General features: G+C 39.5%; 49 protein-coding genes (1 of these 49 running past the window's edge). 27 read left to right on the top strand and 22 right to left on the bottom strand.

Annotated elements, in window-relative coordinates; all coding sequences use genetic code 11:
* A protein-coding gene (hmgA, locus tag JIG37_RS16325; RefSeq protein WP_194441112.1) for a homogentisate 1,2-dioxygenase crosses the window boundary here: on the bottom strand, positions 1-64 show its start. Its footprint begins 1241 nt before the window's first position; only the first 64 of its 1305 coding nucleotides appear in the window; the start codon lies at positions 62-64; its stop codon lies off the left edge, out of view.
* A gap of 103 nt (positions 65-167) precedes the next feature.
* On the opposite strand from hmgA, the gene JIG37_RS16320 reads away from it, so the two are divergent.
* The 5 genes from JIG37_RS16320 (at position 168) to JIG37_RS16300 (ending at position 5092) form a co-directional block, all read left to right on the top strand.
* On the top strand, positions 168-623 hold the full coding sequence (locus JIG37_RS16320; RefSeq protein ID WP_194441113.1) for a MarR family winged helix-turn-helix transcriptional regulator: 456 nt from the start codon (positions 168-170) through the stop codon (positions 621-623).
* Between the two features lie 95 nt (positions 624-718).
* Positions 719-1531, top strand: coding sequence for a hypothetical protein (locus JIG37_RS16315; protein WP_054552191.1), 813 nt, complete (start codon positions 719-721; stop codon positions 1529-1531).
* Complete coding sequence (locus JIG37_RS16310; RefSeq protein WP_138617304.1) at positions 1531-2571, top strand: extracellular solute-binding protein; 1041 nt, start codon at positions 1531-1533, stop codon at positions 2569-2571. The genes JIG37_RS16315 and JIG37_RS16310 overlap by 1 nt, the downstream gene beginning before the upstream one ends.
* Entirely contained in the window at positions 2571-4070 is a 1500-nt protein-coding gene (locus tag JIG37_RS16305; RefSeq protein ID WP_054552193.1) for an iron ABC transporter permease, read from the top strand. Before JIG37_RS16310 ends, JIG37_RS16305 begins: the two co-directional genes overlap by 1 nt.
* 11 nt (positions 4071-4081) lie before the next feature.
* A complete protein-coding gene (locus JIG37_RS16300) occupies positions 4082-5092 on the top strand; it encodes an ABC transporter ATP-binding protein (protein WP_194441116.1) in 1011 nt (336 codons plus the stop codon).
* 505 nt (positions 5093-5597) lie between these two features.
* Here JIG37_RS16300 and JIG37_RS16295 read toward each other — a convergent pair.
* Both JIG37_RS16295 and JIG37_RS16290 read right to left on the bottom strand, forming a co-directional pair.
* The gene (locus JIG37_RS16295) at positions 5598-8759 is read right to left on the bottom strand and encodes a TonB-dependent receptor (RefSeq protein ID WP_199529836.1); all 3162 of its coding nucleotides are present in this window, start codon (positions 8757-8759) and stop codon (positions 5598-5600) included.
* A gap of 34 nt (positions 8760-8793) precedes the next feature.
* Positions 8794-9657, bottom strand: a complete 864-nt coding sequence (locus JIG37_RS16290) for a S1/P1 nuclease (protein ID WP_194441397.1) — start codon at positions 9655-9657, stop codon at positions 8794-8796.
* 218 nt (positions 9658-9875) lie between these two features.
* Between JIG37_RS16290 and JIG37_RS16285 the strand changes: the two genes are divergently transcribed.
* Positions 9876-10778: a hypothetical protein gene (locus JIG37_RS16285; RefSeq protein ID WP_054552196.1), complete on the top strand. Its 903-nt coding sequence runs from the start codon at positions 9876-9878 to the stop codon at positions 10776-10778.
* A complete protein-coding gene (locus JIG37_RS16280; protein WP_199529835.1) occupies positions 10765-11712 on the top strand; it encodes a hypothetical protein in 948 nt (315 codons plus the stop codon). The genes JIG37_RS16285 and JIG37_RS16280 overlap by 14 nt, the downstream gene beginning before the upstream one ends.
* Before the next feature lie 69 nt (positions 11713-11781).
* Here the strand turns inward: JIG37_RS16280 and ushA are convergent, their stop codons facing one another.
* A complete protein-coding gene (gene ushA / locus JIG37_RS16275; protein WP_199529834.1) occupies positions 11782-13395 on the bottom strand; it encodes a bifunctional UDP-sugar hydrolase/5'-nucleotidase UshA in 1614 nt (537 codons plus the stop codon).
* 75 nt (positions 13396-13470) lie between these two features.
* Positions 13471-13668 (bottom strand): hypothetical protein, encoded by a 198-nt coding sequence (locus JIG37_RS16270; protein WP_054552199.1) that lies wholly within the window; start codon positions 13666-13668, stop codon positions 13471-13473.
* A gap of 247 nt (positions 13669-13915) precedes the next feature.
* On the opposite strand from JIG37_RS16270, the gene JIG37_RS16265 reads away from it, so the two are divergent.
* Positions 13916-14653, top strand: coding sequence for a peptidylprolyl isomerase (locus JIG37_RS16265; RefSeq protein WP_138599800.1), 738 nt, complete (start codon positions 13916-13918; stop codon positions 14651-14653).
* A 61-nt stretch (positions 14654-14714) separates the two neighbouring features.
* Here JIG37_RS16265 and JIG37_RS16260 read toward each other — a convergent pair whose 3' ends face one another.
* On the bottom strand, positions 14715-15128 hold the full coding sequence (locus JIG37_RS16260) for an MAPEG family protein (protein WP_054552201.1): 414 nt from the start codon (positions 15126-15128) through the stop codon (positions 14715-14717).
* Positions 15129-15294: 166 nt separating this feature from the next.
* Here JIG37_RS16260 and JIG37_RS16255 point away from each other — a divergent pair, with 166 nt between their 5' ends.
* Positions 15295-18180 (top strand): insulinase family protein, encoded by a 2886-nt coding sequence (locus JIG37_RS16255; RefSeq protein WP_199529833.1) that lies wholly within the window; start codon positions 15295-15297, stop codon positions 18178-18180.
* Positions 18181-18229: 49 nt separating this feature from the next.
* On the opposite strand, the gene JIG37_RS16250 is transcribed toward JIG37_RS16255, so the two are convergent.
* Entirely contained in the window at positions 18230-19612 is a 1383-nt protein-coding gene (locus JIG37_RS16250; protein ID WP_199529832.1) for a Na+/H+ antiporter NhaC family protein, read from the bottom strand.
* Positions 19613-19896: 284 nt separating this feature from the next.
* Here JIG37_RS16250 and JIG37_RS16245 point away from each other — a divergent pair, with 284 nt between their 5' ends.
* Complete coding sequence (locus JIG37_RS16245; RefSeq protein WP_138599796.1) at positions 19897-20301, top strand: NUDIX domain-containing protein; 405 nt, start codon at positions 19897-19899, stop codon at positions 20299-20301.
* A 3-nt stretch (positions 20302-20304) separates the two neighbouring features.
* Entirely contained in the window at positions 20305-20796 is a 492-nt protein-coding gene (locus JIG37_RS16240; RefSeq protein ID WP_199529831.1) for a GNAT family N-acetyltransferase, read from the top strand.
* On the opposite strand, the gene JIG37_RS16235 is transcribed toward JIG37_RS16240, so the two are convergent.
* Genes JIG37_RS16235 through JIG37_RS16225 form a run of 3 tightly spaced genes read right to left on the bottom strand, consistent with a single transcriptional unit; the run spans position 20779 to position 24280 of the window.
* Positions 20779-21390 carry a PqiC family protein gene (locus tag JIG37_RS16235; RefSeq protein ID WP_138599794.1) on the bottom strand — a complete coding sequence of 204 codons (612 nt, stop codon included), beginning with the start codon at positions 21388-21390 and terminating at the stop codon, positions 20779-20781. The two genes, JIG37_RS16240 and JIG37_RS16235, sit on opposite strands and share 18 nt — an antisense overlap.
* Entirely contained in the window at positions 21390-23045 is a 1656-nt protein-coding gene (gene pqiB, locus JIG37_RS16230; RefSeq protein WP_054552207.1) for an intermembrane transport protein PqiB, read from the bottom strand. Before pqiB ends, JIG37_RS16235 begins: the two co-directional genes overlap by 1 nt.
* The gene (locus JIG37_RS16225; protein ID WP_199529830.1) at positions 23042-24280 is read right to left on the bottom strand and encodes a PqiA/YebS family transporter subunit; all 1239 of its coding nucleotides are present in this window, start codon (positions 24278-24280) and stop codon (positions 23042-23044) included. The genes pqiB and JIG37_RS16225 overlap by 4 nt, the downstream gene beginning before the upstream one ends.
* A gap of 140 nt (positions 24281-24420) precedes the next feature.
* On the opposite strand from JIG37_RS16225, the gene JIG37_RS16220 reads away from it, so the two are divergent.
* Positions 24421-25197, top strand: a complete 777-nt coding sequence (locus tag JIG37_RS16220; RefSeq protein ID WP_235373655.1) for a transporter substrate-binding domain-containing protein — start codon at positions 24421-24423, stop codon at positions 25195-25197.
* On the opposite strand, the gene JIG37_RS16215 is transcribed toward JIG37_RS16220, so the two are convergent.
* Positions 25186-25986: a thioesterase family protein gene (locus JIG37_RS16215; RefSeq protein WP_199529829.1), complete on the bottom strand. Its 801-nt coding sequence runs from the start codon at positions 25984-25986 to the stop codon at positions 25186-25188. The genes JIG37_RS16220 and JIG37_RS16215 overlap by 12 nt on opposite strands.
* Before the next feature lie 239 nt (positions 25987-26225).
* On the opposite strand from JIG37_RS16215, the gene dnaK reads away from it, so the two are divergent.
* Both dnaK and dnaJ read left to right on the top strand, forming a co-directional pair.
* Positions 26226-28148: a molecular chaperone DnaK gene (gene dnaK / locus JIG37_RS16210; RefSeq protein ID WP_138599790.1), complete on the top strand. Its 1923-nt coding sequence runs from the start codon at positions 26226-26228 to the stop codon at positions 28146-28148.
* A 183-nt stretch (positions 28149-28331) separates the two neighbouring features.
* Positions 28332-29471: a molecular chaperone DnaJ gene (gene dnaJ, locus JIG37_RS16205; protein WP_138599789.1), complete on the top strand. Its 1140-nt coding sequence runs from the start codon at positions 28332-28334 to the stop codon at positions 29469-29471.
* A 62-nt stretch (positions 29472-29533) separates the two neighbouring features.
* Here dnaJ and JIG37_RS16200 read toward each other — a convergent pair whose 3' ends face one another.
* Entirely contained in the window at positions 29534-30664 is a 1131-nt protein-coding gene (locus tag JIG37_RS16200; protein ID WP_199529828.1) for an HlyD family secretion protein, read from the bottom strand.
* Between the two features lie 3 nt (positions 30665-30667).
* A complete protein-coding gene (locus JIG37_RS16195; protein ID WP_199529827.1) occupies positions 30668-31012 on the bottom strand; it encodes a DUF3302 domain-containing protein in 345 nt (114 codons plus the stop codon).
* Between the two features lie 457 nt (positions 31013-31469).
* Here JIG37_RS16195 and ybaK point away from each other — a divergent pair, with 457 nt between their 5' ends.
* From ybaK to JIG37_RS16180, 3 genes are all read left to right on the top strand, one after another.
* Positions 31470-31931: a Cys-tRNA(Pro) deacylase gene (gene ybaK, locus JIG37_RS16190; protein WP_054552215.1), complete on the top strand. Its 462-nt coding sequence runs from the start codon at positions 31470-31472 to the stop codon at positions 31929-31931.
* A gap of 118 nt (positions 31932-32049) precedes the next feature.
* Positions 32050-32532 carry a DUF3015 domain-containing protein gene (locus JIG37_RS16185; RefSeq protein WP_054552216.1) on the top strand — a complete coding sequence of 161 codons (483 nt, stop codon included), beginning with the start codon at positions 32050-32052 and terminating at the stop codon, positions 32530-32532.
* A 45-nt stretch (positions 32533-32577) separates the two neighbouring features.
* Complete coding sequence (locus JIG37_RS16180; protein ID WP_199529826.1) at positions 32578-34398, top strand: DUF4105 domain-containing protein; 1821 nt, start codon at positions 32578-32580, stop codon at positions 34396-34398.
* Here JIG37_RS16180 and JIG37_RS16175 read toward each other — a convergent pair.
* From JIG37_RS16175 to JIG37_RS16165, 3 genes are all read right to left on the bottom strand, one after another.
* Positions 34395-35651, bottom strand: a complete 1257-nt coding sequence (locus tag JIG37_RS16175; protein ID WP_199529825.1) for a Y-family DNA polymerase — start codon at positions 35649-35651, stop codon at positions 34395-34397. The genes JIG37_RS16180 and JIG37_RS16175 overlap by 4 nt on opposite strands.
* The gene (gene umuD, locus JIG37_RS16170; protein ID WP_199529824.1) at positions 35639-36052 is read right to left on the bottom strand and encodes a translesion error-prone DNA polymerase V autoproteolytic subunit; all 414 of its coding nucleotides are present in this window, start codon (positions 36050-36052) and stop codon (positions 35639-35641) included. The genes JIG37_RS16175 and umuD overlap by 13 nt, the downstream gene beginning before the upstream one ends.
* A gap of 63 nt (positions 36053-36115) precedes the next feature.
* Positions 36116-36550 (bottom strand): MarR family transcriptional regulator, encoded by a 435-nt coding sequence (locus JIG37_RS16165; RefSeq protein WP_199529823.1) that lies wholly within the window; start codon positions 36548-36550, stop codon positions 36116-36118.
* Positions 36551-36661: 111 nt separating this feature from the next.
* On the opposite strand from JIG37_RS16165, the gene JIG37_RS16160 reads away from it, so the two are divergent.
* From JIG37_RS16160 to JIG37_RS16140, 5 genes are all read left to right on the top strand, one after another.
* Positions 36662-37435, top strand: coding sequence for a siderophore-interacting protein (locus JIG37_RS16160; protein WP_199529822.1), 774 nt, complete (start codon positions 36662-36664; stop codon positions 37433-37435).
* Positions 37436-37502: 67 nt separating this feature from the next.
* Entirely contained in the window at positions 37503-38498 is a 996-nt protein-coding gene (locus tag JIG37_RS16155) for an LLM class flavin-dependent oxidoreductase (protein ID WP_138599782.1), read from the top strand.
* 174 nt (positions 38499-38672) lie between these two features.
* Positions 38673-39629, top strand: coding sequence for a patatin family protein (locus JIG37_RS16150; protein ID WP_063530327.1), 957 nt, complete (start codon positions 38673-38675; stop codon positions 39627-39629).
* Between the two features lie 119 nt (positions 39630-39748).
* A complete protein-coding gene (locus JIG37_RS16145; protein ID WP_199529821.1) occupies positions 39749-41158 on the top strand; it encodes an alanine/glycine:cation symporter family protein in 1410 nt (469 codons plus the stop codon).
* Between the two features lie 27 nt (positions 41159-41185).
* A complete protein-coding gene (locus JIG37_RS16140; protein ID WP_138599780.1) occupies positions 41186-42235 on the top strand; it encodes a patatin-like phospholipase family protein in 1050 nt (349 codons plus the stop codon).
* Positions 42236-42252: 17 nt separating this feature from the next.
* Here the strand turns inward: JIG37_RS16140 and JIG37_RS22935 are convergent, their stop codons facing one another.
* From JIG37_RS22935 to JIG37_RS16125, 3 genes are all read right to left on the bottom strand, one after another.
* Positions 42253-43812, bottom strand: coding sequence for a PAS domain-containing methyl-accepting chemotaxis protein (locus JIG37_RS22935; protein WP_138599779.1), 1560 nt, complete (start codon positions 43810-43812; stop codon positions 42253-42255).
* 225 nt (positions 43813-44037) lie between these two features.
* Entirely contained in the window at positions 44038-44346 is a 309-nt protein-coding gene (locus JIG37_RS22930; RefSeq protein WP_054552227.1) for an excalibur calcium-binding domain-containing protein, read from the bottom strand.
* A 617-nt stretch (positions 44347-44963) separates the two neighbouring features.
* Positions 44964-45527: a YSC84-related protein gene (locus JIG37_RS16125; protein ID WP_054553327.1), complete on the bottom strand. Its 564-nt coding sequence runs from the start codon at positions 45525-45527 to the stop codon at positions 44964-44966.
* Positions 45528-45661: 134 nt separating this feature from the next.
* On the opposite strand from JIG37_RS16125, the gene JIG37_RS16120 reads away from it, so the two are divergent.
* Positions 45662-46873 (top strand): tyrosine-type recombinase/integrase, encoded by a 1212-nt coding sequence (locus JIG37_RS16120; protein WP_194441132.1) that lies wholly within the window; start codon positions 45662-45664, stop codon positions 46871-46873.
* Complete coding sequence (locus JIG37_RS16115) at positions 46873-48060, top strand: cation:proton antiporter (protein ID WP_199529820.1); 1188 nt, start codon at positions 46873-46875, stop codon at positions 48058-48060. The genes JIG37_RS16120 and JIG37_RS16115 overlap by 1 nt, the downstream gene beginning before the upstream one ends.
* A 36-nt stretch (positions 48061-48096) precedes the next feature.
* Here the strand turns inward: JIG37_RS16115 and JIG37_RS16110 are convergent, their stop codons facing one another.
* Entirely contained in the window at positions 48097-51141 is a 3045-nt protein-coding gene (locus JIG37_RS16110; RefSeq protein WP_199529819.1) for an FAD-binding and (Fe-S)-binding domain-containing protein, read from the bottom strand.
* A gap of 147 nt (positions 51142-51288) precedes the next feature.
* On the opposite strand from JIG37_RS16110, the gene JIG37_RS16105 reads away from it, so the two are divergent.
* Positions 51289-51498 carry a PGPGW domain-containing protein gene (locus tag JIG37_RS16105; protein ID WP_054553331.1) on the top strand — a complete coding sequence of 70 codons (210 nt, stop codon included), beginning with the start codon at positions 51289-51291 and terminating at the stop codon, positions 51496-51498.
* An 80-nt stretch (positions 51499-51578) separates the two neighbouring features.
* Here the strand turns inward: JIG37_RS16105 and ppsA are convergent, their stop codons facing one another.
* Entirely contained in the window at positions 51579-53954 is a 2376-nt protein-coding gene (ppsA, locus tag JIG37_RS16100) for a phosphoenolpyruvate synthase (protein ID WP_199529818.1), read from the bottom strand.
* Positions 53955-54106: 152 nt separating this feature from the next.
* Between ppsA and JIG37_RS16095 the strand changes: the two genes are divergently transcribed.
* Positions 54107-54916, top strand: a complete 810-nt coding sequence (locus JIG37_RS16095) for a pyruvate, water dikinase regulatory protein (RefSeq protein WP_054553333.1) — start codon at positions 54107-54109, stop codon at positions 54914-54916.
* A gap of 63 nt (positions 54917-54979) precedes the next feature.
* Here JIG37_RS16095 and JIG37_RS16090 read toward each other — a convergent pair whose 3' ends face one another.
* Positions 54980-56329: a 3-deoxy-7-phosphoheptulonate synthase class II gene (locus tag JIG37_RS16090; RefSeq protein WP_199529817.1), complete on the bottom strand. Its 1350-nt coding sequence runs from the start codon at positions 56327-56329 to the stop codon at positions 54980-54982.
* 434 nt (positions 56330-56763) lie between these two features.
* On the opposite strand from JIG37_RS16090, the gene JIG37_RS16085 reads away from it, so the two are divergent.
* Positions 56764-57639 (top strand): DNA replication terminus site-binding protein, encoded by an 876-nt coding sequence (locus JIG37_RS16085; protein ID WP_054553335.1) that lies wholly within the window; start codon positions 56764-56766, stop codon positions 57637-57639.
* Positions 57640-57671 lie beyond the last annotated feature (32 nt).

Here is a 57671-nt window from a genome sequence, read left to right as displayed (position 1 = left end):
CGGGTAATGCTTCGGTTTCGAATTCATTACCAAAGCCTGTCATATATTGTAATTCGTTATTCATCACTAGACTCCTGAAAGGTTTTAGGTAAGATACTCTCATGCGAGACTAAATTCAAACTACACTGAATTTACTTGTGTAAATATTCTTTGACAGTAGTGCAGCCATGACGACAGATAATCAAACAACGCTCGATTTACAACAGTTCTTACCTTATTCACTAACTAATATTGCAATGCAAATGAGTGAGCAGTTTAGTGAGCTATATCAACAGCAGTTCGATTTAACCGTGCCACAATGGCGTATAGTTGCGAATTTGGCCCAATATGGCGAGCGCACTGCTAAAGAATTATGTGATATGGCACGAATGGATAAATCAACGGTGTCTCGAGCAGTAAAGTCGCTATTGACCAGAAACCTTATAATAGCCAAAGAAAACCCTAAGGATAAACGCGCAAGTTTGTTATCGCTTTCCGTTGAGGGGAACCGTCTGCATGAACAAATTGTGCCATTAGCAAATGAGTGGCAAGCAGGTTTAGTGAGTGACTTAGATAGCCAAGAACTTAAACAATTTATAAGCACTCTTAGTAAGCTTTCCAATCACTTAAATAAAAATGTTTAAATCTGTAATCAAGGCTTTATAGCAATTGATTTAGACAATCGATACATATATGATAATGGCTATCATTTACAATTAGAAACTTGGATGTCCCCCCTATGAAATTAGCGTTAAACACCGTTAAAACACTAGGTCTTAGCCTAGTATTAGCATCTACTTTTATTGCCCAACCTGTATTGGCAAATGGCCCAATTGGTGAGCACGTTAATCATCTAAAAGAAAATTTAAAAGATTACTCAGAAGACGTTGAGTGGATGGTCGGTAAAGTTGACACCATGGTTACCGATTATGAAACAAAAGGCGCAAAAGCAGTTAAAAGCGATGATTTAATTGAATACTGGGAATCAGTAAAGTTTCACAGTGCGATTGAAACGAATTATGTGCCGGTTTATGCATCAATCTGGCAAGGCATTTATGGTATCAAAATGGCTATTGATGACAAAAAACCAGCAAGCGAAGTACGTAAGCACCAAAAGGCCTTAAATGCTGCCTTGTGGCAGGGTCTTGGAGCTGTTAAACTTGCTGCTGACTTCCAGCAAAAAGGCTTATTAAAAGCTGTAAAAGCAACTGCTTCTGAAACAATGACGCAAAGCGCTACTATCGATGAGATCAAACATAAATTAGACCGTGTTGTTGCAAAATACGCAGAACGTTTAAGCGATGAAGCAACGCAAATTGTACACGATACTTACCTTCACTTATTTGAAGGTGTTGAAGGTACACTTATCGAAAAAGATGCGAAGTTAGTAGAAGTACTCGAAAAAGATTTTAACGTAACCCTGCCTAAAGCTATTTCTGATAAAGGGTCTGTTGACCAAGTCCGTGCAGTGGTTGTTGATATGCAAGAAAAACTAGATCGCGCTAAGGTGTTACTAGAAGAAGCCGAAAAAGCACGTAAGGATGTATTTTAGTGAAGCGTAGGACCTTTATTCAAGGCCTGGCTGCGTTTGGGGTAGTAGGCGCAATGCCGCTACCTCTTTCTCGTGCCTTTGCAGCCTCTGCTGCAAGCCCAATTTCAGTGAAAGACTTACCAGCCCTAGAGGGTGACCTAACTTTATATTTAGGCCGTGGTGAAGGTGGTTTGTACGAAAACGTACTGCAATCAATCCAAAAGAAAAACCCAAAACTTAATTTATCTATTCGCCGTGGCCCAACTGCTGCACTTGCCAACATGATAGTGGCAGAAGCGAAAGCGGGTGTTAAACGTGCTGATCTATTTTGGGCGGTTGACTCTGGTGCGATTGGCTTAGTCACAGATGCAGGTTTAGCTAAACCGCTACCATCTGACTTAGAGGCGCAGTTACAACCGCAGTTTCGTTATCCGGGCTGGGCACCTGTGACAGGTCGTATTCGTACATTGCCTTATAACACTAAGCGCCTAAGTAAAGATCAGATCCCAGATAGCATAATGGCCATTGCTGATAGCGATTTATCTATTGGTTGGGCACCGGCTTATGCTTCTTTCCAATCATTTGTCACGGCAATGCGTATTCTTGAAGGTGAAGATAAAACCGCTAAATGGCTTAAGAAAGTTCAAAAACGTTCGAAAACCTATGCAGGCGAGCTTGGCGTAGTGATGGCTGTTGAGCGTGGTGAAGTGGATATTGGTTTTGCAAACCATTATTACACGTTACGTCTTAAGTCAGGTAAACCTGATGCTAATCTTGATCTAGCATTTACCAATCAAGATGCCGGTTGTTTAGTTAATGCATCAGGTGTGTTATCACTGACAGACAACCCAAATGCAATGAACTTTATGCGCTACTTACTAAGTTCTGAAGTACAAAGTTACTTAGCACGTGAAGCGTACGAAATTCCATTGATCCAGGGCATCGAACAGCCTGCTGGGTTACCAGCATTAACGGATGTGTCACCGCCGAAAATCGATTTAACTCAATTGGCAGATTTAAGGCCAACACTCGACCTTATGCGCAGTAGTGGTATTTTATAATGCGCATACCTGCTTCTTATCCCATGGCGCTGCTTGCAGCGCTTTTGGCGTTAGTGCCAGTTTATATTCTGATCACCTTAGCCAGTGATGCGACGGCTGTTTTTGATAGTCACAATTTAAAAATTCTAGGTAACACCTTATCACTTATGGTGTTAACTGTTTTAGGCTCTATTTTAATTGGCGTGCCTCTGGCGTTTATCAGTGCCTATGTTCAACTTCCTTTTAAAAAGCTTTGGCTTGTTTTGTTTGCAGCGCCACTTGCTATTCCAAGTTATATTGGCGCGTTTACTTTATATGCAGCATTTGGCCCCGGTGGTGAGATAAATCAGCTGCTAGGCTTTGAAACCCCGCCTATGTATGGCTTAACGGGTGCTGCCATTGTAATGACGCTATACACATTTCCGTTTGTGATGCTAACTACGCGTTCGTCTTTACTTAGTCTCGATGCCAGCATGGTAAACGCGGCTCGCACTTTAGGCATGTCGATGCCGATGAGTGTGTTTAAAGTCATATTACCGCGCGTAATAAACGGTATAGCGGCGGGCTCATTACTTGTTGCACTTTATACCCTATCAGATTTTGGTACACCGGCGATGATGCGCCTAGATACCTTTACTCGGGTAATTTATGTTGAATATAACGCCTTTGGCTTAAGTCGTGCAGCGATGTTGTCGCTTCAATTAATGGTAATAGTAGGCTTTTTACTGTTCATCGAATCACAAATTAAAACAGCTTCAGAGCGCCACGGTAGACCGCTAATGTTATTTCCATCAAACGGGCAAAAGTTAGCCATGCTGGTGACTTTTCTACCTGTTTTATTATTGGCTATTTGTTTGCCGTTAGCCATTTTTACCCTTTGGCTTGCCCGTGATGGTGTTGCTGATTTTGATTTCAGCATTGCGTGGAACTCAGCTTATGCATCTGGCATTGCGGCTATTGTCGCTGTTGTGGTTGCTGTGCCTGTAGCGCATGCTGCCTTAAGCGGTAAAGTAGGGCGCATTATGGAACGGGTTACTTATTTCGGATTTGGTATTCCAGGTATCGTAATGGGTACTGCACTTGTTTATGGTGGCCTGCAATTACCGCTTTTATACCAAACTCTGGCATTATTAGTGATTGCCTATGTGCTGCGCTTTTTACCGTTGGCAGTTGGCTCTGTGCGAACCAGCACAGAACACTTAGATTCGAGTTTAATTAAATCAGCTCGCGTATTAGGCGCAAGCCCTCGTGAAGCATTTATGCGTATTACCTTGCCTTTAACACTACGCGGTATCATTGCTGGTGCAGCCTTGGTATTTTTAGAATCAATGCGAGAGCTTGAAGCAACATTGTTACTCGGCCCAACAGGATTTGAAACCCTATCAACCTATTTGTGGCGAGTTTATGAAGCCGGTTATTTCGGTCGCGCTGCCATTCCTGGGCTCTTGTTAGTAGTGATATCAGCATGTGGCTTAGCTATAATGCTCTCAGGTGAAAAGCGCAGTCAATTAGAACATTAAGGATCAGTTTAATGCTATCAGTTAGTAAGCTGTCTATCGATTATGGTAGCAATCGTGTGGTAAGTGAACTTAACTTATCACTTGGGGAAAGTGAGATCCTCATGCTAGTTGGTCCAACTGGCTGTGGTAAAAGTACAATTTTACAAGCGTTAGCAGGGCTTATTCCTATCAGCGAAGGCGAAATTAACTTAGGCTCATGGCGGGCAACACCCAAATTAAAAGTGCCACCAGAAAAGCGTAAAGTAGGGATGGTATTTCAAGACTTTGCGTTATTCCCGCATTTAACAGTACAGCAAAATATTTGCTTTAGATTAACCGATACTTCAAAAGCAGATCACTGGATTAAGTTACTGGGTCTTGAAGCTTTTCGTGATAAAAAGCCCGCTACTTTATCGGGTGGTCAAAAGCAGCGTGTAGCACTTGCCCGTACATTGGCTCACGAACCTGACTTTGTATTGCTTGACGAACCGTTATCAAACCTTGATGCAGCTTTAAAAGATACCCTTCGTTGGGATATTCGTAATGCATTAAAAGATGCGGGTGTACCTGCAATTTGGGTAACCCATGACCAAGAAGAAGCCTTATCTGTCGGTGACCGAGTTGGTGTACTTAAAGAAGGGATTATTCAGCAAATCGATACCCCTGAACGCTGCTTTAGCTTACCAAGCAATCGCTTTGTTGCACGTTTCTTAGGTGAAGCAAGTTTCATTGCCGGTAACTGTGAAGGTGATATTGCCACCACTGATTTAGGTAATGCCCCAGCTATTAAGGTTGATCATGAAACCGCGAAGGTTGATGTATTACTTCGCCCTGATGATATTCACCTTATTCAAAATGCAGCTACTAGCAACGGTAAAGTGACATGGGTACGTTACGAAGGTGGTAGCCGTTTATGCGCTGTTAAACTGGCATGTGATACTGTGGTGACAAGCCGTGTTAGCCATGAAGTGATGGTACGCCCAGGTGATGAAGTACATGTTTCTATTAATACAACACATCCACTTGCGGTTTACGCAGCTTAAATAGACATAACTGTGCAGGTCTCATTGGCCTGCATTTACATATCAGTGTAGGTCGGGCTTTAGCCCGTCATCATTCGGTGTTTAAACATTTGTCGCTATAAATGACGACCTACATAACAATCTTAGATCGAGTTAAACATCAGCCCTCAGACGCGATGTAAAATCTGCTTCATATAAATGCATTAATTTGTTACTTCAAGCTTTAATCTTGGTACTGGCTTATTTTCCTCTCGTATCTCGTATCTCATTTCTACAACCATTCCCGGCTAAAGCCAGTCCTACGAAAAGATTTATCAGGTGTTAGGTTCTAGGTTTTATGTAGAAGGGCGCGATGTAAAATCGCTGCTACCTAGCAACTCGCTAACTTTACTCTTGGAGCTTTACGCTTGCTAACTTTCCCCTAGTAGCTTTACTCTCGTAACTAGCAACTCCCTAACTTTCTCCAAAACGTAAAAAGCCCGCCAGTAGGGGCGGGCTTTTGCTTCATAACAAGTTTAACTCGTTATTAGAATGTGTAACGTACACCTACACGCATTTCCCAAACTGATGCACCGCTTTGAGTTGCAGTTTTACCATTGTTAGGGCTGAAGTCAGAGTATACGTAACGACCTTGGTCATCGATTGATGTTTTGATCATACGGTTACCAACGAAGTTACCTTTCTTAAGTACGCCCCAGTCATCGTTTAACATGTTAGTTAAGTTATCGATAACGAAGAATACTTCACCTTTGTGACCAGGCATGAAACCAGGTAACTCTTGAGTCATCTTGAAGTTAACTTTAGTGAACCAATCAGCATTTTGGCTGTTACGGCTAACGATTTCACCGCGTTCAAGGCCTTGAGCTGAAATCCACTGGTTAAACTCAGTTACTTCTTCAGGTGTCATGTCGTAAACAACGTTAGGGTCATTTACTTCAGGGATATACATTAGCTGACGGCTGCGGTTAGAGTTGCTATCACCCCAAACACCGTCACTACCGTTATATGTATAGCTGTAAGGTAGACCTTTGAACGTTTCGCTGAATAAGTTGAAACGTGTGCTGTAGCCATCAAACAACTCAGTTGTATAACCTAATGTCATTGTGAAGCGATGAGGGATCTCGTAATCAGATGTGTGTGCACCTGGGTTAGTCGGATCGTATGTCGCCATGTTACCGTAGTTTGAACTCGCTACAGAGCTAGTCATTGGGTTTACATCTGTTGAGTCAGTGTAAGCATAAGCAAGTTGTACGCTAATACCGTTATCAAAACGCTTACTCATTGCAGCAGAAATGATGTGAGACTCACCGCTATCACCACTTACGTTAGTCAGCAGTAAGTCACCGCTACGACCTTCGATAGACTCAAGAATTGGACGACCGTCAAATGTAGTTCTGCCTGAATCTTGTAATGCGATGTCTTGTAAAATTGCAGCATCTTTACGCTTAGTGAATAAGTAATCTAGAGAGAAAACGTATTCATCTTCAGTTGTGTATGTTGCACCTACTGAGTATTTCCACTCTGATGGCATTTCAAAGTCTGGGTCAACAGCATTTACTGATGAGTCACCTGCACCTATTTCAGTGTTAGCAACTTTATCATATAAATCTTGAGGTACTTCGTAACCTGGAGTACCACCATTAACATTTGGAGTGTCAAATAGGTTTAGGCGTGCTTGTCTTTGTTCTTCATCTAGATAATAAACACCGTCTACATCTTTAATACCGGTACTAATATTAGTGATACCGTCGTTTGAGTACGAGTTAGATAACCAAACGTTCGGGTTACCACCAGAGAATAGGCCTACACCTGCACGTACTTCTAACGAGTCTGTTGCATACCATTCAAAGCCTACACGTGGTTGAATTAAATCGATGCCATCAAATGTTGCTTGGTTGCTGAAACCGTAGCGGTTTGTAAAGTTCTCGTTGTAGTTAGGCGCGTCATCACTTGTGTATTTATCATAGCGAAGACCAAATGTTAACGTCGCATCTAAATCTGTGAAGCTATACTCATCTTGTACATAGAAAGTATGCTGAGCATAAGAGAAGCTTGCAGCTGCATCGGTCGGGTTGTTTGTACCCGCAGCATTGTTGTAGTACAAGCCATCAGCAATTCCATCTTCAAAATCATCTACAGAGTTAAAACGCCACTCACCTTGCGTATGCTGTACGAATTGGTTAAATACGTCTAGCTTTTCGTACTCATAGCCACCGGTAATCGTGTGTTGATCAAGGTAGTAAGTACCTGCAAGTTTTACAGTCGTTGTCTCATAGTCTAGGTCATTTGATTGACGTGAGTCATCTGGACCAATGTAGATAGTACCACCGTCAGCGGTATCAATTTGCATTTCACCAAAGCTGCTTGCAGCATCTAAAGATTGTACCGTTGCATCTAGCTCTGACTTACCAATACGAACTTCAGTTGAGAAGTTGTCTGACCAATCTGAGTATAGTGAACCGATGATTGATGTAAACTCAGCACCTTGCTTGAAGAAGTGATTATCTAAAGCTACTGTATCGCTGTATGCATCTGATTGAGATAGCGTGAAAGCATCATTGTAGTTATAGATTAAGTTTGCACGATGGTCATCGTTGATGTTCCAGTCTAACTTAATTAAGATTTTTTCATCTTCTACTGGAGCACTAGATGGCATGCCACCTGCGTCATAACCGTATACGTCTTGTGCGATTTGCTGTACACGAGCAACGTCTGCAGCTGAAACACTACCTGTGTTTAAACCGCCATACTCGTATTGTTTAACGCCTTCAACTTTTTCGTATGAGGTGAATAAGAAAAGGTTATCTTTGATTAGTGGTAAACCAACGTTGAAGCCGTAACGTTTTTCAGTGTAATCACCGTTGTCGTAGTCTTCACCTTCGATTTTATCGCCTTTCATTGAATCATTTGTGTAATCGAAGAAAACACCACCGTGTACTTCGTTACCACCAGATTTAGTAACTGCGTTGATGTTACATGATGTGAAACCGCCATATTGAACATCAAATGGTGCTAGCTCAACTGCAACTTGCTCGATTGAATCGAAAGAGAAAGGAGCACCGATAGTTGGGTAACCATTTGAGCTTAAACCGAAGTTATCGTTCATACGAACGCCGTCAAGCGTTAAGCTGTTAAAACGTGGGTTACCACCACCACAGTTGATTGAACCGCGGCTATCATCGATAGTTACACGTGGGTCGATACGGATGATATCTTTTAAATCACGGTTGATAGCTGGTTGGTTTTCTAAATCTTCAAGAGTGAACGTTGCAGCAGGACCTGTACCACCAGACATACGGCTGATAGGGCGACCAGTAACTACGATTTGTTCTACATCAGATTGTCTCTCTAACGTAACATTAACTGGGTAGTCAGCACCCACTTGTAGGTTAATGTTGTTGAATGTTTGATCTGCGAATACGTCAGAATCTACAACAACGCGGTAAGGACCACCTACACGTAGGCCTTTTGCTGTGAAGTAACCCGCATCGTTCGTTTCAGTTTCTTTAGTTGAACCTGAAGGTAAGTGAACGATAGTGATCTTAGTGCCAGCAGCAGGGTTGCCGCTAGGACCTTTGATTTGACCCTTGATAGCAGATGTTGTTTCATTTGCTAACGCTGCACCACTCACACCAACACATGCTGCAATAGCAAGTGATAGAGCTGTTTTGCGGAGTTGGATTTTCATTATGTTATTTCCCGTGTTAGAGGTTATGTTTCATTTATAGTTTGCTGTCAGTTGGCATCTTAAGTGCCTTTACTAACGGTTTTGCTGATTTATCAAATAACGTATTTAATAAACCAGCCAATCTTATACCGCCTTGTTGTAGGCGAGTTTTAACAATTGGTAAGTTTTTGTAGATATAACTATAACTTACGTTTGTTTCATTTTCGTTATACAGTGAATTTGCAATATTATTTGATTCGATTAACCAATCGCTAGGTGAACTGGCAAGATAGTCCGTGATTAACGCTTGATTTGTTGTATTTATAAATTGCGCAAACTCAGTATAGGACAAATTTTCATTTTCAATGAGTTTTGTGTCCCATAGGCTATGTAAATTGGTATCTTGACCGAAGAATGTGACAGAAATATTGTTGCCACCACGATCTTCACCGCGTCCGGCATGAAAAGGTTGGTGGCTGTCACCAACTAGATGAACTAAAAAACGCAGTGCGAACTGTTTTTCAGCTAGTGAGGCTTTCTGGTTTTGTAAAACTGAGATTGAGTATTCCATGCCTTCAAGGATATCTGACACGGTTTCTTTATTATGATGGGCATCTGAATCGTAATGGGGTTTAGCATCGCCTTCTTTAAAGTTAATGTAATGCCAGCGCGAAGATTTCTTTTGCCAGAAATTTTCTGGAGCAGAACGCATTTCATCAGCCCACGTTGCAACTTGTGCTAGTGAGTCACCATCGAGTAGAGGAACTAATGCTAGTTTAGTGGTGTCTGTAATATGCTTAGATGCAATTTCACCAACAATACGATGACCATTTTGACCCCATGCATTTGCAGGGGTGCTTAACACTGCTGAAATAACTGGTGTTGATAACAGCAACATTTTTATTGTTTTTTGTAACATTGACTCAGTGTCCAAAATGAATGTGCAATGAAGCACGATTTCTTGTGGCATATTTTCCTGAATTTAAAATCAAATAGAAAGGACTCAATAAGATTCATAATTTCTTGTTCATATATGTTATTTATCAATGGTTTAAATTATTCAAGTAAAATTACTTGTTGTAATAAGTAAGAATAATTGTTCAAATAGAGACAACGGAGCGTTGTTGGCTATTAAAATTGAATTTAAGAACAATACTAATAAAAAAATCGTCGATTGTTACATTTTTGTTTCTATCAGTTATTTTGTTTTTTTATATCGGAATTTTGCAGGGTAAACCGGCTGTTTCTGATATCGATGCATTTATTGAAACGTCTTTTCAATGTGATACCAAATCAGAGGTTAACCTTAACGAGTTAGTGGTGTATTCATCGGGCAAAGTGTTGGCTGAGGATGTTGCTAAAACCTTATGCAATGATGACATCATAAGTAAACAATATGGCAAGGTAACCTCTTATTGGGGTTATAAAACCTCAGACACGATTGAGTTTTTAGGCAAAGGGATTGCTGATTTAATCCTTGCTAAAGAAAATTTAATTAACGCTTTTATGGCGGAGTCAACTTACAACTACCAAGCTGTTGTTGGATTTCCTGATTACACTGCCTATTTAATTTCGAGTAAAGAAAAACCTAGAATTGATAAGAGCTACTTTTTAGATAAACGCATTGGTTTACTTGATTACCCAACCAGTCGCTCAGGACATATTTTACCAAAGCAGCTATTTAAAAAATTAGATATCAACCTAGAAAACCTAGATATAACTTACGCTAGTTCCCATACTGAGTTAAGAGAGCTGCTTGCCAGCGGAAAGGTTGATTTAATTTCTTCTTATTGGCAAGACAGTGACCAGCAACGTTTTTCTAAAAATTATATTACGCCTATACGCGACAATATAAGTGGCAGTCGTTGGTATTTAAAAATGCAGGACGAGAACACCGACCTTTTATGTGCAGTTCAAGCGCAGTTAACCCTATTGGCACACAATCAAAATTCTCATTACTTTAATCATGTTGAGTCTTTTTGGGAATGTGACTCGACTCAGCAAACAATGAAAGTAGGGGATAGCAATGCTGCCAATTAGAATTAAGCTTGTTTATGGCGCAATATTTTTAAGCTGCTGCTTGGTATTATTTGCTACCTTCATTATTGCAAAAGCTTATAAGACAACAACTAATGATGCACTGACTTTAGCAAAAGTTGAAAACCGTATTGCTCTTGATTTAAACCATTTAAATTTACCAGATGGTTTTTTGAAGCACTCCGGTAGTAGAGACATGGTACTCAATTATATCACACGTCTTAATGCTCAGTTAGCAGACTCAGGCGTGATGGTTTACTCTATTGAAGGTATTTCGGAATATCCTGCTCGTGCTGATTTAATTACTAAGCAATTACATGCACCTCAAAAATCATTAACGGTTAGCTTTGTTATCGCATCTTCTTTATTAGATAAAAACGATATAGCTGTGTTCATTCTGGTCTGCTTATTTGCATCTACATTTACCTACTTATTATTTATCAGTGAACGAACCAAGATTCAAATAGCTAAAAACGAACCTGAAGTTGCAGTTCAGATAGAAGAGAAACCTAAATTGATAGTCGATCTTCAAAATAAAACCTTGGCTGCTAGTTGCGATGTTGATAAAACAGTGGCCCTTGCGAATAAACCATTGTGTTTTTATCTTGCTTTAGTTGAGTTTTGTATTGAACAACCAGACGTAGTGCTTAATCAAAATAAAGATGTACCAGAAGAATTACTGACTTTAGCGAACAAGTATTTTTACCGGTTAGTTGAGCTTGGTCACACAATACGTAAACGACCAAACTTTACTAATAGCTTAGAAAAAACTTTAAGCGAAATTCGGGCAGCCCTTGATGAAGTTTGGCAAGACCAGCTTGAGATAAAAGAAACCTATTATCCGCCTAAAGCCCATGGTGAAGGTTCACGCTCTCGATTACATCATTACGGATTGAAGTCGATTGAGAGCACCGATATTGAAGTCATAGGCAAATAATCTAGTTTTAAAGTAAAAAGGGAAGTCACTGACTTCCCTTTATCTATTTAGATATTGATGATTAGGTATCTAAAACTGCTTAGGAGTGTAATCAGCCGCTTTAACAGGGCTATTTTGCTCAAAGAAACGTTTTAATGCCTGTGCATCGGTATCATCTGTACTTACAAAGCCTTTTTTATTGGTAAGCGTAGGGTAGCCATCACCACCAGAGGCGTTGTAGCTATTAATACTCATTCGATATGTTTTAGTCATATCAAGTGGTTTACCAGCAATTTTAACATCAGATAAAGTGTCGTTATCGCGTTTGAAGCTTAGCTTATAGTATTGTAAGTAGGCACCTGAATCAGGTGGGAAAGAAGTAACAACCTGCAAGTAGTCATATAGCTCTTGGCCTGTCATATCAATATAGGTGATACGGTTTTTAAAAGGATGAACTTTTAAAATATCTTTATAACTGACATCGCCAGCTTGAATGCTATCACGAATACCGCCACCGCTTATTAAACCAAAATCAGCACCCACTGACTGCATTTGTGCAGCAATAATAACGCGTGCTAAGTTTACTTGCTCATAGCGTACTTTATTGCGGTCACCTTCAAGTTTTGCATCCACGTTACCTATTTTACCAGCAATTTGTGCTGCACCTTTTTTCTGATAAACCGCGAGCATGTCTTGTAAGTTTTTGTTTGGCTCGATGTACTCAGCCGCTAGCTGTTTATTGCCATTTTCATCATCGATATAAAGGTTTACCGGAATAAGTGAGTAATTAAGCAGAGTTAATTCATCGTTTTCTAACTTGAATTCAGCTTTTCCCACATATTTACCCCACTCATGGGCTTGCATGATCCAAGTACCGTTTTGTTGATCAGGCTTACACGCTTTACCTGGCATAAAGCTTTCGTCAGCAACATTGGCTTCTTTCATACACACCGGCTCTTGTGAATGACCGCCGACAATAATATCTAGCATTCCTTTTGGTAAGTTACGCGCCATAGTCACATCACCGGGTGCATTAATACCAAAGTTAGCATCAACATAGTGACCCATGTGCGTTACAGCAATAGTGATATCAGGCTTGTACTGCTTTTCAATTTTTGGGGCTAATTTTGCAGTCACTTCTGTAGGGTCTTTAAATTCTAGGCCACCGATATACTGCGGGTTACCTATTTTTGCTGTATCTGTTGTGGTTAAACCAATGACAGCAATTTTGAGTCCGTTTTTTTCAAAGATTTTGTATGCTTGATAACGAGTTTCACCGGTCGTTTTATCTATAATATTGGCTGATAAAAAAGGGAAGTTAGACCATTTTTGCTGTTTATCGAGTACAGCCAGCGGGTTATCAAACTCATGGTTACCAATTGCCATGGCATCGTAACCAATTACAGACATACCTTTAAAATCCGGTTCTGCGTGTTGTAGATCTGATTCAGGAATACCTGTATTGATATCGCCACCAGACAGCAGTAAAACTGCATGTCCTTGTGCTTTAGCATCGGCTCTTAATTGATCAATTAAAGTCTTGCGAGCAGCCATACCATATTCACCATGTTCGTTATTCCAAAAACGACCGTGATTATCATTAGTATGGAGCAGAGTGAAATATTGGGCTGAATCTGTATTGTTAGAAGAGGAGCTACACGCGGTTAGGGTAACCAGTAGCGATGTTAGTAAAAAAAAACGCATAATTGTTTGCCTGAATAGAGCAGTAGGTTAATTATGCGCTTAGTTTAAACGACTTAAGTTTAAATTAAATGTCTTTTATAAACTTTTGTCGCTATTTTCTGTATTTAGTTGTCCTGTTGCGGCAAGTTGTCTTCGTTGTAGTTCTTGTTCTGCATAATGAGACTTAAGATGATTATTGCCGACCATCCAATTTAAAAAACTAGCGGGTAACTTACTATAAGGCTCACCTTGGTGTAGGCCAAAATCGCATATTGCGTTCTCTTCATTCGCCATGGTTCATTCCTGTGTGTTCATTGTTGTCGTGCAGATACTAACAAACTGAGCCTATTTGATAAGACGATTTTGATTTAATCTTTAAACTTTTTATAACCATAATGAATACACAGTGTAAATTAATGTAACTGAGATGTAATTGATTTGACGCGTTTTGTGTAACTGTTTTGTTTGCTATTTAAGCACCTGCCTATTTTGTTTAAGCTTCTTGCAGTTTTATAATAAAAATTATCAGGAAAGATAAACAATGAAAAAACATCTACTTGCAACAGCTTTATTGGCTAGCAGTTTTACAGCGAATGCAACTATTGTCGAAATGCAAACGGACCTGGGCAGCATTACGATTCATCTTTATGATCAACAGACACCTGTTACAGTTGAGAACTTTTTAAATTATGTTGCAGATGGTAGCTACGATGGCACCGTTATCCATCGTTCTGTTGATAACTTTATTTTACAAGGTGGGGGTTTTAAATTTGGTACTGACTTTGATGCGATAGACACCGCAGACGCTATTACTAATGAACCAGAGTTGTCTAATGTGAAAGGTACCATTGCAATGGCTAAGCTTGGTGGCAATGCTAACAGTGCAACCAGTCAGTGGTTTTTTAATTTAAAAGATAACAGCGCAAATCTTGACTTACAAAATGGTGGCTTTACCGTTTTTGGCGAGGTAACTGTCCAGAGTATGGCTGTGATAGAGCAAATCACAGAATTAGTACATTGTGGAGAGATCCCAGTAGTAAACTTAAATGAAGAGCAGTGCCCAGATACAACATCAGGTTTTAGTGGTGAAAACTTATTTTACATTAACAGTGTAACTGTGATTGACGATGACCCTAATTCATCTGCTTCTTTATCACCAAAAGAAAACACGCTGATTGATGAAGATGACGCTTCAGACAACGGCGGTAGTAGTTCAGGTGGTAGTCTTGCATGGATGCTATCTTTATTAGCCCTAGCAGGCTTTGCTCGTCGTAAATAATTCCAACCAACAAAGTTAATAAGGCGCTAAAAAGCGCCTTATTTCTTTGTATTGATGATTATTAAAAGATTCTAACTAAAATCAGCACCCACATTATTAGCATTATAAAGCTACTGACAACGAAACTATAATAGCGCGCCTTCAAGGTGTTTGAAGTTAAGTGTATTACGCTATGAATAATTCTTAATGCAACATAAACCCAAGCAAGGGCAACAAAAACAGTACCTACAGCATTGACTTGCAGAGCTGTTAAACAGGCAATAAAAAACAGCACAGGCATTTCGAATTGATTGATAAAGTTACGATCTGCTACGCGAACATTATCCCCAGCCTTTTCAAGTTCCATTGTTAAGAAGTCTTTCATCTCAATGGTTTTTTGTTTTGCCGCACGAAAGCGGCGTTTACCCATAATGTACATCACAATGAATGTCAGAAAGACTTGAGTGAACATTGCTACAATTAGCCACTTTTCCATAGCTCATCCTTTGTTATAGATATTGCTATTAATTTTAACCGTAAGTACTGCATTTTCACAATGTGTTACAAAGTTTTGCTGTAACTTAACTGAAAAGCATTGAATTGCGGCGCTCGAAAACACATGATAAATAAAAATTTATTCAATTCCTAATGGATACAAAATAATGAAAAAAATAATGGGACTCAGTGCAATCGCTTTTGCAGTGTTAGCAGGTTGCTCTTCTACTTCTACCACAACGCCTCCTGCTGCTAATACTAACCTTATTCCAGACTCGTTAGTTATCAGCCCAAACGACACCCGTGAGTACAAAACATTAAAACTTGATAATGAAATTGATGTAATTTTAATTTCAGATCCAAGTGCTGAAAAATCAGCTGCTGCATTGAGTGTTGGTGTTGGTTTATTGCACGACCCTATGTCGCAACAAGGTATGGCGCACTATTTAGAGCATATGCTGTTCCTTGGTACCGATCGTTACCCAGACACCAAAGGTTACAGTGATTTTATGACTAAAAATGGCGGTGCTCATAACGCTTACACTTGGTTAGATATCACAAACTACATGTTCAAAGTGAACAATGATGCCTACGATGAAGCACTTGACCGTTTTGCGGATTTCTTTAAATCACCAAAGCTTTACCCTGAGTACACAGACAAAGAAAAAAATGCCGTAAATGCCGAATGGTCAATGCGCCGTGAGATGGACTTTTTTGGCCAATTTAAACTGGCACGTCAAATGATGGGCTCACACCCTGCTAATCGTTTCCTGATTGGTAACCTAGAAACACTAGGTGATAAAGAAGGCAGCAATCTTCATAAAGAAACCGTTGCTTTTTATAACAAGTACTATTCATCGAACATTATGAAAGTGGCGATGATTTCTAATCGTCCACTTGCTGAGATGGAAGCAAAAGCAAAACAGTACTTTGCTGATATTGAAAATAAAAATATCGAAAAGCCAACAGTGACTGATAAGTTAGACTTCTCTGAAGCTGGCGGTAAACGTGTTTATTACGCACCGAATGAAGACGTAAAGCAACTGCAATTAGAATTCACTATTGCTGATAACAGTTCACAGTTTGCAGTAAAACCAAACCGTTTTGTTTCTTACCTTTTAAGTAACGAAATGCAAGGCAGCCCAGCACAAATACTACGTGATAAAGGTTGGGTATCAGGTTTATCGTCTTCTGCTTCACCAACGCAATATGGGAACTACGGAAGCTTAACAGTTGATATTGAATTGACTGATGCCGGCATGCAAAACCGCGAAGAAATTGTTGCTATGGTTATGCAATATATTGCACTTATCAAAGAGCAGGGTGTTGATAGCAAATACTTTAATGAAATTCGTACATCGTTAAACAATTCGTTTCAATTCCTAGAAAAAGGGGATGAGTTTGGTTATGTAAGTAACTTAACTGATAGCATGCAAAAGTTCCCTGTGAACAACGCAATTAACGCACCTTATTATTATGCCAAGTTTGATGCAGATGCGGTGCAAAATGTCCTTTCGCAATTAAACGAAGATACTTTACGTATTTGGTATATTTCAAAACAAGAAGAGACAGATTCACAGCTGCATTTTTACGATGGTAAATATCGTATTGAAGATATCAGCGAGTCAGAAGTTGCAAGCTGGAATAAACCAAGTGAATACGCGTTAGCATTACCAACAGTAAACCGCTTATTACCTGAAAGCTTTGCAATTAAAACAGCTGAGTTTAAACAACAAGCGCATCCTGAACTCGTATTTGATCGGCAAGGCGTTAAAGTTTGGCGTCAAGCAAGTCAGCAGTTTGCTGAGCAGCCTAAAGGTCTTGTTGAAGTTTATATTAATACGCCAGATGCCCTTGTGAATGTAAAATCACAGGTTCTTTACTCAATTTGGGCTGATCTTTATAACTTACAACAAAGTAAATTAAGCACGGAAGCCGCTGTTGCAGGTATGAGTTTAGGGCTACAACCAAGTAATGGCCTTGTGTTATCGCTTAGTGGTTTCACTGATAAACAAGATGTCCTTTTAGCTCAGGCGCTTGAAAATCTAACGTTAGAAGTGTCTGAAGAAGGTTTTGCCCAAGCAATCGATCGTTTTAAGCGTGATTTACTAAATCAGCAAAAACAGTTCCCGTTTTATCAAGCATTCGGTGAGTACTCTAAGCTTACTCGTAGTGGTAAATTTGATACCGAAACCTTGATTGCTGCGGCAGATGCGCTAACCTTAGCTGATTTTACGGCTATTAAGCAATCAACACTTGCTGCCAATGACTTACGCGTATTCACGTTTGGTAACTACAACCAAAATGATGTTGACGCTATTGCGAGTAAACTAACCGCTATTTTACCAAAAGGTCATAAAGCGACCGAGTTTGCTAGAAGTAAAGCCTGGTTGCCTCAGCCTGGTGAGCGTATCGTTTTACAAAAAGATATTGATGTAGCTGATGTAGCAATCATTGACATGGTTGTTCACCCAACCCCTGGCTATAAACAACAAGCACAGGCACAAATTTTACAAAGCCACTTTAGAACCGTAGCGTTTGATAAGTTACGTACTGAAGAGCAACTTGCTTATGCGGTTGGTGCGTTAGCGCGTCCAATCGAAGATTATTCTGCATTAGGTCTTTACATTCAAACACCGGTTAAAGGTCCTAAAGAGATGCAGGCGCGCTTTGATGAGTTTAAAAAGCAATACGCAGTTGAGCTTGATAACATGACAGAAGAAACATTTGCACAACTTAAAAATGCAACGCTTGTGTCTTTAAAAGAGCAACCTAAGAATTTAAGTGATGAAATGTCGCCACTTATTACAGACTGGTATCGTGAGAACTTTAAGTTTGACTCTAAAGAAAAGCTTATCGCTGAAGTTGAAAAAGTAACCTTGGCTGATCTGAAAGATTATTACAAGAAAACGATGCTCAATAGTGAAGCTGCGCGTTTAAACATTCAAATGCGTGGTAGTAAGTTTGCAGACAAGCCATTTGCAGATCTGAAAAGCCAAACAAAAGTTGAAAACTTAGAAAGTTTTTACAAAGGCATTAAATTCCAAAACTAATTTAATAGTTGATAAACAAAAGCCCAAGCTATTGCTTGGGCTTTTTGATTTATGCGATAAGCAAAAATCCTATAAATGCAGCCGTTGCAGCAAGTAAGGTATAAGGCAGTTGCGTGATAGCATGGCTGACTAAATCACACCCTGAGCCTTGTGCAGCAAGTACGGTGGAATCTGAATAGAAGCACGCTTGACTACCAAATGACGACGCCGATAACAAAGCACCAATCACTAAAGGAATATTGGCATCAATTGCGTAAGCCAGTGGCATTACAATAGGAATAGTTACTGCGAAAATCCCCCAGCTTGAACCTGTTGCAAAAGCAAGGACTGCCATTGCTAAAAACACCACGGCTGGTAAGTACTGTGCTGTCATATAAGGGCTCAAGGTATTTATGACATATTGCGGTAGCATTAATTGGTCACACACATCTTTAAATATAAATGCTGCAACCACAGTTCCTATAGCGGGTATCATGCTTTTAAAACCATCGAGCATACGCTCAACGAGTTCTGACAATGTCATCAACTTTTGTAACATATAAAAAGGCAAAACAACGGTAAAGGTTGCCAGCAGCCCTTTATAGACGTCAATGTCAAAGTAAACAGTAAACGCAACAAGTAAAACTATCGGTACTAAAAAGTTATAGAGTTTGCCGTTTGAAGCGGCTGTTTCAAAGTTTTCTTCTGCTGCTTTTACTGCGTATTCATCCGCTGTTTGAACATCTGTGTACTGGCTATTTGATATTTCGATTTGATTATTCATGGCACGTAGTTGTGCTTTTTTCATCGGACCAAAAGCAGGAATGACATTTAAGCTAACTAGTAATACCACAATGACTGCAAACCAAGCATATAACATGTAAGGTATTGCTTGGATATATACAGCAATACCTTGACCTTCTGGTGCAACATTATTATCAACTAACAAGCCACCAAAAAAAACGGCCCATGTAGAGAGTGGTACAAGCACACAAATAGGCGCAGCCGTTGAGTCAACAACATAAGCGAGCATTTCGCGGCTAATTTTAAACTTATCGGTGATACGCTTCATAGTTTCACCGACGGTTAATGCATTTAGGTAATCATCGATAAAAATAATTACACCTAGCACAAAGGTCATTACTAACGATGAACGCTGGCCTTTGGCAAATTTTAACGCTAATTCGGCGAATGCACTTGCACCCCCGGTTCTTACTAATAAAGCGATTAATGCACCAAATCCACCACAGACTAGAATTAGCCAGGCAATGGTTTCGTCTTGCATTACTTTTAATGAAATATCAGCAAAATTGGCTAACACAGCGGTCGGACCTAGCATGGCTAAACCAAATAAAGCACCAATCAGTAAAGATAAAATAGGGCGGCGTAAAAATACGGCCAAAACCACCACCAATACTGGCGGCAGTAAACTTAACGCAGAAGGTTCTTGCATTATAATTTTCACACAGTTAAGCAATCGAGATTGCTTAGAGAAATCAAAAGTCTATTGACTCAATTAACTGCTTTACGCGAACACACTTTTATGGACCCTTTAGGGAAAGTGCCTGCGTTGGCTGGCGCCAGACAGTATAGAGGGTATACTGCTTTTGTTTTGCCCAAAACATCGCAAGAAAAATAATCCTGAATATTAATTTAGTCAATAACAATTTTAATTGCGATGATAATTATTTTACACTCATCTATAACGTCACTTTTTATTAATTGAGCAAAGGGATTATGGCATTTTCAGATACTTACAGACTCAGTAGCCATGCGGTTATCACCAACAACCAAGGTCAGGTGTTATTACTAAAAGCTGATTACGGTCAAAAAAGTTGGGGGCTACCTGGCGGCGCTTTAGATAAAGGTGAAACCATTCATCAAGCGTTACTTCGCGAATGCCAAGAAGAACTTAATTGTGATGTAGATATCGCTTATTTAAGTGGCGTTTATTATCACACAGCGTTTAACTCTCATGCGTTTATTTTTCGTGCTCATATAGCTGAGGACGCTGAGATAATGTTGAGTAATGAGCACACAGAGTATGGCTATTTCGATATTGACGAGTTATCTAAAGTACAAAAAGAGCGTGTTCTTGATTGCCTTAATTTTACCAATGATGTCGTGAGTAAGGTGTTTTAATAAATGTTAGATATATATTTGCGCGCTGGGCAGCCTGATGATGCCGCGTTTATCGTTGAGCTTTTAAACCAAGCAACATTTTTAGAGCACATAGGTAATAAAAACATTAATACGCCCGCACAAGCAGAGCATTATATTCAACAAACGTTTATAAATAGCCACCAGCAATTTGGCTTTGGCAGTTATATTGTTTGTTTAGCTGATGATACACCGATTGGAATGGTGGGGCTCTTTCAGCGCGATGCGTTAGCTATCCCCGATTTAGGATTTGCCTTGTTAGCTAACTATGAAGGCAAGGGTATTATTACATCTGCTGCTAGGTTATTGATGGCCAAAAAACACGTATTAGAGCTTGGTGTACTTGCAGCAATAACCTCACCAACAAATATTGGCTCACAAAAGGTGTTACAGAAACTTGGCTTTGAGTTCATAGGCGATGTCATCATTAACGATGACAATCAGCCTCTAAAACTCTTTTTAAAGAGTAAGCTTTGATACTTCGTTTGCAACTTGTTTGTTTACCTTTAACCATGTTGACTCAAGTGTCGCGACAAGCCCTTCGTAATCACTTGCTTGTAATGGTGTGAGCTCATTGAAGTAATTAACCGCTTTTAACTTTCGGCCCGACTCAGGGTTTGTATAGTACAAACGCCAAAGCCCTGCAATGTTGGCATTGCCTTGCTCATCGCCATTAAAGTGATGTAGCTCATATTCTAATTCATAATAGCTTTGTTGATCTAAATCGGTGATCACCGGTAAACCTTTTATTACCATCCAATTATCAAGGTCAGTGTAAAGCTGTTGATGGGCACTGGCGGTTAACATTAAATCCGGTGATTCACTCCATAAATGGTAGTTAGCAGCATTGACTCGGTTGTTGTCGAGTACCATAGCAATACCGCGATTATTAAGCGCACCACGTAATTGTACTGTGTTGATCCTTAGCTGAGCTTGCGTATTTTCAGCTAACCGCTGCATATTCACGATTGGCTGCGAGAATTGATAATACTCAATAGTTGAGAATGACGTCTGACTGCAGGCCGAAAGTAACAGCACTGCTGCGATTGAAACACAGCGTTTATAGTTCATTATTGTTTCCTCGGCGTTGGATCTGCGGGTAGTTCTTTATCAAATATCAGCATATTAGGCTGCTGGTTCAAGCCACGTGTAAGTGGTTGTAGCTCTTCACTTAAACGTTTAAATTCGGACAAGGTAGTTTGTAACTGCTGATGGAAAGCCGAACCTTGTTCGTAACTTGCCATGGTTTTTTCAAATTGTTTCATGGTTTTATCGAACTGTTGCATGCTTTTAGTCATTTCTGCAAAGTTGCGATTTATATCACCGGGTAAATCTTGGGTATCTTGTTTATTGATCAATTCTCGCATGTCATGAGCAAGTTCTTGGTACTCAGAAAACGTAGTTTGCATTTGTGCCAAGCTGTCTTCTATCTTAAGGTTGTTCACTTTATTTAACACATCGGATACTTGGTCAGCTATGACCGTAATACCACTCGATACACTTGGGAATACGGTATAATCTGCTATAGTCTTTAATTCGGCAGGTTCCGCGTTATCATAAATGTCTAAGTCAACGTATACAGCGCCGGTAAGTAAGTTACCTGGCTTTAAAGAGGCTCTAAGGCCATTTTTAATCCAGCTATCTAAGCTTGAATGCCAAAACTCGCGTGCAGCTGTACTGTCGTGGTAAAGACGACCATATTCAATTTTAATAAGGGCAGGTACTGCGGTATTGTCAGTTCTAAAGTGTGCAGGCTTGCCGTCGATCATGACACTTGCTGGTGCTTCAACCACACTACCAATACGCATACCACGGTATTCAACAGGTGCCCCAGCTCTTAACCCACGAATTGATTGCTCAAAATCGATTAAGTAATAATCAAAGTCATAAAAGCGCTCTTCTAACGCGGCTTTATAACTATTACTTAATGAAAAACTGTGTCCATTAGTGGCGACTTCACCAGGAGATTGCTGCTCAGGTATACCTACAGAAATTCCACCTTTGAGTAACTTACTTAATGAACCTGTATTTACATTAATTCCATCAGCTGATAGGTCTATTTCGATACCTGAGTTCACCCAAAATATAGAATTTAAGGTAATTAAATTTTGATAAGGCTCATTAATGAAAATGCCATATTTCATGGCCTGATTTTTCCAGTCAAAGGTTGCAGTTTCTATTTGGCCAATTTTGTAATCTTTGAAATAAATACCCGTACTTACATCAAGTACTTCAGCGTTATAGCTAAGCAGTGTGAAACGACCACCTTTAACATCATTGCCAATTAATGCGGGTTCATCCTGAAGTTCAAACTTATCCGCTAGCTTCTTGCTTTCACCCGGTGCAAATTCTAAGTATACGCCTGAGAGCAGAGTGCTCATTCCAGTAATACCTGTATCATCAATTCGTGGTTTAACGACCCAAATTTTTGCATCGTCAGTTAATAGGTCATCATAGTGTTTATCGATTTGAGCTCTTGCAATTACACTATTTTGCTGATCTGACAGACGTACATGATTAATTTGGCCGATTTTTACACTACGTACTTTTATTTCAGTTTTGCCAGCAACGATACCTTCCGCATGAGGCATTTTTATAAAGATAGTGGTGCCTTTATTTGCCTGATACTGGTATAACATCCATGCGCCTATTAGTAGGGCTATTAACGGAATTATCCAAATAGCCGAAATATTTGGCGCTGATTTTATTTTAGCGTTTTCGCTCATGCCAGAGTCTCTTGTTTTACTTTCTTTAAATTAGTAGGGCTGTCCCACAGTAAGCGTGGATCAAATGCATGGGCTGCCAACATTTGGCAAATTACCATAGTGGTAAAAAATATTGTGCCGATGCCTGGTGTCACAGACATTAAATTTCCTAGTTGTACTAAGGCTACTAGAATCGCGACAACAAATACATCAATCATTGACCATTTACCTATAAATTCAGTTAATTGGTAGATACGTGTATAGCCTTTTGTTTGTCTATTTGCAGGCTTCATCACCATATAGCATAAAAAACTTAAGATTAGCGCTTTGGCAAGGGGAACAACCACACTGGCCAAAAATATGATCATGGCTATTGGATAAGAACCACTATTCCACAAAATCATCACACCACCAATAATCGTTGAAGGCATTTCATCACCTAGGCTGGTGGTATACATAATTGGGTAGATGTTGGCTGGGATGTAGCAAGCGACAGATGTGATCAACCAAGCAAACGCTTTTTGTACACTATAAGGATTGCGGGTAAAGGTTTTTGTGTCACATCGCGAGCAAATTTCAGTATTACATAATTGGCCACAAACATGACAAGCACGCAGTCCTTGATCGATAGCTCGTGTGTTTGCAATTGTTTGATCTATATATGCGGGCTCTTTTAATTGCTTCCAAAGATAGTGTTTATTTAACTTCGCCATGGTTGCTACATATAAAACCACAAATGCCACATAGGACCAAAAGCTTACACCAAATTCAATGTCTGCCATTGACATTATTTTGACCATGCTGACCATCACCCCGATTAAGAAAATCTCGGACATGATCCAAGGCTCTAAAGCAAAGGTGGTTTTTAACAATCTTTTGCCCCACAAATAAGGTAGTATTTTTAATACACCTAAATGTAGCGGAATAATCAATAGTAATAACAACATAGGTAAGCCTATGATGCTTATGTCAATAAATAGACCCAAAAAATCGTTATCGTAATTGAATAAAATACGCGCAGCATCAGGAAGCGTAATGGTTTGTGTAATACCGCTACTCGTGAAAGATAAAAAAGGATAAAACATACTGCTTAAAAGCATGAGTATTGCGCTTAAGCTCAATGCGACCACTGTACTGTCTTGGCAGGCTTGTGATGTTGATAACTTAGTATTGCAATGTGGGCAAAGCGCTACTTGTTTTGCATTTAAATGTGGGATCTCAACGACCAGATCACAACTAGGGCAGGCTGTTTGCAAACTTAGGGTCTCATAAACAAGAACTTAGTTAAGTTTGCACCAAATACTGCATAAATACAAATGCAGCATTGTTTAATATAAGCTAATATTTGTACAAAGCGATTACGCTTTTTAATACATTTAATTCATTATGGTGATTAGTGAAGCAATTATTTACCCTTTTAATGTTGTTTATTAGTGTTAAAGGTGAGTGTTTATCTGAGCCAAATATACAACAACCTATTGTTGTTGCTGCAAGCGCCTCTTTACCTCCTTATGTTATCGAAGATACCAATAGCGGTATTCAACTTGAAATTTTAAAAGCAGCTTTTAAGTCACAAGGCATCTCTAATATTCATATTCATTACATGTCTAATAAACGTGCAGAGCAACAGCTTATGCAGGGAGAGGTTGATATTGCATTAAACTTTCCTCCAGTTCTCACTCCACATGTTTATAAAAGTGATGAACTACTGCGCTATCAAAATGTCGCGGTCAGCCTTGCTAATAGAGATTTAAAAATTAGCACTATCTATGATTTAGCAGGTAAAAGTGTACTTGCCTTTCAAAACGCAACTAATTTTATTGAAGCACCTTTTAAATCGGTTACCAATATTTTACGCTCTTACGAAGAAGTGGTTAACCAAGAAGCGCAAGTTGATCACCTTATGAAGGGCTGGGTTGATGTTATTATTCTAGAGCGCCGGGTGTTTTTATATTATTTAGAAAAATATAAACAAAGCGCTGAGGTAAAACCTTTTATTGTGCATGCAATCTTTAAAGAAGCACCAAGACCTGCGTTTTTTTACAGTAAAACGTTAAAAAACACGTTTAATTTGGGTCTTGGTGAGATCATAGAATCAGGCGAATACCAAGCAATTATTCGCCTTGATGGTACTGAGTACGCGCAGCTTTCAGAGCCAGAGTTACGCGAATAACGCAACAGTTTGGCGGCTCAATGCAATTAGCTTACCGTCTTCACTCCAAATACAGCCATCTTCAAGACCATAGCCATCTTTACTATGATGGGTAACAGCCTCGTAGCCAATCCAAGCATCATAGGCAATTGCAGGTTCTTCTACAAATTCTATGTACCATGACATACTACTTGCTGGTGCAGGTTGCTTGTACATTTGTAATAGAGTCGGTGGCCATGCATCTGTTAAAGCAATGATATGCGCTTCACTCATTTGCTCTGGTACATGTTTGAATTTCATCCAACCACCTAAATGTGAGGTGTCTGCTCCAGAGAAAGGCATATTGCCGTCTTGCAAACACAGTGCAACGTGCTGGAAAAATGCCGGCATCACGCCTTCTTTATAAGGTAGGGTAAAACGTTCATCAACGGGTTTTAGCTGCATTGTTTTAGTGACATCTACTTGTACACTTGATTGACGCTCAGCCCCAAAACAGGCTTGTGTAATAACACAAACATCGCCATTTTGAATCACTTTTGCCAGTACCTGCGCACTGTTTTTTCCTTCACGTAAGACTTCAACGTCGATTGAAAAATCATTGTCAGCGATTAACGGGCCAACAAAGTTAGTACTTAAAGATAATAAACGGCGAGAGTTATCGATATGCTGCCGTATAGCTTGATATAATAAAGCTGCAGATAAACCACCAAATGCAGTGCGGCCTTGGCACCAGTTTTCTGGAAACTGCATTACTTTTGTTTTGTCTTTACCAAGTTCAGCTGCCATGGCGAGTAATTGATCAAAATGCATAATTTTCCTTAACGTTTATTGTTATGGTTTAGGTTATAGCACAGCCAAAGTCATCAGACCAGTTTGTTTATTCCGCAATAGGCGTACAAATACAGTGCTTTTTGAGGAAAAAACATGCATTTCAAAAAAAATTTCAAAAAAAAGTAAAATTTTTCATTTTTATAGTTGAATTCAGTTTCCTGCATCCCTATTTACTAGTCATCGAACGTATTAACGAATTTTGAAGTTGGAGAAGATTCATGGGTAGAATTATTGGAATCGATTTAGGTACTACTAACTCTTGTGTAGCAGTACTAGACGGTGATAAAGCACGCGTTATCGAAAACGCGGAAGGCGATCGCACAACACCATCGATCATTGCATACACGCAAGACGGTGAAACATTAGTTGGTCAACCTGCAAAACGCCAAGCAGTAACTAACCCAACTAACACATTATTTGCAATCAAGCGTTTAATTGGTCGTCGTTTTGAAGACGAAGAAGTACAACGTGATATCGGTATCATGCCTTTTAAAATTGTAAAAGCTGATAACGGTGATGCATGGGTTGAAGCGCGTGGCGAGAAACGTGCTGCACCACAAATTTCAGCAGAAGTGCTGAAAAAAATGAAGAAAACAGCAGAAGACTTCCTAGGTGAAGCGGTTACTGAAGCAGTAATTACAGTACCTGCATACTTCAATGACTCACAACGTCAAGCGACTAAAGATGCTGGTCGTATTGCTGGTCTTGAAGTTAAACGTATCATCAATGAGCCAACTGCCGCTGCACTTGCATACGGCATGGACAAAAATAAAGGTGAAAACGTTGTTGCAGTATACGACTTAGGTGGTGGTACTTTCGATATCTCTATCATCGAAATCGACGAAGTTGAAGGCGAGCACACGTTTGAAGTGTTAGCAACTAACGGTGACACTCACTTAGGTGGTGAAGATTTCGATAACCGTGTTATCAACTACTTAGTTGAAGAGTTTAAGAAAGATCAAGGTATCGACCTTAAAAACGACCCGCTTGCAATGCAACGAGTTAAAGAAGCTGCTGAAAAAGCGAAAATTGAACTTTCTTCTGCACAACAAACAGAAGTTAACTTACCGTACGTGACTGCTGACGCAACAGGTCCTAAGCACATGAACGTGAAAGTTACTCGTGCAAAACTTGAGTCACTTGTTGAAGACTTAGTAACTAAGTCAATTGAGCCACTTAAGCGTGCACTAGCTGATGCTGATTTATCAGTAAGCGACGTAAATGACATCATCCTTGTTGGTGGTCAAACACGTATGCCTCTAGTTCAAAAAACAGTTGCAGAGTTCTTTGGTAAAGAGCCACGTAAAGATGTTAACCCTGATGAAGCAGTTGCAGTAGGTGCAGCGATTCAAGGTGGTGTATTAGCTGGTGACGTTAAAGACGTACTTCTACTTGACGTATCTCCGTTATCACTAGGTATCGAGACTATGGGTCAAGTAATGACTGCGCTAATCGAGAAAAATACGACGATTCCTACTAAGAAATCACAAGTTTTCTCAACAGCTGAAGACAACCAATCAGCGGTAACGATTCACGTATTACAAGGTGAGCGTAAGCGTGCAAGCGATAACAAATCACTAGGTCAATTTAACCTAGAAGGTATTCGCCCAGCACAACGTGGTACGCCACAAATCGAAGTAACATTCGACGTAGATGCGGACGGTATCTTACATGTATCTGCTAAAGATAAAGATACAGGTAAAGAGCAGAAGATCACAATCCAAGCTTCTTCAGGTCTAAGCGACGATGAAGTAGAAAAAATGGTTCGTGATGCTGAAGCGCACGCTGAAGAAGATAAGAAATTCGAAGAGCTAGTAGCAACTCGTAACCAAGCTGATGCAATGGTTCACGGTACACGCAAGCAAATCGAAGAAGCGGGTGATGCATTACCTGCAGAAGATAAAGAAGCAATCGAAGCTGCGCTTACTGAGCTAGAAGCGGCGATTAAAGGTGATAACAAAGAAGAGATTGAAGCGAAAACTCAAGCTCTTGCTGAGAAGTCACAAAAGCTAATGGAAATTGCACAAGCTAAAGCACAGCAACAACAAGGTGGTGCGGATGCAGGTGCACAACAATCTTCTGCAAAACAAGACGACGATGTTGTTGATGCAGAGTTCGAAGAAGTGAAAGACGACAAGTAATTGCTTGTTTCGCTTCTGCCTAACGCATTAATGGCTGCTTTGTTTAGCCAATTAAGTTAGGATGAAATGATTGAGGCGCGCCAGCGATTTCGCTTGACGCGCCTTTTGCATGTATATAAACGGTAAAGTCGTTCGACTTACCTTACGCAGTGTAACTGCAGTAAAAAGAGTAGTGTGATAGATATGTCAAAAAGCGATTATTATGAAGTTCTCGGCGTGAGCAAAGATGCCAGCGAACGAGACATAAAAAAAGCGTATAAGCGCTTAGCGATGAAATATCATCCAGACCGTACCGCAGGCGATAAAGAACTTGAGTCTAAATTCAAGGAAGTAAAAGAAGCCTACGAAGTACTAACTGATGACCAAAAACGTCAGATGTATGATCAATATGGTCACGCAGCCTTTGAACAAGGTGGTGGCGGTCATGGCGGTGGCTTCGGCGGCGGTCATGGTGATTTTGGTGATATTTTCGGTGATGTGTTTGGAGATATCTTTGGTGGTGGCGGTGGTCGTCGTCAATCGCGTCAACAACGTGGTTCGGACTTACGTTACAACATGGATTTAAGCCTTGAAGAGGCCGTTCGTGGTAAAGATGTCGAAATTAAAGTACCAACTTGGGTTAGCTGTAAGCCATGTGATGGTAGCGGTGCAAAAGCGGGTTCTAAACCAAAAACATGTACTACCTGTCATGGTGCTGGTCAAGTACAAATGCGCCAAGGTTTCTTCGCGGTTCAGCAAACTTGTCCTACGTGTCAGGGCACAGGTCAAATTATTTCTGATCCATGTGACAGCTGTCATGGTCAAGGTCGCGTAGAAAAAACTAAGACCTTATCAGTGAAGATCCCAGCGGGTGTTGATACAGGTGACCGTATTCGTCTATCAGGCGAAGGTGAAGCGGGCATGCATGGTGCACCAGCAGGTGATTTATACGTTCAGGTTTCTGTTCGTGAACACCCGATTTTCCAACGTGATGGTAATAATCTGTATTGTGAAGTTCCAATTAGCTTTACGACAGCAGCACTGGGTGGCGAAATTGAAGTGCCGACACTGGATGGTCGTGCAAAACTGAAGATCCCATCAGAAAGCCAAACGGGCAAGATGTTCCGTATGCGTGGTAAAGGTGTTAAGTCTGTACGTAGTGGCGCTCAAGGTGACTTGATCTGTAAAGTGGTTATTGAAACGCCAGTGAATCTAAATGACCGTCAACGTGAATTGCTTGAAGAGCTTGAGCAAAGCATGGGTAAAGATGGCTCTAAAAACCGTCCAAAAGAAAAAGGTTTCTTTGATGGTGTGAAGAAATTCTTCGATGACCTAACTAAGTAACTTCTAGTTAAGTAACTTGAGTTCGAGAATAAAAAGGCGCTGATAAGCGCCTTTTTTATGCCTTAATGATCTAAGAATAGGTAGTTTTGCCAACTTTTCATTCTGATCAATACTTTACGCATCACTGATACGTGTTCGAAGTGTTCTGAATAAACTGCAACTTCTGTGCTTGTTCCTTGTGGCAGGTGATATTCACTCATGTCATCGGTGATTTTTAAGGTGACAATTGCGCGCCCTTGACGAGCAAAAAACTCAGTGCCCATCAGTGTGCCTTGTGCTTGCACTTGCCCTTCGCCAATCGCAGGTAATACATCGATTACTTCGCCTGCAAAGGTTTTGCCCGGAATAGCTTTAAAAATAAAATCTGCTTTGTAGCCAGACTCGAGTCTTAATAGTGAATTTTGTCTAAATGCAGCGACGTAAACGGCATCTTCTTTGTGCACAAAGGTCATTACTGGGCGTAATGGCATTGGTACTGCAATCATCCCAGGGCGTAATGTTAGTTGTGTTACATAGCCATCAGTAGGTGCATAAACGCTTGTGCTGTCTAAGTTAAATTGAGCTTGCTCTAAATTAGCGCGAGCTGCGGCAATTTTAGTTTGCTCACCGTTTATTTCAGACTCAAATGCTAGTTTCTGGCGTAACTCTTCGGCTTGTGCTGCTTCGTAGCTTGCCTTTGCTGCTAAATATACACCTAATTTATTATCAACTTGGCCTTTTGAGTAAGCACCGCTTTTTGCGCCTTTTTCATAACGTTCGTATTCTTTCTTGCTACGATCATATTCAGCTTTAGCCATTAGGGCACTGGCTTGTGCTGATTTATAGCTCGCTTCTAAACCGAGCACTGACTGTTTTGCATCCTGCAAAGCGGCAATCGCTTGATTTAGTTTGGCTCGATATAAGGTATCGTCTATGCGAAACAATAAGTCACCTTTTTTAACCGGCTGATTTGGCTTTACTGCAACCTCTTCAACGGTACCACGTACATTTGGCACAATGGGTGTTGTGACATAGGCACTGCTGGCCATATTTGAATGTGGATGATTATAGTTCATTAATAGGATTAAAGCGCCTATCAGTACCACACCACCGAGTACCGCGGTGGGTACTGTCCATTTATTAAGTGGGATTTTAAACACTTTAAAGATACCAATGCACAATGCGGTATAAGTGAGAATTAATAACAAATCCATAGTCTAGTTCTCTTTATTATTCGATTGAGCATTTATTTGTGCTTGTAGTGCTGCAACCGTGGCTGTCAGGCTAGCTACTTTCTCAGCTAAGTCTTCCTGTTCCTTTTGAATTTGGTTAAACCCCCAGCCACGGTCATCACGCCATAATGTCGCCCAAACCCATAAAAATGGCCACAGCACATGTAGGGTAAACAGGCTAACCCAGCCTGCATAATGGATGGCATCTTGGTGAGGGTGATTACGTTTTTTGGCAATTTCGTAGGGAATATCGTGAATGGCAATAACACCATAAAATATTACTACCGTTACAAACACTAGCATGACCAGTGCAAAGTAGTCTAAAAACATCTATCTTCCTTTGTTAAATTAATACCTAATTTATAATACGTTAAATTGACCCTATTCCTAATCGGCATTTTCAGATTTAATCTAATACAACATAATAGGCAGAATCATCAAGACATCTGCACAATGTTACATCATCAGAGAATACCGTTTTTTGAATCTTCCCTTTATTTAGACCAAGTGTTTGACATTTATTTTGGCAATCAATAAAGGAGTTCCACGCTAAGTATTCGTTGCAGATAAAATTAATCGTATACAACAGGGTGAGTATGATAAGTAACTGCTTAACCAGATATAGGCTATTAGCTCTAGACATTTTCATTACCTTGCGTAGTGTCTATCACTTAAGTGTAGTTCATTTTACTTAAATTAGTACGATTGTAGGCTTTGATTAATTGCTTTTAGACTACCGTTCACGTTATGTTTTTTATCGTTCAGCATTCAGTATTTGGAAGAAGTAATGACACCGGCTATTAATTTATTACAAAAGAAAGGTATTAATTTTGATGTGCTCAGCTATCAACATGATCCTTCAAAGCAACAGTTTGGTCTTGAAGCGGTTGAGAAGCTAAAGCTCCCTGCTGAGCAAGTATTTAAAACTTTAGTACTTGAAGATACTGAGCATCAGCTTTTGGTTGCTATTGTGCCAGTGAGCCAGCAAGTTAACTTGAAAATGCTAGCAAAGGCGGCAAAGGTTAAAAAAGTGCAGATGGCTCCACAACAAAAAGTCGAAAACACGACAGGTTATATTTTAGGTGGGGTGAGTCCGCTAGGTCAGAAAAAGCGATTAATGACGTTTGTTCATCAATCAGTATCTAATTATGAAAAAGTATATGTTTCCGCGGGTAAACGTGGATTAGAGATTTCTATAGATCCTAACGATTTATGTGCTTTGTTAGGTGCTAGATTGGCTGATTTTTAATCATATAACGGTGTTTTTTCCTAATTTCGGAAATTACTTATTGTACTGAGGCTATTTATAGATAAGCTGTTCATGCGTTATTAATTCTAATAACGAATTATCTTAAAGGATTCAGGATATGAAAAAAATTATTGCTATTTCTGCACTTACTCTTCTTCCACTTTCTAATGCGATGGCTGATCAAGATATCGGCTGTGGTCTAGGTTCGCAACTTTTCGCAGGCCAAGAAGGTAAAGTTGTTAAAGTATTAGGTGCGACGACAAACGGTACATCTGGTAACCAAACTTTTGGTATCACATTTGGTACGTTAGGTTGTGACGGTACAGGTACTGTTACGGCGTCAACTAAAGTAGCAACATTTATTGATGGCAACATGGAACAACTTGCGCGCGATATGTCTCGTGGTGAAGGCGAATCACTAGATACACTTGCGGAAGTTTGGGGTGTTCAAGCTCAAGATAAAGCGGCGTTTAATAAATTAGTACAGGCTCAGTTTACTCACGTTTTCACTTCTGAAAATGTTACTTCTCAAACTGTACTAGAAAACCTTAACAACCTTGTAGCGAGTGACTCACAGCTATCTTCTTACACTTTATCTTAAGTGTTAATATTCTTATCTAAAGCCCGTTTAGGGCTTTTTTATTTTATGTTTAAATTTCTTATTGTTGCTGCGTTTGTTTTGAGTAGCTCGGCTTATTCTGCTACAACAATACACAATATCGCATCCCATCCATACTGGCTTAAATTAGGCCATTATCAGCAATCAATCTCGGGTTCACATGAAAGTGAGGTTGATAGCCATAGCTTTTTTCTTTCGGTTAATGGAAAGTTTGATCCTCATGCTGAACTTTTAGCTACTATCGAAGCGTTTCAGAGTGAGAATAATGATGTTACTTGTCAGTTCCCTGCTCGTTATCAATGGTTAAAGCAAAACTTTTATTCGGAGTGGCCTGAGTTAGCTTGCCCTGAAATTAAGACATGGCAAAAGCTTATAAACCCAAAGGGGATGACTTTAGTTTTTCCTACCGCTTTTATGAATGATCCAGCTTCTATGTTTGGTCATACCTTGTTACGAATTGATGCTAAAGATCAAACTCGCAGTAGAGAACTGATTGCATTTGCAGTCAATTTTGCTGCTGAACCTGATGCAACTGATAATGCAGCTTTATATGCTCTTAAGGGGCTTATAGGTCAGTATCCTGGTAAGTTCACATTAATGCCATATTATCGCAAGGTTCGTGAATATAATGATTTGGAATCTCGTGATATGTGGGAATATAAATTAGCTTTGTCTGAGTCTGAAATTCAGCGTGTTTTACTACATTTATGGGAACTGCAATGGGCTACATTTGACTATTTTTTTATTGATGAAAATTGTTCTTATCAATTATTAGCGCTATTGCAAGTGGCACGTGATGATCTTAACTTAACTAATAATTTTTCTAGTCATGCTATTCCTTCTGATACTGTCAAAGCACTTGCTGAACACAAACTTTTATCTATGCCTCGATATCGTCCTGCATCTGGCACCATGCTAATTAACTACGAAAGCCAGTTGACTGATGAACAAATTGATATTGCACGTAAATTAAAAAATGGCGGACCACTCAGTGGGTTTTCTTTAACAGCGGAACAAGCTGTGCCTGTACTTGAAATGGCATACGAGTGGTTAAATTATCAATACTACGACCAAGGTTTAGAACGTGAAGCAATTGCGCCTAGATTAACGGCCTTACTGCACCAGCGTAGTAAATTACTTTTGCCTTCGCCCTTTGCAAGACCTGTAACACCCAGCATTAGCCCTGAAAAAGGTCATGATTCTAGTCGTTTTGGAATGGTATTTAATCATTTTAAGTATTCAGAAAATCGCTACGGTTTTAGTTATCGAATGGCGTACCATGACTTGTTAGATAACGCTGGTGGATTTATACCTGGCGCGCAAATTAGCTTTTTTGATATAGAGGGAGATCTAGACTCTCAGGGGAATGTCTATTTAGAGCATGTGTATTTTATTGATGCAATGTCGTTAGCTCCAGATAATCGTTTGTTTGACTCTTGGTCTTGGAATATGCGTGTTGGTTTTGACCGTAAACCTACTGACGATAAACGTAAGGGAAGAGCCTTCATACAAGGCGGTTATGGAAAATCATTCGGTGATGCATCAGGCTTTCAAAGTTACTTTCTTGCGTCTTCGTTATTACAAGCTGGAGAGCTTACTGATTCAGTCTCGCTTGGCTTTGGCACAGAATTTGGACTAATTTGGCAAGCAAGTGATGCGCAAAAACTTGCTCTAACAGCACAGGGATTTTGGCTTGCTAATGATGCGAGCACAAATCATCAAATTGAGCTTGCTGCTCATTGGCAAATTGCACTTGCTCAAAACTGGGGATTAAGAAGTTCATATGTTTATCAAAATCAACAAAGTACTGAGCAGCAGTTAAAACTACAGTTATTCCATTACTTTTAACAATGTATTTTCGGTAGGTTATGCCAGCGGGTTGTGTAATGAGGCGATAAGTACGCGCGTTTCATATGCCAACGGGTCGTAGGAGTTTCGCTGGCTATGGCAAGGGTACCCACGCCATAACGGGTGTTAATGCTATCAAGACACTGCATCAGTTTAGGGTTATCGATAGGTGCTTGAAACAAATCAGGTTGCTGAAACATGTGGCTCGATAACTCTAGGGCACCTACACCACATTTATAAAATCGCACCCCTGGTTTATAAAGATGATCAAATACCTCGCTGATAGCATTGGCAAACACACAACTATCGGCGGTGGCGACACTAAACTCATAAATATAGGACTTTTTATAATAGCCATCTTGATGAGGAGAGCTGGCCACAAACATTAATAAGCGTTGAGTGTGTGAGCCTTGCGCACGTAGTTTTCTTGCCACAATGACACAATGATTGATCAGTGCCGTTTTTAGCGCGGTGGCGTCAGTGATACGCTCTCCAAAACTACGGGTCGAAAAAATCTCTTTTTTGTCTTGGCGTACTTCATCCCAGGCTAAGCAGCTTTTTCCGCGTAACTCGTTCACTGTGCGCTCTAATACAATACTAAACAGGCGTTTCATTTTTCGTGGATCTTGCTCGGCTAAATCAAAAGCCGTATTGATATTCATTGCTTTGAGTTTTTTAGCTAAGCGTCGACCAACGCCCCAAACATCTTGTACGTCCATGGCTTTTAAAATGGTTATCCGTGAAGCTTCTGAGTCAATCACTGCAACGCCATCAAAGCCGGGGAGTTTTTTAGCTGCATGATTGGCGGCTTTGGCAAGGGTGGCTGTTGGGCCAAATCCAACCCCAACAGGTAGCTTTGTTTCGCGCCATACGGTACGGCGAATATCATGGCCATAACGATGCCAATCGTGAATAAGCTTATTGAAACCAGTAAAGTTTAAAAATGATTCATCAATAGAATATATGTGCTGATTATCGCAAAAGCGGCCAATCACGTTCATCATTCGCTCGCTTAAATCCGCATACAGCTCATAGTTAGATGAGCGGATCACCACTTGGTTATCTTCGAGTATTTTCTTTACTTGAAAATAAGGCTGAAATTTTGGAATAGCCAGCTTTCGTGCAATAGGGCACACGGCACAAATACAGCCATCGTTGTTGGTGAGCACCACAACCGGTTTACTACGAATAGCCGGATCAAATACTTTTTCGGCGCTGGCATAAAAGGCCACAGCATCGACTAAGGCGTACATGCTAACAGCTCTTTACTACTGCGATGTAAGCGAATTGAGCGAGTAACCACGCCTTCTAACTGAAACTCATCCGATTGGCGTAGTTGCACCGCGGGGTATTTAGGCGAGGCTGATAATAACTGAGCATTGTGTTTATCTAATAGCTTACAAACAAATAAACCATTTAGATTCGCGACAATGACATCGCCATTTTTAACACCTTCGGCGCGATCAACCAGTAATAAGTCACCATCAAAAATCCCCACACCTTGCATTGATTCGCCAGAGGCAATACCAATAAATGTTGCATCAGGGTGTTTAATCAATAGCTGATCTAATGATAAGCCTAGCTCTTTGTATTGTGCTGCCGGTGATTCAAAACCACATACGCCAGCTTCGATATAAATAGGAATAACACGCATAACAAAACCACTATACTGTACATTTATACAGTATAGTGGTTTGTGGTTATCTTGCCAATAAGATCACGGCGTGTTGTGATTGATACTTTCGATCATAGTTGTGGCAATAGCGATGAAATCACGTACTTGCTGATCCGTTAAACCGTGGCAAAGTTTGGCATCAACCTCTTGCTCTGCAACTTCTAAGCGCGAGAACAGGGCGTTACCTTGATCAGTAAAGGATAAAATTAAACAGCGTTTGTCATTTTCGTCGGCACATTTAGAAACCAGTTCAAGCTTTATAAGCTCTTTTACTAAGCGTGCTATTTGTGCTTTATCACGCCCTGTTTTGGTAACAATATCATTAGCGGTACAGTGCTGTGTTTCGGCAATGATATGTAAACAGCGTACATGCAGCGCATTAAGGCCAAGCTCGTTGGCGTTAATGGCTTCGCGTACAGTGACACGGTAACTTTGTGCCAGTGTAAATAAAGCAGAAGAAAGCGAGGTTTGTGGCATGGTTCACCTAAGTTCAGTTGGTGGATTTAGTTGACAAAGTCAATTAAAAGCGTATAGTTGACTATATCAACTATCGGGGCGTTGTGCAATTTAACCAGCTAGGAGAGAAAGATGGCTAGAAAAGTTCGTCGTGCAAACGTATTAAGTACTACACGTATTTCCCCGCATCTACAAAGAATTGTTGTTGGCTCAGACGAGTTTGCTGACTTCCCGCAAGATGCAAAAGGTGCGTACGTAAAGGTATTGCTCCCGCATGTCGGTGAATCTAAGGTTGAACTTGATTTACACGCTGAGCATCCTGCATTAATGCGTTCTTACACTATTCGCGATATCAACCCAATTAACGGTGCAATTACCCTCGATTTTGTGGTTAACCAACATCAAGGCGTGGCAACCAACTGGGCACAAAATGCGCGTGTAGGCGACGAAGTCGGTATAGCGGGCCCAGGCCCTAAAAAACTCACAGATTTTACGCAAACACATTATTTAATGCTGGCAGATTTAACCTCTGTCAATGCAATCAATGGCTACTTACAAGCCCTGCCACAAGATGCCACTGTCGATGTCATTATTCATGTTGCGGATAAAGCCGACATTATTGAACTTGAGCAGATTGAAGCACACAGCCAACATAGTGTTGAATGGCTAGTTACAGATGAGCCAGAAACTGATCTACTCGATCAAGTAACACGCTTATGCGCAGGTTATAACGCGCAACCTATGGTGTTTATGGCGCTAGAAGCAAATTTGGTGAAGGCAATTCGCCGCTTAATTACAAGCAGTTTTGAAATTGATCGTGAACACATTGTTGCATCGGCCTATTGGAAGCGTGGTATTGATGCCGATGGCCTTAAGGTGGAAAAACAGCAACAAAGCCGTGCCTAATTAGCATTTGAAAAATAGCCATTCGCTCTCATTAACTAATTATAAAGAGTTAAACTTTGGAGAGCGAATGTCAGACCTTAGCAACACACCTTTTTCATTGCTTGAATTGAGCCCAATGAAAGAGCACGAAACCGTTTCGCAAACACTAGCAAATAGTGTTACCTATGCACAAACAGCCGACAAACTGGGTTTTAATCGGTTTTGGATGGCAGAGCATCATAATATGCGCGGTATCGTGTGTGCCGCAACTTCAGTACTGATAGGTCATATCGCAGGTAAAACTCAGAATATCCGCGTAGGTGCAGGTGGGGTGATGTTACCTAACCATCCACCGCTGGTGGTTGCTGAGCAATTTGGCACACTGGAGAGTTTATACCCCGGTCGCATTGATTTAGGTTTAGGCCGAGCACCAGGTAGTGACCCAATTACCAGCCGTGCTTTGCGCCGTGACGAACAACGTGCTGAGCACTTCAATGATGAAGTAACTGAGCTGCAAGCTTTACTTGGCCCATATAAAGGTGACTCTCCAGTACGCGCAATCCCAGGTGAAGACACTAATGTGCCAATCTGGTTACTGGGATCAAGTCTTTATAGTGCTGGACTTGCGGCAAAAAAAGGTTTGCCATATGCATTTGCTGGGCATTTTGCTCCACGATTTGTTGAAGATGCCATTGCATTGTATCGCAGAGAATTTCAACCATCTGAGGTATTAGATAAGCCATACGTCATGCTTGGTTTACCCGTTGTTGCCGCTGACACCGACGAACAAGCACAGTTTTTAGCAACCACAGCGAAACAACGTATCTTAGCACTTATGCGCGGCAAGCCACTTTGGCTTAAAGAGCCAGTTGCAACAATGGAAGGGTTGTGGACAGCGCAAGAAAAAATGCAAGTAGAAAACTTTTTAGGACTTTCTGTTGTGGGCGGTCAAGCGAGCGTTAAGCATAAGCTGAGTATGATTAAACAAACGCTACAGGTTGATGAGTTTATTTTTACAAATGACCTGTATGAATTGAGTGACAGACAACATGCGCTGGAAATATTAGCAAGCATCATGCGCTAATACGGTTTAGCAAATAGTGAATGCGTGTAATGAGTTTTTATGCGCATTGCTTAAGCCCTGACACTCATTTATCAAACGGTTTTATAGATTAATTCAATTTATATAATCCGTTTTAAGGATTGAATTTAACTTTATACAATACATTTATTAACCATTACCCTAGGAAGGTGCACCGTGAAATCTCAAACAATTGCCGCAGTAGAACCACAAACAAAAACAGCATTAATCGCTGAGGGTGGTGGGCAACGAGGGATTTTTACCGCAGGTGTACTCGATGCGTGGTTAGAAAATAATTACGATCCATTCGATTTATTCATTGGTACATCAGCAGGCTCACAAAACTTAACAAGTTATTTAGCGCGTCAAAAAGGCTATGCAAAACGTTTGATCAGAGGACTTTCGCGGCATAAACGTTTTTTCCAACTTGGCCGCGGGCTGTTTGGTAAAAGCATTGTTGACCTTGATTGGTATTTTGATAAAACCAAAGAAGTAAACCGTGCCTTAGATTTTAAAACAGCAACGCAAAGCCTAGGCAAACGCGAACTGTTGATCACAACCACTAACGCGGCTGATCGTAAACCCTATTACTTGAGCCCGAATGGTGAAGATACGCAATGGTTGGCCTTGTTAAAAGCATCAAGCGCATTACCGTTTTTATATAAAGATGGCGTTAACTTAACTCCTTGGCTAACAACCAAGGCCGCAAATGATGCCATTATTCAAAGCTCTAATACTGATTTAGTCCATGATATGTATTTAGATGGGGGCTTAGCTGCACCTTTACCTGTGAAAGAGGCCTATAATCGTGGTGCTCGTGATATTGTGGTTATTCGTACTGTTGATGAAAACTTTCAAGTGCAATCTGAATGGGTAAATAAGTTAAAATCACTCGTTTGCGTATCGGGTTATTGCCCTAAAACCATTGATTACTTGGTTCAACACGAACAAGCTTATCAAGATGAATTAGATTTCATTGCAAACCCACCAAGTGATGCCCGTATCACACAAATTTTTGCAGGTGATAAATTACGCAGTAAACTGCTGGGTAGTACAGATTCAGATCTCCGCTATGATCACAAATTAGGCTTAGCGGCAGGTCGTGCCTTTTTACAGCAACAACTGCTAAATTAGTTGGGAGCAGGCTCGGGTAATTAATCCCATTGCCTACTTGAGATATTTGTAAATAGAGTTAAAGTGGTTAGCTATTCACTTTTTGTGATTTTTTATCTATAAAACAATAAAGGCTTGCCATGTTTAACAGTGCTGTATCGACAATCAATGGTCTTCTTTGGGGGGAAGGCCAAATTCTTATCTATATTCTTCTGTTTGCTGGGAGCTGGTTTTCGGTAAGGTTAAAAGCGATTCAATTGGTTAAGTTTCGCCATATGTTTAGCCTGTTAAAGTCGAGTAGCAGCACAGATAAAAACTCAATTAGTTCGTTTCAAGCTTTATGTACTGGTCTTTCAGCCCGTGTAGGTACCGGTAACCTTGCAGGGGTTGCCGTTGCTATTTCGTTAGGGGGCAGTGGTGCAATATTTTGGATGTGGGTGATTGCCATTTTGGGCATGGCCACAGGATTTGCTGAGAGCGTACTTGGGCAAGTTTATAAAGTCAGGGATGCCAATGGCGAGTTTAGGGGCGGGCCTGCTTATTATATTCAACAAGGCTTAGGCAGTAGAGCGCTTGCAGTGTGTTTTGCTTTTTGCTTGTTTCTTGGTTATGGCTTTACGTTTAGTGCCATGCAAACGAATACCATTACCGATGCTCTCAATTACGCATTTGAAATTCCAACACTGTATTCAGGTATTGTGATCACAATATTGGCAGGCTCTATTATTTTAGGTGGCTTTAAAGCTATTGCCCGCTTTGCTGAACGCATTGTGCCAGTTATGGGCATTTTATTTGTACTAGCCGCTATCATAATTACTTTACTAAATATCGGTAAAGTGCCTGCGATGATTGAAGATATTTTACTTTCAGCCTTTGGCTTACAAGAGGCAGGCGCAGGGGCTATGGGCGCCGCAATTAAAAACGGTATTCAGCGAGGGCTTTATTCAAATGAAGCCGGAGCGGGGAGTGTGCCACATGCATCTGGCTGTGCATCGCCAGTACCAAACCACCCAGTCACTCAAGGTTACATTCAAATGCTTGGGGTGTTTTTTGACACTATTGTGCTGTGTAGTTGTACGGCGGTGATTATTTTATTGGCTGATATTGATATTAGCGGCGAAATGGAAGGAATACGCTTAACTCAATCTGCGATGACAGCGCATATGGCCGCTGGTGGCATTTACTTTGTAGCGGCTGCAATTTGCTTATTTGCGTTTACTTCTGTGGTTGCAAACTATGCCTACGCAGAAAGTAACCTACATTTATTTAAACTAGATAATAAACTCGGCCGAGGTATTTATACCTGTTTATATTTATCCATGATGATTTGGGGCGCATCTGCCACCATTAAACAAGTGTGGGATCTTGCAGACATTGCTTTAGGTTTAATGACAGTGGTGAACGTTATCGCTATCATACGCTTAACGCCAACCATCTTATCTGTGACAAAAGACTACCATAGTCAACGTGAAGCAGGCCAAGAACCGAGTTTTGATTCTGAAAAAGTACAGGTTCAAGGTCAAACAGAGCAAGGTATATGGCGCAAATAAGCTAAAACAATAACGAGAAAAGTAACCATGATAGATATTTATGCAGGGCCTAGTGCTGCAAAAGTAATTCAAGAGCAAGGTCTGTCTGCCGATTTGTTTAATACCTTTTTAGGAGCAAGCGGCGGGCCCAAGTGGTTTACATTATTTGGTTTGGATAAATATCTATTTGGTGAATTTTTTAAAGACCGTACCACACCTTTAAACTTATTAGGGTCAAGTGCCGGTGCATTTAGATCTGCTTGTTTTGCACAAAATGACCCTGTTGCTGCAATATCTCGATTAGCAAAGTCTTACTCTGAAACACGCTATTCATCGAATAAAGCAAAACCAGAAGAAATAACAACAAAAGCACGAGAGTTATTAACCACTGTATTTGCTGAAAATGGTATTCACGAAATCATTAACAACCCGATTTTTAAAGCCCACTTTATAGTTGCAAAATCGAATGGCTTTACAGCATCAGAAAACAAAGTGATGCAGTTAATGGGGTTATCTAAAAGCTACTTAGTCAATCGAATGAATAGACGTTTGTTAAGTAAGCAATATGAACGTTATGTATTTCAGCCTGCGGATAGTCAGTTATCTTTTTCCGATAATAATACTTTCAATACCCATACTATTGAGCTAAGCGAAGATAATTTAGCGGATGCTTTGCTTGCTTCAGGCTCTATTCCATTAGTAATGCAAGGCATTAAAAATATAACAGGAACACCACCAGGTATGTATCGTGATGGCGGTATTATCGATTATCACTTTGACTTAAGTATTCATAATGACGGGCTAATATTATATCCGCATTTTAATAATAGCCCAAAGGCAGGTTGGTTTGATAAGAGCCTAAAGCGCGGTATTACCCCGAGTAACTATGATAACGTAGTGATGATCACCCCATCAGCGGAATTTGTCGCTTCATTACCTTATGGAAAAATTCCCGATCGTAAAGATTTTACAGAACTTGATGCTGATATACGAATCAAATATTGGCAACAAGTATTCAAAGAAACCGAACGGCTAGCAGAGGCATTTGATACGGTATGTACTAATAAGCACACACCGAAAATAAACCTTATCAAATAATCGTGGTTTTGCTTTAACTACTTAAACTGGCTAATCAAGGATGTTTGTTCTGTCACTTTACTGAGTAATGCTTCACAAAGTTGCTGCGAAGTTTGGCCAAGCTCTTTACAGTCATGAGCAAAATCTTGAGCTGCTGTTATATTTCTTGCGATCGATTGACTTGCCGTTAGCTGTTCTTTTATCGCTTGGGCTACAACACTATTAAGCTCACTTAGCTTGATTGATTGCGCTTTAATATGGTCTAAACTATCGCCACTTTGATGGGCAAGCTTAACACTTTTGGCCGACAAATCTAGTCCGTCATTCATGGCAATTTGTGCTTGTTTCGAAGCGTGGGTAAGTTGATTTAATACATTGCTAATTTCTTCTGTTGATTGCTGAGTTCTAGACGCTAGAGCTCGTACTTCTCCTGCAACTACCGCAAACCCTCTGCCATGCTCACCTGCGCGGGCTGCTTCAATTGCCGCATTTAAAGCAAGTAAATTAGTTTGATCTGCGATGGCATTAATCTCAGAAAGAATTGCCACAATATCTTGATTTCCTTGGATTAAGTTTTCTACATAATTGCTTGCGGCATTGAGTTTTTCGTCAAGTTCACTAATTGAATTTATAGTTTGTCTAACAGCAAGTGAACCGTCTTCTGTTGCTTGATTCGTTAACTCAGCAGTTTGGCTTGATTTCATCGTGCTAGACGAAAGTTCATCAATAGAAGCGGTCATTTGTTCTGTTGCTACAACAATTTGCGAAACTTCGTCAGTTTGTTTATTTAAAAGCTCCGTAACATTATGGCCAGACTCAGCACAATGTTGGGCATTGTAATTAACACCCACACTAACATCATTCACACGGCCAACAACTGCTTTTAGTTTTGCTTTTTGCATCTCAAGTGCAAGATATGCAAAGCCAGATTGATCATTGGTACCAGAATACAGGTAAGCCATTAAGGGGTTATCGTATACTTGTTTTGCTTTACTAATAAGTGCTAAATATTTTTGGCGCCAAAAATACATAAGCCCATTAGCTGATGCTAAAAATAGTACAAGTACACAATTAAAAATATTAAATCCAGCACTGAATAGGGCAGCCAGCGAGCCTAAAAAGCTAATTAGCAACAGGGCACTTATGTAAAGAGTGGCATCATACTTTACTGCTGTAGCATGAGACTTTTGGTTGTTGTTTATTTTTGCATATTCAGCAGTTGCTCTTTGTACAACTTCATCACTCTGTTTGGTTCTGACTGATTGGAATTCAATGATATTACCAGTTTTATCTTTAATAGGTGTTACAAAGGCATTCACCCAGTAGTAATCACCATTTTTACATCGATTTTTAACAGGTCCCATCCAAGATTGACCATTTTTAAGATGGTGCCATAAATCAGCAAAAGCAAGCTTTGGCATATCAGAATGACGAACGAGATTGTGAGGTTTATGCACCATTTCGTCGAGGGAATACCCGGCTATTTTACAAAATTCATCATTGGCATAAGTAATATTGCTATTTAAATCTGTAGTTGATAAGAGGATAGATGATTCAGGAAATTTAACTTCATTGCTATTTATTAGTTGGCTATTCACAGTGCTGGTCACTTTTTTAGAATAATTATAATAGTAAAGTATTGTTTATTACCGATATTATTATTGTGAAATAAACAAGGAAAGTCTTATTTAAATAAGTTTTGTCCTATATCAAGTTACACCTAAGTAATTGATATGGAATTAAGAAAATTCATATTTTTTCGTAAATGCGGAGGAAAACTTTAATTCTAAATAGAATTTAGAATTAAAGTTAAACTATAGAAATTAAAACCTAGGATCACCTTCACATAACTCACCATCATAATCACTATCTAAATCAGTATTTGGACAATGCCTATTGAAAAAATAGGCTTCTTCAATGGATGTCATTTGCTTACAGTATTGTCTGCCATCACATTCGAAATAACTTTCATTAGTAGAGAAGCGTTTTTGTTGTCTCTTATTAAAGCGTGCTTTTAAAGGTGCTATAACACGGCTATTGACTACCTCAGTAATAGATGTACCACCATTATTTGTAACGTAATATTCCCATCCCAAATACAAAAAAATTGTCAGCAAAATAAACTTTCTCATAGGACCTGCTAATAATTATAGTTATAAAGTTTGAAGAAAATGCATAAAATGTTAAAAGAGCAACTCTTCTAGTATTAAAGTATGGATATGCTACTAAGATGAAAATGAAAAGTTAAGTTTAATTAATGGTTTATCCAAGAAATCTGAATTTTCCTAGGAGGTGTAAGAAGAGATAACTTAAAAAAACCCGAACTACTTCTGATGTGGAACATCAAATGAAAAGATATAAAGTTATCAAAATTAGGTCGTTTATTTTGAATGGGCATTGTGCAAGCAAAGCAAGAGTAGATATACGAGATAGGTTTAAATGCTAAAAATATAAAAGCTTTAACATCTAAACTGTTAGAGTAATACATTAAAAATAATTACGCATAACAAACTAATCTCTTGAGAACTATAAAAAATAACTAGCTATTTGTTCAAAGAACTTATTAATTGAAAGAGCGATAAATGAGAACTCATAAAAAATTGTAAAATAGATATAAACAAGTAAATTAACTACTAGAAACAAATTATATATTACTACCCATAAATTACGTTATGTTAAATTGCTTAAGCTAATGAAAAGTGGGAGTTAGGTTACTAACTAGCCCACTTTTAGAAGGGTTTAAAATAGCTTAATTTAGCTCAGAATCTACCCAAAACTTAGTGCCTTTAAGTACCGCTTGTAACGCAAGGCCATTTTCGGTTAAGGAATAAACAGTTACTTGGTCGGCAATTGCTTCGGCAACTAAAGCACCACCTTTATCTTCATATTTTGCTGCTGCATCTGCATTTCCACCGAATGCCCAACCATGTTCAATAAAGCGATTTACTGCTGCTTGATTATGAAAAACCATCACAACATTAAAGTCTTTAACACCTAAACCTAAGCCTAAACCTGCTTCACCCATATTCATGTAAGTTGATTTACCGGTTAAGTTATTTTTTACTACACCATAACCACCGCCAAAACTGGCTAAAACAACATTTACATTGGCATTATCAAAAACCGCATAACCAGCAGAGTTAGCAATTTGTTGTTTAACATCAGGTTTTTGAGCGTAAAGCTCACTTAATGTATTGTTTTTCATGCTTTGTACTAAAGCACGTTTTTCATCGGGAGATGCACTTCCTGTTGTAGCACAACCGGTTAAAATTGTAGTGATTAAAACTAAACTAATAGCGATAAACTTTTTCATACATATTCCTTGAATATTAGTATGGCAATCTAGTTAATGTTGCAAATACTATAGATATATTAAGTCCAATACTAGACAGTATCGGACTTTATGGTAATCTTATAACTAGCTATTTTACAAGATATTACATCATTATGCTCGTTGCTCTCGTCGATACACTAAAACAACTGCGTTACCAAATTGCTCATCTTGAAGATGATACTCTTGCAACAGAATATCCAGAACTTGAACACTTTATACATCAAGTTGGATTGACTGTTGCTGAATCAAAAAATGACTTAGCTTTTGTTTATCAGTTTTTATATGTGTATGGCCGAAAATCAGAAGCCACATTTAATCGTTTTCGAAATGAGCTTGAGCGTTTTTGTTTATGGTCGTGGTTGGTTGCTGAAAAATCGGTATTTGATCTAAAACGTGAAGATATTGAAGCCTATGTTGATTTTATGGTTGAACCAGATTCAGCCTGGTTATCAAGTTCAGTGCAATGGCGTTATAAAGATGAACAAGGCATAAGACGACTAAATACAAATTGGCGCCCTTTCATAAATAAAGAAAATATTGCTAGCCAACAAACACTCGCAGCTATGTTTACAGCTTTAAATGTTTTTTATAAGTTCGCAATTTTAGAAGAAAAAACCTTTGCTAACTTTGTACCGGTTGTTAAAAAGAATAGCCCTTACTTAGTTGTGCAATCGCAAATTAAAATTCCCGATACACTTAGTGATATTCAATGGGAATATGTTTTTGGTGTTACTCGTGATTTATGTGAACAACAACCTGATTTAGAGAGAAATTTATTCACACTTGCTTGCTTAAAAGGATTGTACTTACGAATATCTGAGTTATCCGAGCGCCCTCAGTGGTCACCCGTTATGTCACATTTTTGGCAAGATAATGATGGTTTTTGGTTTCTAAGAATTATGGGTAAAGGCAATAAATTACGTGATGTTACCTTAAGTGAAGATTTTATATCATATCTAAAACGTTATAGGCTTTACCGTGGTTTACCTGCCCTGCCCCGCGTTGATGAAGCTGAGCCGTTAGTTCATAAAATTCGTGGTAAAGGTGGAATGACTGTTCGTCAAATTCGTCGTTTGGTTCAGCAAAGTTTTGATTTAGCAAAACAATCTCTTTTAGATGACGGCTTTAAAGATGATGCGGAACAACTTGAAGCGGCCACTGCTCACTGGTTAAGACATACCGGTGCAACACACGATGCCCAAACAAGACCTCTTAAACATTTATCTGAAGATTTAGGTCATGCAAAAATTGCTACGACAGATCAAATCTATATTCAAACAAATATAAAAGAACGTGCAAAGTCCGGAATAAAAAGGAAAGTGTAATGGAATATACAATACTGGCATCAGTTGGCTTAGCTTTATTATTTTATTCACTGACGATTCGGCAATTAGAGCGAACAGAAATTACCGGGCCAATGTTTTTTGTGTTGGTCGGAATTGCAATGTCTTACTTTTTGCCGAGTGAGTTTAAGTTAGGCGAAGCCGGACTCAGTGACATTTTACCTTTGGTTGAATTAACCTTAAGTATTTTTTTATTTACCGATGCCGCCAAATCAAAACTTCCCGTATTAAAACATAGTTATCAGTACCCTAGCCTGTTACTTTTTGTTGCTTTGCCGATGACATTACTGTTAGGTATAGCTGGCGGGTTGTTTTTCTTTTCGGAGTTATCACTTTTTCAATCTGCTTTGATTGCGGTAATCTTAACGCCGACTGATGCCGCGCTTAGCAAAGGAATTTTAGAATGCACATCGGTTCCAGAGAAAGTTCGCGAAGGAATAAATACGGAAAGTGGTTTGAACGATGGCCTTTGCGTACCCATCTTTTTAATTTTACTTTTATTAGCTAAAAACCCAGAAAGTGCTGTAACGACAATTGATACTTTACTTGTTTTTGCAAGAGAGTTAGGTGTAGCACTTATTGTTGCAGGCGTGTCGATGGCCGTGTTTATTCCACTTTTAAAAATAGCATTAGCACGTCATTACTTTGCAAATAATAGCAGTCCATTTTTATTGATTGGCTTAGTCATGGCTATTTTCTCTTTAACACAAAATTTTCATGGCAGTGGCTTTATTGCTGTTTTTGTTTCGGGGCTTTTATTTGATTACTTAGCACCTAAAACAATTCGTTCAACACTAGTTAAAGACTCTGAGCATATCGCTGAATTTGTTGCGCTACTAATTTGGTGTTTATTCGGTTTTGTATGTGGTCACTTAATTGTGAATGATATCACTTGGCCAATTGTTTTTTATGCATTATTAAGTGTGACGATTTTTAGAATTGTGCCGGTACTCCTTTCACTTATGTTTACTAATCTAAATTTCAAAGACAAATTTACTTTTGCGTGGTTTGGTCCTCGAGGTTTGGCGTCTATCGTTTTCACTTTAATGGTGATGGATACAGCAATTGAAAACAAAGAACAAATTGCCACAGTAACATTAACAACCATTTTATTTAGTGTGTTCATTCATGGCATGAGTACCAAGCCCATAGCAAAAAGTTACCAATAAAAAAGGCGCGTTGAGCGCCTTTTTTATTTTTACAACTTAAAGTAGCTCTGCAATTAATTGCAGTGGATGCTTTGGTTTAAATTTTTCATAGCGCTTCACTTGGCTACGACAAGAAAAGCCAGTTGCTAAAATAGTTTCAGGCTCATTACTTGAAATAATTGGTTGCCAACTCATTTCATAAAGAGCCCGTGAATTTTCTTGGTTTTGTTTTTCATGGCCGTACGTTCCTGCCATACCACAACAACCCGTACTGGTAGTTTCAAGCTGTAAATTTAGATCAGCAAAAATGGTTTGCCAAACTTTAGATGCATTCGGCATTGCTGTTGTTTCAGTACAATGACTCAACAATTTAAATGGCGAACTCGTTGTAGTGGCAAGAGTAACTTGTTTAAAGTTTTGCGTTTGAAGCCATTCATGCGCAAGCTCAACTTTAAAATCTCCACGGTTCTCTTTTAAAATTGACACATATTCATCTCGGTAACACATAACCAAAGATGCATCGAGCCCAAGTAAAGGAGCATTGATTTCACTGAGTGAATTTAAAAACTCAGCTGCATTTTTTGCTGTTGTTTTAAATTCATTTAAAAACCCTTTTACATGCTGTGCTTTACCATTAGGTTTAAATGGTAATAGCATAGGTTTTTTGCCTAACGCTTTAATGACTTTAATAAAGCTTTCGACTAATTCGGCTTCGTAAAAACTCGTGAATGGATCTTGTACTATCAGTACATATTCTGCTTGTTGTTCTTTTGAAAGCGAATTAAGTAATTCAAAATTAAATTGCTGATCTTTTGAAATACGTTTAGAAAGTTGCGGTACGCTTAAACTTGGCGTATCAACATAACCAATGGTATTTTTAATTAATCCTGAAACAAGTTTTGTATTTACTATTGGATTTACCACTTTAGCAAATTTTGCCATAACCGGCGCAGTTTGCTCAATACCTGCAACTAAGTAATCTTTTGCTGGGCGCGCATAATAACTGTGGTAGAAATTTAAAAAGCGTGAACGGAATGTTGGTACATCAACTTTTATTGGGCATGCAGTAGTACATGCTTTACAAGCTAAACATTCATCCATTGATTCTTTCACTTCGTGAGAGAAATCATAAACACCTTTTTTCTTATCGCGACTATGTTGATAGCGTTCCCACCAAGTGATCACTTCACCATTAACTAATTCTTTTTCAACATTGAGTAAATCAATATTTTCAGACTCTTGAAGTCGCAACCATTCGCGCATTAAACTTGCGCGACCTTTAGGGGAATAACGGCGGTCACCTGTTACTTTATAAGATGGACACATTGGTGATTTTTCATCGTAGTTAAAACACAGACCATTACCATTACAGGTCATCGCGTTATTAAATTCTGTTTTAACATCGATAGAAATTTCTTTGTCGAACCAGGCACGCTTTTGATCGTCAACAGAAACGAGTGAGTCTTTACTTTCAATTGGCGTACAGATTTTACCTGGGTTTACTCTGTTATTTGGATCAAATGCCGCTTTGATTTTTCGAAGTTGTGTAAATAAATGCTCGCCGAAAAACTCAGGGCCATATTCACTTCGATAACCTTTGCCATGCTCTCCCCACATCAAGCCGCCATATTTGGCAGTCAATTTAACGACTTCATCTGAAATATGACGAAGTAATTTTTCTTGCTCTGGATCACACATATCTAAAGCAGGTCGTACGTGTAATACACCGGCATCAACATGGCCAAACATACCATATTGAAGGTTGTGGTTATCGAGAAGTTCACGAAACTCGACTATAAAATCGGCTAAGTTTTCTGGTGGTACTGCAGTATCTTCAGCAAAAGCTAACGGTTTTTGACTGCCTTTTACATTTCCTAAAAGGCCCACTGACTTTTTACGCATTGCATAAATTTTTAATATATCAGCTTTGTCATTCGTTAACTGATAACCGATCACGCCATTAGTTTGTTTTTCAACACATTCATCGAGTAGCTTACAAAGAGTGTCTACTTTATCTTTAATGTCTTCTGGTGAAACCGCATTAAACTCAACCATGTTGAGCCCTTGCATATCTTTGTTTTCAACATCGGTTATTAAGTCCGATACTGAATGCCAAATGATATCTTCTCGAGCAAGGTTAAGTACTTTGCTATCGACTGTTTCTACAGAAGTTGCATTTGCTGCAACTAGAAATGGTGAATGACGAAGTGCAGAATCAAAGCTATCGTATTTAATATTGATTAATGTTTTAAATTCAGCAATGGGCGTAATATTTAGTTTTGCTTCAGTAACTATACCTAATGAACCTTCGGAGCCAGTAATTAATCGGCTCATATCAAAGGTTTGTAAATCATCAGAAAAAATATGTTCTAAATCGTAGCCGGTCAGAAAACGGTTTAAACGTGGGAATTTTTCTAAAATAGCGTCTCGATTCTCAAGGCCAATATCAAGAACTGTTTTATATAACTTACCTACTGTCGTGTTTTGCTCAGCAATAACTTTTGCTTTTTCGACAGGCATAGGGGTTGTTGACATTTCAGTGCCATCAACAAGATAAGTTGTTAGGCCTAAAACGTGATCACTTGTTTTGCCATAAACCAAAGAGCCTTGACCTGATGCATCTGTATTTATCATTCCACCGATTGTTGCACGGTTACTAGTTGATAAATCGGGCGCAAAGAAAAAACCGTAAGGACGCAAAAAGTCGTTTAATTGGTCTTTTATTACACCCGTTTGCACGCGCACCCAGTTTTCTTCGACATTGATTTCTAAAATTTCACGCATGTAGCGAGATAAATCAACAACTATACCTGGGGTTAGCGATTGACCATTAGTACCTGTACCACCTCCGCGTGGACCAAAAGTCAGTGATAAAAACGGATCACGAGAAGCAATTTGCATAGCAAGTTGTATGTCTTTTGCTGACTTTGGAAAGATGACACCTTGAGGTACCTGTTGGTAAACGCTGTTATCGGTTGATAAACTTAAACGTGTAGAAAAGCTTGCATCGGTATCACCACTAAAACCTTGTTTTTGTATTGTATCTAAGTAATTAGAAACGAGTTCTGTGGTGGCTTGTTGTTGGCTTATTGTTGCTATCATGACGGTGATAAATTAAGGCATTTTGCAAATTATATCATGCTAATAGCTAAGATAAATTGAAGATTTTACAGTTTGTAACACTCTTTTTATCGATTTCGGGGGCAATACTTTTATACTGTGTATTAAAGCAGCAAATGAGATAGCCAGATGAAAAAAATTGCATTAATCAGTTTAGGTGCCTTGTGCATGTTATTGGGTTTAGTTTTTGTTATTATTCCCGGACCGTCGCTGATCTTCTTTATTGCAGGACTTTTCTGTTTATCTTTTTACTATCCTAAAGCGCGTGATTATTTAACCTTGTGCCAAAAGGCTCTGACTAAGTCATGTGCTTATATAGATAAAAAACTTGCTCGCTGATTTCTAATTGAGCTACAAAAATGCCAGCTAAGTGCTGGCATTTTTTATATCAGAATCTTTATTTTAATTAAATAAAGTACTTAGTCGGCTAATTTCTTAGCAAGATATAACCAAGTTTCTAATACTGTATCTGGGTTTAGAGAAACAGAATCAATGCCCTGCTCAACTAACCAAGCTGCAAAGTCTTCATGATCTGAAGGACCTTGACCACAAATACCTACGTATTTGCCTTTTGCTTTAGCAGTTTGAATAGCCATTGATAATAGTTTCTTGATTGCAGGGTTACGCTCATCAAATAGATGCGCAATTAAACCTGAGTCACGGTCAAGACCTAATGTTAACTGAGTTAAGTCGTTTGAACCGATAGAGAAACCATCGAAATACTCTAAGAACTCATCTGCAAGTAACGCGTTTGATGGTAATTCACACATCATGATTACTTTCAGACCATTTTCGCCACGTTTAAGACCATGTTCTTCAAGTAATTCAATAACGCGCTTACCTTCTTCAAGCGTACGAACAAATGGGATCATGATTTCAATATTAGTCATACCCATTTCGTTGCGAACACGTTTAATCGCTTCACACTCTAACGCGAAACAGTCACGGAAATCTTCAGAGATATAACGTGCTGCACCACGGAAACCAATCATTGGGTTTTCTTCTTCCGGCTCATATTGCTGGCCGCCAACAAGGTTTGCATATTCGTTTGACTTAAAGTCAGACATACGAACAATGACACGCTCAGGTGCAAACGCACAACCTAGTGTTGCAATACCTTCAACAAGCTTAGAAATATAGAATTCTACAGGTGATTCATAACCTGCAATCATTTCTGAGATTTCAGCTTTTAGCTCGTCAGATTGCGCATCAAAATTAAGAAGTGCTTTAGGGTGAACACCAATCATTCGGTTGATTACGAATTCAACACGCGCAAGGCCAACACCGGCATGAGGTAAGCGAGCAAAGTCGAATGCACGATCAGGGTTACCTACGTTCATCATAACTTTCATTGGTAATTCTGGCATTTCATCAACACGTGAAGTAAGTACTTCGTAATCTAAAATACCTTCGTAGATATAACCTGTGTCACCTTCGGCACACGATACAGTTACATCTTGGCCTGCTTTAATTAAATCAGTTGCATTACCACAACCAACAACTGCAGGAATACCTAATTCACGAGCAATGATTGCCGCGTGACAAGTACGTCCACCACGGTTTGTAACAATCGCAGCGGCACGTTTCATGATTGGCTCCCAGTCTGGGTCAGTCATGTCAGTAACTAGAATGTCGCCTTGTTGTACTTTGTCCATTTCATCAATTGAATCTAGTACGCGTACAGTACCTGAACCAATCTTGTGACCAATTGCACGGCCTTCAGCAACAACTGTGCTTGTACCATTTAATTGGAAACGCTCCATAACGTTAGCGTCTTCGTTTGAACGAACTGTTTCTGGACGTGCTTGAACGATGTAAAGTTTACCGTCGTTGCCGTCTTTTGCCCACTCGATGTCCATTGGACGACCGTAGTGCTTTTCAATAATAACAGCTTGCTTTGCAAGTTCTTGAACTTCAGCATCTGTGATTGAGAATTTGTTTGAAAGTGACGAATCTACGTCAACAATTTCAACTTGCTTACCATGTGATTCATCCGCTGAGTAAATCATTTGGATTGCTTTTGAACCAATGTTACGGCGAACTACCGCTGGTTTACCGTTAGCAAGAGTTGGTTTATGAACATAAAATTCATCTGGGTTTACAGCACCCTGTACAACCATTTCACCAAGACCATAGCTTGAAGTGACAAATACAACATCTTCAAAGCCAGATTCAGTATCAATACTGAACATAACACCTGAAGCTGCTTTATCTGAACGAACCATGCGTTGGATACCAGCTGATAATGCAACACCACGATGATCATAACCTTGGTGAACACGGTAAGAAATAGCGCGGTCATTAAATAGTGAGGCAAACACGTGTTTGATTGCAGTCATTACTGCATCAATACCACGTACGTTTAAAAACGTTTCTTGTTGTCCTGCGAATGAAGCGTCTGGCATGTCTTCTGCTGTAGCAGATGAGCGAACTGCAAATGAAACATCTTGTGATGCGTCGCCGTGTAGTTGGCTATATGCGTCGCGGATGGCTTGGTCTAGGTTAGGTTGGAATGGTGTATCGATAATCCATTGGCGGATTTCGGCACCGACTTTAGCGAGTGTATTTACATCATCCACATCCAATGTGTCTAAAATATCGTGGATTTTTGAGTTTAATCCAGATTGCTCTAGAAACTCATTGAATGCATCAGCGGTTGTAGCGAAACCACCTGGCACTTGAACACCAGCGTTAGCTAGGTTTGAGATCATTTCACCAAGTGAAGCGTTTTTACCGCCAACACGAGGAACATCTTGCATACCAAGCTCTTGATACCAGAGAACGTATTCTTGCACGGATCTTTCTCCATAAACAAATTGTAGTACTAACTGTGAGAGTTAAGAAAGAAAACCTTCTAAAAAGGTCGTAGTCATTCTACACTGGCAACAGACCTCACGTAAACCGTGAAGCCCCTATTTTGCAGATAAAGGTAATAAAAAGGTTAAATATGAGAACTGCATTTTATATTTCTGATGGAACAGCAATCACCTCTGAAGTCTTTGGTCATGCGACCTTATCTATGTTTCCTGTTGAGTTTAATCACAAAACAATTCCTTTTGTTGAAACAGAAAAAAAAGCAATTGAAGTTAAGAACTTAATTAATTCAACAGCGCAACGTGATGGAGAACAGCCACTCGTGTTCTTCACTTTTGTAAACCACGAGCTAAGTGAAATTATTAAATCGTCTTGCGCGGTGTGTTATGACTTTTTATCACAATACAGTGATAAAATTTCTCAAGAGTTAAAAGTTGCGCCAGTACCAAAGGTTCATAGAACGCATTCGATGCACGAGAAAAGTTATGATTTTCGTATTGATGCGGTTAACTATGCGTTGACCAATGATGATGGCGCTAACATTAAAAACTATGCTGAAGCCGACATTATTTTAGTAGGTGTTAGCAGAAGCGGTAAAACACCAACTAGTTTATACCTGGCATTACAATATGGTATCAAAGCGGCGAATTACCCGCTGACAGAAGATGATTTAGAAAGAGGCACCCTGCCTGAGTGTTTAAAAGCTTACAAACATAAACTTTTTGGTTTAACGATTGACCCTGTTCGCCTTGCCGATATTCGCCAGCGTCGTATGGCTAATTCAAAATATGCATCTTTAAAGCAGTGTCGTATCGAAGTGCGTGAAGTAGAAATGCTTTATAAAAAACAGAAGATTCAATTTTTAAATTCGACTCATCATTCAGTAGAAGAAATTTCTGCAAAGATTATATCTGATACTGGTCTTGAAAGACGTAAGTACTAACTTATTTTAGTATCGGACATTAAAGAAGGCTGCAATATGCAGCCTTTTTTGGATAACTTAGTGTTACTTACGTGCGTCTTTTAATAAATCAGCAACTAAGAAACCTAGTTCTAAAACTTGATCTGCATTTAGGCGTGGGTCGCACTGAGTGCGGTAGCGCTGTGCTAAATCTTCATCAGATAAGCCATATGCACCACCAGTACATTCAGTCACGTGCTGGCCAGTCATTTCAAGGTGAACACCACCTGGGTATGAACCTTCAGCTTTGTGTACTGCGAAGAACTGGCTAATTTCACGAAGAATATTATTAAAGCTACGTGTTTTATAACCTGAGCTCGCTTTCTCAGTATTACCATGCATTGGATCTGAGCTCCAAATAACTTTACGGCCTTCTTGTTGTACTTTACGTACTAGTGCCGGTAGTTTCTCTGGCAGTACATCAGCACCCATTCGCGTAATTAACGTTAAGCGACCTGGAATGTTATCTGGGTTAACTGCATCGATAAGTTTGATTAGCTCATCTGGGTCCATACCTGGCCCAACTTTCACACCAATTGGATTTTTAATACCTTTAAAGAATTCGATGTGTGCATGATCAAGTTGACGTGTACGTTCACCAATCCAAACAAAGTGTGCAGAACAATCGTACCAATCACCTGATAAGTGGTCACGGCGTGTTAGAGCTTCTTCATAGCCCAATAATAACGCTTCATGCGATGTAAATAAGTCTGTTTCTTTTAAGCTCGGTGCAACGGTTGAGTCGATACCACACACTTCCATAAATTCAAGCGCATCTTGAATTCTGTCAGCTAGTTGTTGGTATTTCTCTTTAAGCGGATTTGCGGCAACGAAGCCCATGTTCCAGCGATTTACTTGATGCAAATCGGCTAAACCACCTTGCGCGAAAGCGCGTAATAAATTTAGCGTTGCAGCACTATGATGATATGCAGTCATCAATCGCTGTGGATCAGGTACTCGGGCTTGCTCTGTGAATTCAAAACTATTGATGATATCGCCACGGTACGAAGGTAATGAAACACCATCAATTGTTTCGTAATCTGATGAGCGAGGCTTAGCGTACTGACCTGCCATACGCGCAATTTTAACTACAGGGCATTTACCACCATAAGTTAAAACAACGGCCATTTGTAAAAGTGTTTTAAATGTATCGCGGATATTTGCGGCATTAAAGTCACTAAATGACTCTGCACAATCACCACCCTGTAATAAGAAGGCTCTACCTTCACATACAGCTTCTAGTTGTTTGTATAAGCTACGCGTCTCTTCGGCAAATACCAAAGGTGGTGCGCTTTTTAATTGCCCTTCAACAGATTTAAGGGCTTCTTGATCTGGGTACTCTGGCTGCTGAAGTATCGGCAGTTTTCTCCAGCTGTCTGGGTTCCACGATTGCATGTTCTTTCCTCATTCCTAACATAGACCGTTAACGAAAACTAACTTATTGCACGTACTAAGTTCAAGGACAATATTCAGCTATTTACGATTATTTCGTTATTTGATAAATAGTTTAGATATTAACAATTAGGGTTCCAGCATTTTATTCTTTAAAACCAGTCACTTACACTTTTTTGGTTACCTTATTAGTTGCCTCACAACACAAGAACACATCGTACTTATACAAGGCCTTACTGTAACCTCAGCTTTACATGCTTAAAATAGACTTTTCAAGTCCTACATTGATCAAATTAAAAACTTGTACTAAAGGACAGCAAGGAACACATCATACTTAATTCAACTTTAGGATGAGGTCAGCAAAATACAAAAATTTAACTACAAAAGAACAGGGTATAAGGTTAGAATAAAACTAACAATAAGTAAGATGTGTTCCTATGAGTACAAAGTTAGAAATACGCAGTCAGTTTGATTTAGTCAGTGAATTGACTCATTTGTTTTGTGAAGAATTAAAAGAAGTGGGTTTTGATAAGGCTTCATATTATCAACTGCCAGATATCGATGTAAACGACGAAAAGAAAGTTCCTTCTTCAATTAGTGTACATAAAATTGAAGGCGATGATGCTCATAAATTAATTCTAAATTCCTTTGGTGATTTTTATAAAAAGTCAGGATTAAGTAGTCGAGTATTAAAAAGGCATCCAGGCTTATTAGTTTTAAAAGATGTCGATAAGCAACATTTCATTGCAAGGATAAATCAATTAAATAAAGCCAAAGCTGATTTTAAAAATAGTGTTATAGCTATCGATAATAATGATGCGAGGTTTGAAGCTGTTCACAATGCTGTTCCAAATCTCATTACCCTTGCAGCATATCGTAAGATCCATTTTGAAACTGAATCGCCCTACTCTGTTCGTTTTACTTGGATGCACAAACACGCAACTAAAACGCTAACAAAAAAAATGGCCTTAGCAATGTTGGATAAATCGGCTAGTTATTCTAACCCAAGAATGATCGACCAACACGCTTGGCAAGCGCTAGTTGCACAAGAGCAAAGTCGTGTTGCAAGTTTAGGTGATAAAGAAAAATTGCGAATTCGTAGACCAACAAGAGTTAGCCCACAAGTTAATGTAAGATATACAGCTAAAAATCGATATCATGTTAGTGCTGCTTTACCTTTTATTTTGATAAACCCAGAACCAGATGTAAAACTGGGTACATTAACTGATTATCAAAAACCTGAAAGCCACCCTCGAAAAAGAGAATATGATTTCTTAGTTGATAGACTTTACTTAGAACAAGTGACAGATTGATTATGTTAAAAAGGCCACATATGTGGCCTTTT

This window comes from Pseudoalteromonas sp. bablab_jr010, assembly GCF_016464105.1.
Taxonomy (GTDB): Bacteria; Pseudomonadota; Gammaproteobacteria; order Enterobacterales; family Alteromonadaceae; genus Pseudoalteromonas; species Pseudoalteromonas simplex.
This window is presented reverse-complemented; position numbering and strand designations above follow the sequence as displayed.

What these genes read in the sequence shown, in the direction of transcription:
- JIG37_RS16140 (WP_138599780.1), top strand. Translation starts at nt 41,186, where the DNA reads ATGATAGATATTTATGCAGGGCCTAGTGCTGCAAAAGTAATTCAAGAG.
- JIG37_RS16280 (WP_199529835.1), top strand. Translation starts at nt 10,765, where the DNA reads ATGCTGCCAATTAGAATTAAGCTTGTTTATGGCGCAATATTTTTAAGC.
- JIG37_RS16145 (WP_199529821.1), top strand. Translation starts at nt 39,749, where the DNA reads ATGTTTAACAGTGCTGTATCGACAATCAATGGTCTTCTTTGGGGGGAA.
- JIG37_RS16180 (WP_199529826.1), top strand. Translation starts at nt 32,578, where the DNA reads ATGTTTAAATTTCTTATTGTTGCTGCGTTTGTTTTGAGTAGCTCGGCT.
- umuD (WP_199529824.1), bottom strand. Translation starts at nt 36,052, where the DNA reads ATGCGTGTTATTCCTATTTATATCGAAGCTGGCGTATGTGGTTTTGAA.
- JIG37_RS16290 (WP_194441397.1), bottom strand. Translation starts at nt 9,657, where the DNA reads ATGTTACAAAAAACAATAAAAATGTTGCTGTTATCAACACCAGTTATT.
- JIG37_RS16320 (WP_194441113.1), top strand. Translation starts at nt 168, where the DNA reads ATGACGACAGATAATCAAACAACGCTCGATTTACAACAGTTCTTACCT.
- pqiB (WP_054552207.1), bottom strand. Translation starts at nt 23,045, where the DNA reads ATGAGCGAAAACGCTAAAATAAAATCAGCGCCAAATATTTCGGCTATT.
- JIG37_RS16240 (WP_199529831.1), top strand. Translation starts at nt 20,305, where the DNA reads ATGTTAGATATATATTTGCGCGCTGGGCAGCCTGATGATGCCGCGTTT.
- JIG37_RS16120 (WP_194441132.1), top strand. Translation starts at nt 45,662, where the DNA reads ATGCTCGTTGCTCTCGTCGATACACTAAAACAACTGCGTTACCAAATT.
- JIG37_RS16115 (WP_199529820.1), top strand. Translation starts at nt 46,873, where the DNA reads ATGGAATATACAATACTGGCATCAGTTGGCTTAGCTTTATTATTTTAT.
- JIG37_RS16250 (WP_199529832.1), bottom strand. Translation starts at nt 19,612, where the DNA reads ATGCAAGAACCTTCTGCGTTAAGTTTACTGCCGCCAGTATTGGTGGTG.
- JIG37_RS16185 (WP_054552216.1), top strand. Translation starts at nt 32,050, where the DNA reads ATGAAAAAAATTATTGCTATTTCTGCACTTACTCTTCTTCCACTTTCT.
- JIG37_RS16200 (WP_199529828.1), bottom strand. Translation starts at nt 30,664, where the DNA reads ATGGATTTGTTATTAATTCTCACTTATACCGCATTGTGCATTGGTATC.
- JIG37_RS16195 (WP_199529827.1), bottom strand. Translation starts at nt 31,012, where the DNA reads ATGTTTTTAGACTACTTTGCACTGGTCATGCTAGTGTTTGTAACGGTA.
- JIG37_RS16165 (WP_199529823.1), bottom strand. Translation starts at nt 36,550, where the DNA reads ATGCCACAAACCTCGCTTTCTTCTGCTTTATTTACACTGGCACAAAGT.
- ushA (WP_199529834.1), bottom strand. Translation starts at nt 13,395, where the DNA reads ATGCGTTTTTTTTTACTAACATCGCTACTGGTTACCCTAACCGCGTGT.
- JIG37_RS16090 (WP_199529817.1), bottom strand. Translation starts at nt 56,329, where the DNA reads ATGCAATCGTGGAACCCAGACAGCTGGAGAAAACTGCCGATACTTCAG.
- JIG37_RS16155 (WP_138599782.1), top strand. Translation starts at nt 37,503, where the DNA reads ATGTCAGACCTTAGCAACACACCTTTTTCATTGCTTGAATTGAGCCCA.
- JIG37_RS16095 (WP_054553333.1), top strand. Translation starts at nt 54,107, where the DNA reads ATGAGAACTGCATTTTATATTTCTGATGGAACAGCAATCACCTCTGAA.
- JIG37_RS16125 (WP_054553327.1), bottom strand. Translation starts at nt 45,527, where the DNA reads ATGAAAAAGTTTATCGCTATTAGTTTAGTTTTAATCACTACAATTTTA.
- JIG37_RS16270 (WP_054552199.1), bottom strand. Translation starts at nt 13,668, where the DNA reads ATGGCGAATGAAGAGAACGCAATATGCGATTTTGGCCTACACCAAGGT.
- JIG37_RS16110 (WP_199529819.1), bottom strand. Translation starts at nt 51,141, where the DNA reads ATGATAGCAACAATAAGCCAACAACAAGCCACCACAGAACTCGTTTCT.
- JIG37_RS16235 (WP_138599794.1), bottom strand. Translation starts at nt 21,390, where the DNA reads ATGAACTATAAACGCTGTGTTTCAATCGCAGCAGTGCTGTTACTTTCG.
- JIG37_RS16105 (WP_054553331.1), top strand. Translation starts at nt 51,289, where the DNA reads ATGAAAAAAATTGCATTAATCAGTTTAGGTGCCTTGTGCATGTTATTG.
- JIG37_RS16175 (WP_199529825.1), bottom strand. Translation starts at nt 35,651, where the DNA reads ATGTACGCCTTAGTCGATGCTGTGGCCTTTTATGCCAGCGCCGAAAAA.
- JIG37_RS16260 (WP_054552201.1), bottom strand. Translation starts at nt 15,128, where the DNA reads ATGGAAAAGTGGCTAATTGTAGCAATGTTCACTCAAGTCTTTCTGACA.
- JIG37_RS16315 (WP_054552191.1), top strand. Translation starts at nt 719, where the DNA reads ATGAAATTAGCGTTAAACACCGTTAAAACACTAGGTCTTAGCCTAGTA.
- JIG37_RS16160 (WP_199529822.1), top strand. Translation starts at nt 36,662, where the DNA reads ATGGCTAGAAAAGTTCGTCGTGCAAACGTATTAAGTACTACACGTATT.
- JIG37_RS16245 (WP_138599796.1), top strand. Translation starts at nt 19,897, where the DNA reads ATGGCATTTTCAGATACTTACAGACTCAGTAGCCATGCGGTTATCACC.
- JIG37_RS16215 (WP_199529829.1), bottom strand. Translation starts at nt 25,986, where the DNA reads ATGCATTTTGATCAATTACTCGCCATGGCAGCTGAACTTGGTAAAGAC.
- ybaK (WP_054552215.1), top strand. Translation starts at nt 31,470, where the DNA reads ATGACACCGGCTATTAATTTATTACAAAAGAAAGGTATTAATTTTGAT.
- JIG37_RS16295 (WP_199529836.1), bottom strand. Translation starts at nt 8,759, where the DNA reads ATGAAAATCCAACTCCGCAAAACAGCTCTATCACTTGCTATTGCAGCA.
- JIG37_RS16300 (WP_194441116.1), top strand. Translation starts at nt 4,082, where the DNA reads ATGCTATCAGTTAGTAAGCTGTCTATCGATTATGGTAGCAATCGTGTG.
- dnaJ (WP_138599789.1), top strand. Translation starts at nt 28,332, where the DNA reads ATGTCAAAAAGCGATTATTATGAAGTTCTCGGCGTGAGCAAAGATGCC.
- JIG37_RS16305 (WP_054552193.1), top strand. Translation starts at nt 2,571, where the DNA reads ATGCGCATACCTGCTTCTTATCCCATGGCGCTGCTTGCAGCGCTTTTG.
- JIG37_RS16085 (WP_054553335.1), top strand. Translation starts at nt 56,764, where the DNA reads ATGAGTACAAAGTTAGAAATACGCAGTCAGTTTGATTTAGTCAGTGAA.
- JIG37_RS16255 (WP_199529833.1), top strand. Translation starts at nt 15,295, where the DNA reads ATGAAAAAAATAATGGGACTCAGTGCAATCGCTTTTGCAGTGTTAGCA.
- dnaK (WP_138599790.1), top strand. Translation starts at nt 26,226, where the DNA reads ATGGGTAGAATTATTGGAATCGATTTAGGTACTACTAACTCTTGTGTA.
- JIG37_RS16265 (WP_138599800.1), top strand. Translation starts at nt 13,916, where the DNA reads ATGAAAAAACATCTACTTGCAACAGCTTTATTGGCTAGCAGTTTTACA.
- JIG37_RS22930 (WP_054552227.1), bottom strand. Translation starts at nt 44,346, where the DNA reads ATGAGAAAGTTTATTTTGCTGACAATTTTTTTGTATTTGGGATGGGAA.